Here is a 51,584-nt window from a genome sequence, read left to right as displayed (position 1 = left end):
GACCGGAGTGGGTGGTGTTAGCCCGCTTTCTTTTGCCTACTTTTCTTTGCGGCGGCAAAGAAAAGTAGGTGCCGCCCCGCACAGGGGCAACGCTAGCAGACCACTAACAAACCGCGGACGCCAGCAAAAAAAACCATCCCACCGTCGCGAGACAATAAATCACTTCCGTTTGGGCACTTGCTGCCCCTTCTCAGTAATGATCGAAGAAAACTCCTCGACCTTCGAGAACCTCACAGCCTTAACAACCCCGAACTTACTACTATCGACAACAAGGTGACTCTCAACAGCCGCCGCCATGGCTGCCTGCTTCAACGCGACTTCATGAAAATTCCAGCACGTGACGCCGCGCGCATCATCCACGCCTCCGGCGGAGATAAAAGCCTTGTTAATCCCCATGCGCCGAAGCGTTTCAATACTCTCTTCACCAGAAAACGAATCGGACGACGGCACATACACGCCGCCCAGCAAAATCATCCGCACATTCGGCTTGCGCCGCAAAATCTCCGCGACGTTCAGCGAATAGCAAACGATAGTGACATGGATGTCGTTCGGAATGAGCCGCGCAAGCGTAGTGAGCGTGGTCCCGCAGTCGATGAACAACGTCTCGTTGTTGCCGATCAGCTTCGCCGCCACCGCCGATGCCTCGGCCTTCGCCTGCGCAAAGTGGTCCTTTTCCTGTTCCAGCGAATAACCCGCCGTGTTCGGCACATCCGTGGCGCTGACGATGTATCCGCCCAGATACGTGAAATGACCCGGACTCGCAGCAATGTCCCGGCGCACCGTCATCTCCGATACGCCCAGCAATGTCGCCGCATCGCGCAGGCGCATCACGTTCTGCCTGGCCAACGCATCGGCGAGCATGCGCAGACGTTCAGTTTTCAGCATGGGGTAGGTCTCATTAACGCGTTAGTGAGCAGCGGCGTCGAACGGGAAATGGCGCGTTAGATTTTGTTCGATTTCCTGAGAAGATTATAACAAAGGCTTGCATGCGTCGGCGTATGAATTTGCCCGATTTACAGGCATTCCCTGATGCCCTATTCAGATGAGGAAATCACGGCGCATGGCGGGTGCAGTCCACGCCGATCGCCTTGGAAAAGCGGTGCGTTCCACTTATGCTGACTTCAGCGCCCGGGAACTGATGACGTGCGGCCCGGTCTTCTGCTTATTCAAATCAGGAGCCACATCCATGACGCGTCCCGTCGATTCCGGCGTAATTCTTATCGCCCGCCTTGCACTTGCCGTTCTTTTCCTCTGGGGCGGCGTGATGAAGCTGATCGGCTATGCGGGCTTCGTCGGGTATCTTCATTCGAAGGGCGTGCCGTTCGTGCAGGTCGCCGCACCCATCGCGACGGCCGTCGAGGTGCTCGGCGGCATTTTCCTCGTGGTCGGCTTCAAGATTCGCCCGCTCGGCCTCTTCATGGCCGTCTATACGATCGCCACGGCGGTGCTCGGGCACGACTTCTGGAACATTACCGACGCCGCGCTGCAGCGCGACATGATCATCCATTTCTGGAAAAACGTCGGCATCGCGGGCGGCTTCCTGCTGCTGTTCGTGACGGGGGCGGGGCGTATCAGCATTGACGGCGCGCGTGCGCCGCGCAGCGGCCTGAGCAGCAGTCTCTGATGCGTTGGTTGCGCACGCAGCGGCACGGCATGCGCCCTGCGTTGCGGGACAGCTGCGGGAGCGGGCATCATTCGTGCAGCATCTACGGGGCAATCTCTGTCAGGCAACCTCTGGGCAAGCCAATTCGACTACAAGGAGCACGCGATGATTCAAGCTTTTGACCAGACGATCAACGGCACGGTCATGCAGTTTTGCGCCAGCCTCGGCGAAGGGCCGACGCCGCATCGCGTGATCATCAGCCGCGCCGATACGGCCGAAACGCTGGTGATCCTCGATGCCGCCGGCTTTATCAGCGCGATCAAGGCGGAAATCGAGCAGCCGGAAAAACTCGTCGCCGACGCGATCCGCAAGGTGCAGCACGAAGGGCTGATCGAAAAAGCGCTCGACACGGGCGCCATTCAGGAGACGTCGCTGTAACGCGATCTGCCGTTTCCTGCCCACGCAACACCCACGACGCCGCGCGCGTCGTGGGTGTTGTGTTTTATGACGTGGCGACGCGGCAGAGGCTTTAACACGCACTTCATTTTGCGGCGCGTATCGGTCGCGGACCGTTGTGACCCGTACGACCATCGCGCGCCTTGTCGTCTGATCCGTTGCGTGCGTGCGGCTCGGGATGCACCAGACACGCCAGCCCGAGCGCGCACAGCAGGATGCACGACGAGATCAGCGTGGACAACTGCAGTCCGACCACCACCTGCGCGGCGCCCGTTGCCTCCGACGCGCTGGCGAGCGCGCCGAACGCCGCAACACCAATCGCGCCGCCAGCCTGCCGCGCCGTGTTCAGCACCGCTGAGGCCGTACCTGCGCGTTGTCCATCGACGGAGGCGAGCACGGCTGTCGTCATGGCCGGAACGGCGAGGCCCATGCCGGATGGAATCAGCAGAAATGGCACGAGCAGCGTCCAGAGCGGCGACGTGGCGAGGGCGAAATGCAGCAGCCCGTAGCCGAGCGCGGCCGTGATCGCGCCCGCGATCATCGGCACGCGCGCGCCAAAGCGCCCGACCACCCAGCCGCTCGCGACATTTGAAACCAGAAATCCGCCCGTCAACGGCAGGAATGCGAGACCGGCCTGCAAAGGTGTTTCGCCGCGCGCATGCTGCAGATAGAGACTCAGCACGAACACCACGCCGTAGTAAGTCAGATTCACGCAGATGCCGAACAGGACGGCGGCGCTGAAGGTGCGGTTGCCGAAGAAGGCGAGCGGCAGCATCGGCGTATCGGCGCGTTTTTCGGTGACGATGAACGCGGCCATTGCAAGCAACGCGAGCACGAAGCCGCCGCTCCCCAGTGGATGCGCCAGCCCGAGCGGCCGCCATTCGATCACCGCGCCCGTGAAGGCCGTCAGCGCGACGATCGCCAGCAACTGGCCGGCGAGGGCGAGGCCGCGCGACGTTGCATGCGCGGCGGGACGATCCTGCGGTGGAGCGCGCGTTGTGTCTCCCGCCGACGGCACCCACGCGAAGGTCGCCGCCAACCCCAATGCGCAGATGGGGAGATTGACGAGAAAAATCGCGCGCCAGCCGAATGCGGCGATCAGCAATCCGCCGATCACCGGCCCCGCCGCGATTGCAATCGCGCCTGCCGCCGTCCACAGGCCGACGGCGCGGGCGCGCAGCTTCGGATCGTGGCTGCACGCCTCGTTGAGCAGCGCGAGCGAGTTGGGCAGCATCATCGCGGCACCGACGCCTTGCAGGGCGCGCGCGGCCACCCGCAGCGCGGCGCCCGAGGCCAGGCCGCACGCAAGCGATGCCGCCGCGAATAGCGCGATGCCGCACGCGAACATGCGCCGTGCGCCGAAGCGGTCGCCGAGCACGCCCGCCGACAGCATCAGCACGGCAAACGCAAGCGTGTACGCATCGACGATCCATTGCAAGCCGGTGACGTTTGCATGCAGATCCGCGCCGATCTTCGCCAGCGCGATATTGACGATGGTCACGTCGAGTTGCGTGACGACGAAGCCGACGCTGACCGTCGCGAGGATGCGCGCGAGGGCGGGCGTGAAGCGGGGTGCAGGAGAGGTATTCATGCGTCGATGATAGGGCGGCCCTGCCACGCGACGTTTTGGACCGGCCTGAAGTGTCGATGCGACGGCCAGTCCTGAGGGGCAAGTGGCGTGCCCGCGCACGCCACTGCAACAGCGTTATTGTGCTGCGTCCTTCTTCACGCAGCACGCGGTCAGTGCGCCGATCACGCACAGCGCGGCGACGTAGAGCGCGGGCGCCATCGGATACGACTTCAGCATCAGCGACACCACGATCGGCGTGAGGCCGCCGAACACGGCATACGCGACGTTGTACGAGAACGAGATGCCCGAAAAGCGCACCACGGGCGGAAACGCGTTGACCATCACGAACGGCACCGCGCCGATCACGCCGACGAACAGGCCCGCGACAGCGTAGAGCGGCACGAGCATCGTGCTATCCACGGCGAGTTGCTGGAACAGCACGTAGTACGAGATGCCGAGGCCCACGCAGCCGACGAAAATCGTGCGGCCCGCGCCGAAGCGGCCCGCGAGCGAACCCGCCAGCACGCAGCCGATCGTCAGACACAGCGTGGCGACGCTATTGGCGAACAGCGCCTGCGCCGGTGCGATGTGAAACTGCTTTTGCAGCAGCGTGGGCGTCATCAGGATCACGACGACGATGGCTGCCGACAGCATCCACGTGAGCAGCATCGACACGATCACGGCGCGGCCATGGTCGCGCAGCACGGCCTTCAGCGGGATTTCGGCAGCCAGCGACTTGCGCTGCTTCATTTCGGCGAAGACGGGCGTTTCGTGCAGCCAGCGGCGCAGGTACACCGAGACCAGACCGAACACGCCGCCCAGCAGGAACGGAATGCGCCACGCGAAATCGGCAATTTCCGCGGCCGCGAAATGCCGGTTTACCGCCGATGCCACGAGCGAGCCGAGCAGGATGCCAGCCGTGAGACCGGCCGTCAGCGTGCCGCACGCATAGCCGACATGGCGCTGCGGCACGTGCTCGGACACGAACACCCATGCGCCCGGCACTTCGCCGCCCACGGCCGCGCCCTGCATCACGCGGAACAGGAGCAGCAGCACGGGCGCCATGATGCCGATGCTCGCGTAGGTGGGCAGCACGCCCATCAGCAGCGTGGGCAGCGACATCAGCAGCACGCTGAGCGTGAACATGCGTTTGCGGCCGAGCAGGTCGCCGAAGTGCGCCATGATGATGCCGCCCAGCGGCCGCGCCAGATAACCGGCGGCGAAGATGCCGAACGTCTGCAGCTGGCGCAGCCAGTCGGGAATCGACTGCGGGAAGAACAGCTGTCCGATCGCCGGGGCGAAGAACACGAAAATGATGAAATCGTAGAACTCGAGCGCGCCGCCGAGTGCGGCGAGGCTGAGCGTCTTGTAGTCGTTTCCGGTGAGCGGGCGCGTCTGTGCGCTGTCCCTGGCGTGTGGTCTACCCAGTTCTGTTGCTTGCATTGCCTGTCGTTGTATGAATAGAAGAGCCGCGCGTTGCGCGCGGAGTACGGCGTTCGTCAGGCAGAAGTGCGGCAGTGCGGGGTAGCGCACAGGACACGGCACGCCCGCCCGGGTAGGGCGGCGTGATGACGATTTTGGCCAGCCCGCGATTTTACAGGATGTATTTTGTCGCAAATTCTTTGCAAATTCAGACGAGTCTGATGGGCTTAACGCGATGTCCTGAACAGAATCGCGCTCCTGGACCCATTGTCAGGAACCCATCATGCGTATCGCCATTCTTCAACGTGACCTCGTGCAAGGTAAGTTGCTGGAAAAAATCATCGTTCAGGCTGGCCACAGTTGCGTGCTGTACGACGACGGCCTGACGCTTTCCAAGGTGCTCGCCCGTTCGACGGTCGATCTTCTGATTCTCGACTGGCATGCGCTGCGTCTGTCCGGCACCGATGTGCTCAAGGCCGTGCGATCGGTGGGCGGCGAGCGGATGCCGGTGATGTTCGCGTCGGCGGACGCCTCGGAAGAAAGCGTCGTGCGCGCGTTCGTGCTGGGTGCCGACGATTACACCGCGCTGCCCGTGCGCCACGCCGAGTTCCGCGAGCGCGTTTCCGCGTTGCTGCGCCGTGCGTATCCGGAGCGTTACGGCAAGGACAGCTTCGACGTCGGCCCGTATCACTTCGATACCCGGCGTCAACTGGTTACGCTGCGCGGCGCGCCTGTGCAGTTGTCGGGCACGCAATACCGGCTGGCTTCACTGTTCTTCTCGAACATTGGCCGTGTGCTGTCGCGCGATCACATCTTCGCGATGGTGTGGGGCCGCGAGTTCCGCGAAGTCACGCGCACGATCGACAGCCATGTGTCGCGTCTGCGTCTGCTGCTGCAGATCGAGCCGCATAACGATTTCCGTCTGCAGCCGGTGTACAAGAGCGGCTATCGACTGCTGCATCTGCGGACCAACGAGGAAGTCGTCGTGCAGCATGCCGAGGCGGCCTGAAGTCGAGCGTTGCGCTCTCGCACGGTGCGCGGAATATAAGTAGTTCCAGCGGCGGCGGCCCATCAGGACGCCGCCGCGTTCTTTTTGTGCTCCGCGTGCGTGCTTACAGCTTCGGCAGCGCCGGACGCGTTTCGATCGAACGACGGATCAACGCTTCGACGGCTTTACGTTCGTCGCCGGCGAGCGGCAGGCGCGGCGGACGCACCGGCTCCGTGCCAAGGCCGACGATCGCTTCCGCGAGCTTGATGTTCTGCACGAGCTTGTTCGACACGTCGAGCGCCAGCAGCGGCGCAAACCAGCGATAGATCGCGCGCGCTTCTTCCAGCCGTCCCGCCTTCAGCAGCTTGTAGATCGCGACCGTCTCGTGCGGGAACGCGCACACGAGGCCGGCCACCCAGCCGTGCGCGCCCATCAGGATCGCTTCCATCGCCAGATTGTCGACGCCGCAGAGGATCGCGTAGCGGTCGCCGACTTCGTTGATCAGGTCCGTCACGCGCCGCACGTCGCCGCACGATTCCTTGATCGCGACGATCTTCTTCTCGTCGGCGATTTCGGCGAACATCTCCGGTGTCATGTCGACGCCGTACGCGAGCGGATTGTTGTAGATCATCAGCGGCAGCGGGCTGGCATCGGCGACCATGCGGAAATGGTTCAGCGTCTCGCGGCGGTCCGACAGATAGCGCAGGCCAGGCAGCACCATATAGCCTGCTGCACCGTGTTTCGCGCCCGCTTCGGCCTGGCGGCAGCCATCGAGCGTGCTGTTTTCGGCGATGGTCAGCAGCACGGGCACGCGGCCGCGCGATGCCTCGACGGCCACGTCGAGCACCTGCAGCTTTTCATCGAGAGAAAGCGTGGACGCTTCGCCGAGCGAGCCGCACACGATGATCCCGTCGACACCCGCTTCGATCTGCGCTTCGATATTCTTCCCCGTCCATTCGCGGTCTATGCTGAAATCCGCGTTGAACTTGGTGGTGACTGCGGGCAATACGCCTTCCCAGATATGCGCCACGACTGCTCTCCTGAAAGTGATGAGTCGAGTGCAGTGTAAGCAGGGAATATTCGTGTGTCTTGCGTCAATCGCGCGTCCGGCATGACGATTTCGGCATAGCGGTTGTGCGATGAAAATCCCTTGATTCCAATGCTTTCTGAGTTTATGTGTCGTAACGCCTCGCATATCGAAGCCGGGCAACGCCTTGTCGTTCCTGCTTTCGCTTCCGGTGTATCTACCCATTGCACTCGCGCTCGGCTGTCCGCAGGAAGCGCTGTGACAAGCCGTCTGCATCTTTCGATGGCTATGCCGAAATCGTCATGATCGACGCGCAACCGCGTCAAGACTGCAGCACGCTGCGTTCCCTACCATGAGCAGCATGAAAACCTTGAACGTCATCGATTCGCACACGGGCGGTGAACCGACCCGCCTCGTCGTGTCCGGCGGCCCCGAACTGGGTGGCGGCACGCTCGCGCAACGGCTCGACGTGTTTCGCACACGCTTCGACGACTGGCGCGCGGGCATCGTCACCGAGCCGCGCGGCTCCGATGTAGTGGTCGGCGCGCTGTTGTGCGAGCCGGACAGCAAGGAATGCGCGGCGGGCGTGATCTTCTTCAACAATGTCGGCTATCTCGGCATGTGCGGGCACGGCACGATCGGGCTCGTCGTATCGCTGGCGCACATGGGGCGCATCGGCCCCGGACGCCATCTGATCGATACGCCCGTGGGCATCGTCGAGGCGACGCTCAATGCTGATATGAGCGTGTCGGTGCGCAATGTGCCGGCGTACCGGCATCGCAAGGATGTCACCGTCGACGTGCCGGGCTACGGTCCGCTGACCGGCGATATCGCGTGGGGCGGCAACTGGTTTTTTCTCGTCACGGATCACGGACGCGAGCTGGACGCGTCGAACATTCCCGAACTCACGCATGTCAGTTCGGCCATTCGCGACGCGCTGATCGCAGCCGGCATCACGGGTGCGAACGGTGCGCTGATCGACCACATCGAACTGTTCGGCGCCGGCTCGCGCGCCGAACTCGACAGCCGCAGCTTCGTGCTGTGCCCCGGCAACGCCTACGATCGCTCGCCGTGCGGCACGGGCACGAGCGCAAAAGTGGCGTGTCTTGCGGCTGACGGCACGCTCGCGGCAGGCAGCGTCTGGCGGCAGGAAAGCATTATCGGCAGCGTGTTCGAGGCGAGTTATACGGCAGGCGACATGCAGGACGGCGTAGCGACTGTCGTGCCGACCATCACCGGACACGCGCACATCATGGCCGAAAGCCGTCTGTGCTTCGATGAACGCGACCCGTTCGCATGGGGCATCCGCACGGTATGACGACGGATGTCGTGATCGTCGGCGCGGGCATCGTCGGCGCGGCGTGTGCGGCGGAACTGGCCGCGCGCGGCCTGCATGTGACGGTGCTCGACACGCAGGGCATCGGCGGCGGCGCGACGGCGGCGGGTATGGGGCATATCGTCGTGATGAACGACTCGCCCGCGGAATTTGCGTTGAGCCGCTATTCGCGCGATCTGTGGCTTGAACTGGCGCCGCAGTTGCGCGCATGCGATGCCTTCGCGTGTTGCGGCACGCTCTGGGTCGCCGCCGACGCGGAAGAACTCGACGCCGCCCGCGCAATGCAGGCGGGCTTCGCCGCGCAAAATGTCACAGCGGACTTGCTGGACGAGCGGGCGCTATACGAAGCCGAACCTTCGATCGCGCCAGGCATGGCGGGCGGCCTGCTGATTTCGCACGACAGCATCGTCTACGCGCCGTCGGCGGCGCAGTGGCTGCTGACGCAATCGCCGGGTGCAGCGCGTATCGACGTCAAACTTCACGCGCACGTTGTCGCCGTCGATGCGCACCAGGTCACGCTATCGAACGGCGAGCGTATCGGCGGCGCGCATGTCGTCGTCGCGAATGGCTTGCACGCGGGCGAACTCGTGCGAGGCCTGCCGTTGCAGCCGAAGAAAGGTCACTTGCTGATCACCGACCGTTACCCCGGTTTCATCCGTCATCAACTGCTGGAACTCGGCTACATCAAAAGCGCTCACCACGCGACGGGCACTTCCGTCGCCTTTAATGCGCAGCCTCGCCCGACGGGACAACTGTTGATCGGCTCCTCGCGCCAGTTCGATACGACCGATCCCGCCGTCGACATGCCCGTGCTCGCGCAGATGCTGCAACGCGCCGCGCGTTATCTGCCCGAACTGCCGACGCTCAATGGCATTCGCGCGTGGACGGGGCGTCGCGCGGCGGCGCCGGAGGGTTTGCCTTTGATCGGACCGGCGGGCGACACGGCGCCCGGCGTGTGGCTAGCCGTCGGACATGAAGGATTGGGCGTGACGACGTCGCTCGGTACGGCAAAGCTGCTCGCCGCGCAGATCACGCAGACGGCAGCCGCCATTGCTGCTGAGCCGTTTCTGCCGGCGCGTTTCGAGTTTGGAGCCTGTCATGTCTGAAGCGCTGCTTCGACGCGTGCGCATCACCATCGACGGCGAGCCTGTCGAAGTCGAGCAGGGCGCGACCATTGCGGCCGCGCTGGCCGCGTGTGCTTGCGGCACGCGCCTGTCCGTGACGGGAGAACTGCGCGCGCCGTTGTGCGGAATGGGCGTGTGCCAGGAATGCCGCGTCAGCGTCGATGGACGCAGGCATGTGCTCGCGTGTCAGACGCTATGCCGCGACGGCCAGATCGTGCAAACGGGTAGCACGCGATGAACGGCGAACACTTCGATATCGTCGTCGTGGGCGCCGGACCGGCGGGTCTCGCTGCCGCGTGCGCAGCGGCGTCGACAGGCGCACGCGTCGCCGTGCTCGACGACAATCCTCGCGCGGGTGGCCAGGTGTGGCGCAACGGTCCGGCGCATCCACCGCCTGACGCGCTGACTGCGCTGCTGCGTCAGTTCGATGGAAACGGCAACGTGACGCTTGCCCCGGCGACGCGTGTGGTTGTGCCGCTCGACGGAAACCGTCTGCTGATCGAATCGGCGGAACAGGGCGGCGCGTGCATCGGCTATGGCCGCCTGATTCTTGCCACGGGCGCGCGCGAACTGCTGTTGCCGTTCGCGGGCTGGACGCTGCCGGGCGTGACAGGTGCAGGTGGCTTGCAGGCGTTGATCAAGAGCGGTGTGCCCGTACGCGGCGAGCGCATCGTGATAGCTGGCAGCGGCCCGTTGCTGCTCGCATCGCTGGCGACGGCACGCGCTGCGGGCGCGCGCGTCGTGGCCGTGGTCGAGCAGGCGCCGTTTGAATCGGTGCTGCGCTTCGGCGGTTCGCTCGCCGCCACGCCCGCGAAGCTGGTGCAGGCCGCGCAACTGACGCGCGGTTTCGCGGGGCTTCGCTATCTGACATCGAGTGTGGTGAGCGCGGCGCAGGGCGATGGCCGCGTCGAACGCGCGATTGTCAGGCATGTGGACGGCCGCACGCATACGTTCGATTGCGACCGCATCGCGAGCGGTTTCGGCCTCGTGCCGAACACGACACTTGCGCGCGCGTTGGGTTGCGCGACGAACGCAAAGCATGCAGCTGGCGCAATTGCCATCGACGATGCACAGCGCACCTCCGTCGATCATATTTTCGCCGCAGGCGAATGCACGGGCGTCGGCGGCATGGAACTGGCGCGCGTGGACGGGCGGATTGCGGGGCTGGCGGCAGTCGGCGTCGAAAGCGGAGCCAGCGTCCAACGTCTGAAGCAGGAGCGTTCGCGCTGGCAGCGTTTCGCGGCGCGCGTGGAAACGGCGTTCGCGCTGCGCGACCACGCGCTTCAACTGCCTGCCGACAACACCTTGCTTTGCCGCTGCGAAGACGTATCGGTTGGTGAAGTGCGCGCGCACACCAACTGGCGCGACGCGAAACTGCAGACGCGCTGCGGCATGGGAGCATGTCAGGGCCGGGTGTGTGGCGGCGCAGCGCAAGCCTTGCTCGGCTGGGACGTCGCGCAGGTTCGTCCGCCTATCCAGCCTGCGCAGATCGGCACGCTGATGCTCGCCGCCGATGCACCGTCTGCTCCGCTTTGAGCAGACGGCGCGCGAACCGACATGCCGATCTCCGCACGATTTTTTGAGCCGTCGCGCGCCGCCCTATAATCAGTCAGCCCGATCAATCCGCCCGCGAGCAACCGCCGCCGGGCCAGCCGCCATGTCCTCGCCGTCCATGCAGGGAATCGCCACGATGAACACGTTTGCATCCACGCTCGACGCGCTCGATCCGGGCGAGACCTCGCTGGCCGGGATGCTCGCGCATTTCGCGCTGCTCGAACCTGTCTTCGACGCGATGCCCGACATCGTGTTCTTCGTGAAAGACGCGCACGCGCGTTACGCCCTCGTCAATCGCACGCTGGTGTCGCGCTGCGGATTCAAGGAAAAGGAAAAGCTGCTGGGCAGAACAGCGGAAGACGTATTTCCGAGCCGCTTCGGCCGCATTTACACGGCGCAGGACAAAGCCGTGATTCATGTCGGCAACCAGATGGTCGATCAGCTGGAACTGCATCTGTATCCGGGCCGTCAGCCTGGCTGGTGGCTGACCTGCAAGCAGCCGTTGCGCGACGCGGCGGGCCGCGTGGTCGGGCTGGCGGGCATTTCGCGCGATTTGCGCGCCGACGAGAGCAGCCACCCCGCGTATAGCCGGCTTGCGACTGTCGTGCAGTATCTGCAGGAAAACTACGTGCAGCCGCTGAATCTGAAGCAACTGGCCGCGATGGCGGATATGTCGGTTGCGCAGCTTGAGCGGTATTTTCACAAGGTGTTTCATCTGACGCCGCGTCAGGTGTTGCTGAAAACGCGCCTCGACGCCGCGACGGCCTTGCTCGTCTCGCACGACAAGGTCACCGATGTCGCCGCACTCTGCGGCTATACGGACCACAGCGCGTTCACGCGGCAGTTCAAGGCGACCGTCGGCGTGACGCCGACCGAATACCGGATGCTGCTGCACGGCACCTCGCGCAACTAACTGTCAAGCGCGGCGCCCGCACCCGACAAAAACAGACGAAGTCTCGGAACGCCAGCCCCGCGCGCCAGAACCCGCAGCCAGAGAACGATGCCGCCCCGCCGTGAAAAGCTCCGCTACTACGTTTACGTGGTGGCGCTCGACGATACCGTGTGGAACGAGGCGCGCTTCCGGCGCGCGAACCCGGATTACCGGTTCGAGCGTCCATGCGTCTACGTGGGAATGACGGGATTAGACCCGGATCTGCGTTTCGACCGGCACAAGGCAGGCATCCAGTCGAATCGCTATGTCCGCGACTATGGTCTGCGGCTGATGCCGGAACTTTACGAAGTCTTCAATCCGCTGCCGTATGACGGCGCGCGCGACATGGAGGTCGAACTCGGGATCGGCTTGCGTGAAGCGGGGTATGCGGTATGGCAGGCGTGAATCCGTCGCGTGACGGACAGCGGGATGCCCGGCGGGAGCAAGGCGCTCGCTGATAGCTCGATGCCGGGTTACTTGATGCCGAGTCCGCGCAGGATCGCGTTGCCTTCGGGCGTCAGGCGAATATGCGATTCGCCGGCGTCATCGCTGGCGACTGTTTCGACGAGTCCTGCTTCCTGCAGCGTCGGAATTTCCGGCTTGGCGAACGCAGCCATCGGCGCGTGCAGCAACAGCAGCAGCGTCGCGATTTCGTGCGGGCTGAGAAGCCGGCGGAGAATCGCTTTCATTTTAGGCTGCGCTGCCGTTACGGTAGCGGCCTGCGCGGGTGCTGCCGGGGTATCGGCGGCGATGCGCTTAGTCGGGTCGTTGCGGTCGTTGTAGTAATCCATTCTTGGCACCTGGCGGAATGCGGGTCAGTGTCAAAGACGAATCGTGGCAGCGCAGACTTAAATGATTCTTAAGGCATCGTCGGGAGCAGGTCCGAAGCGGCGTGAAAGCTGTTACATGCTGTTACGCCGCCGCAGACACGGCGTTTTCAGGGCGCACATTCCTTGCTCGCGCCTTCGATCCACAGATTCGACGCCTTGCGCTGGCCCGCATAGTAGCGGAACGTCGTTCCGCCATTGTCGGCGCGAACCTTGACGATATTGGAATCGCCGAAATCGAGCATCTGGCCCTGCGGAATAGGCGTGGCCTTGACGGGCGCGTCGTGTTTTGCCGCAGCTTGCGTCATGCACTGGATGACGTCATTGACGGGGCGGCTGGTCATATTGTCTTTCATTGGGTCGCCGGCGTCGGGGTTGTGAGACGCCTGATATTGCGCGCACGCGGCAAGAAACAGCGGGACGGACAGGGTGACGGCAAGCTTCCTCATAAATCTCCTTCTGGCAGGCGGTGAGCGCGCGTATGCGCGTCGAACCGCGAAACGTTCGGGAAATTATATCGGTGCAAGCGGTATGCCCGGGTTTTTGCCGGCAAGAGCGGCGAAGGTGGCTATGGTTTGCAGCGGGTAGATCGGGCGTTTGCGCGCGGGGCAGGCCTGTGCGGGTTGTACTAGTTGGTTACTGCTTGCTGCCATTCCGTCAGCATTTTCCCGCTTCTTTGTCCGACAGTCATTTTCACAATTAAACTAACTAGATGGTACAAATTTAGTAGAAACCCCAAAAGACGCATGCGGCGATGAAGTGCACACTTGGGCTTACGTCGCGTGATGCGGGTTGGCAAGCGTTGGTTCTCACGCGGCGAAGTCACTAAAAGTGGAGCGTTCAGTTATGAGTTTTGCGTCGGTGCTGGTCCTGAATGGACCCAATCTCAATCTGCTCGGCACGCGAGAGCCGACTATCTACGGCTCGGAAACGCTCGACGATGTTGCGCGCCGATGCCGTGAGGCCGGGCAGCGCCTCGGGCTCGAAATAGATTTCCGGCAGTCGAATGCAGAGCATCAGTTGATCGACTGGCTGCATGAGGCGCGCACCACACAGCAGGGGATTGTGATCAATCCCGCAGCTTATACGCACACGTCAGTGGCGATTGCCGATGCGCTGTCGGCGATTGAAAAGCCTGTGATCGAGGTGCACATCTCCAATATTCACAAGCGTGAGGCGTTCCGGCATCACTCTTATGTGTCGGCTGTTGCCGAGGCAGTGATTTGCGGATGCGGGACGCAGGGCTATGTGCTCGCGCTCGAACGGATGGCGGAGATTCTGAAGAAGTAGTGGGTTGCCTTCGCCGATCTGTTTTTTCGCTGGCATCCGCAGATGCCAGCAAATGAAATCTCAGGCGTTGCAGACAAAAGCCTATTTCTTCACAAACCTCAAAGTCGCATCGACGATCATCGCCCGATGCCTCGCTCGCAGTCTCGCATGCGACGGGTCGCGGCCAAATGCATTCCCGAACGTGTGCCGATTGGCAATCCGATGAAAGCACAACGAACTGATCAGCAGATGCAGATCAATGGGATCGATATCGTCGCGGAATTCTCCAGCCGCGACGCCGCGCGCGAGTAGATCTTCGATTGTCTGAATCACCGTTGCATTGCGATTCTTGAAGGTCTTGACCTGCTCGATGTACTTCGCGCCGTGAATATTTTCAATCGTCACGAGCCGCACAAAATCGCGATGTTTGTCGTGATAGTCGAACGTAAACTCGACAAGGCTGCGCAAGCCATCGACAGGACTCATGTCGCTGACTTTCAGCTCCTGCTCGAGCGCGCGAATATCGCCGTATACCTTTTCGAGCACAGCTTCATACAACCCTTCCTTGCTGCCGAAGTAGTAGTACAGCATGCGCTTGGTGGTATTGGTGCGCTCGGCAATCGCATCGACGCGCGCGCCCGTGAGTCCCATCGACGAAAATTCCTGCGTTGCCACATCGAGGATGTTGCGCTTCGTCTCTTCGGGATCGTATTTGCGCCGTGGTTCGGAGGATTCGGTCGGGGTCTCGTTATGCTCGGGCGCGATAGCTCGGCTTCCCTTTTTCATTGTGTATTCCGGCGGCGGTGACGTTTCATTCTAGCACGCCGAAACCGCCAGCCGACGCGGCTTTGCGGCATGTGCTGCCATGTTCCGACAGCGTTTAACCTGGGCGCCGCGGACGGTCGGCGAATGCGTCGCGGGTCTGCATCGCCGTGTAGGTCAGCTGCGCGGCGGCAAGCCCCAGCGCGCCGAACGTGTGCGTCAGTCCGAACGTGGCGAACGCCTCGGGTACAGGGCGTTCGCCCGCAATTGCGGCTGCCAGCAATTCGCCCGACACCGTGGTCGGCGCCATCCCGTGGCCGCCAAAGCCGACCGCGTACCAGACGCCGTCCGCGCTCTGACCGATCTGCGGCATCTTGTGCCGCGCGTAACTCATCAGGCCGCCCCACGCGTGGTCGATGCGCACGTCGTGCAACTGCGGATACACCTTCAGCAAATCGCGGCGCAACAGCCGCGCAATGGCTTCGGGTTCGCGTTCGAGGATCGAAATGCGCCCGCCCCACAGGATGCGCGTGTCGGGCAGCGGCCGGTAGTAGTCGAACGCGAAGCGCGTGTCGTAGACCGCGCAGCGGCAGTCGATCGCCTCCGCCAGCCGTGCGCCGAGCGGCTCGGTCGCCATCACGTAGGTTGCAATCGGCAGCACGGCGCGTTCGACACGCGGATACACGTTGCGCGCATAGCCGCCGCCCGCCATCACGACATGACGTGCATCGACGGATCCGTGCGGCGTCTGCACGACGAACCCCGCAGCCTGTCTGCGCAGCGACACGACAGGCGACTGCTCGACGATGCGCACACCCGCTGCTTCCGCCGCGCGCGCGACGCCGAGCACATACTTCAACGGATGAAAGTGAAACGCGTTGCGTTCGAACAGCCCGCCGTGATAGCGCGTGGTCTTCAGCCGCGCCGCGAGCGCTGCGGCACCGAGCGGCTCCCAGTCGACTCCGAACGATTCCTTCATCAAGACCCGCTGGCCGTCCAGCCGCGAGGGATCGTCGAACCAGTTGGCGAGGATCACGCCTTCGTCCGTGGCGTCGCAGGCAATCGCGTAACGCTGGATGCGCGTTCGCATGAGATCGACGGCGTCGATGGTCAGCGCGTAGAGTTCGCGCGCCCGCGCCGGGCCGAGAATCCGCAGCAGGTCCGCGCAGTCCAGGCTGTAGCCGCCGAATACGAAGCCGCCATTGCGGCCCGATGCGCCATAGCCAACCTGATTCGCTTCGATTACCACGACGTCGCGCACACCGCGCTCGGCCAGTCCGAGTGCTGTCGATAGCCCCGCCAGCCCGCCGCCGATAATGCACACATTCGCGCTCAGGTTGCCATTCAGCGCGGCACGCGCGGGCCGCTCGACAGTCGCTTCGTAATAGCTTTGCATAAGGTCCAGTAAAGTGGGCGGCACGCCGGAATCCGGCGGGTTGCCCTCGGTTCGACAACGGCAGCAGTGCTTGAAACGCGCGCTTTATGTTGATCGGCCATGTTACTCAACTTCGCCCGCGCGCCGTATTCGGTATTTCAGGGGGATTGCAAGGACGGGCAGGGCGTGCGGTGGAGGTTGCGTCGGCATCGAAGCGCCATCTACACACCAACCAAGCCCGCAAAATCCGCCGCCCTGACGCGTGCGCCCAACGGCTGTGTTGCGTGCCGTACTCACCCGATCAAGTCCGTGCGTTTCCGACCCTCACAAACGCGCTTTACGCGTTAGACTGACATCAGTCGAGGTTAATGTGGTTAGGCATCTGCAAGGAGACGCCGCCATGAATCGGCCACTACGGTTTCCGCTACGCGCAATCGGCGCCACGTCCGCCTGGAAGTGGTTCAAGTGGCTCTTTTTTGCCGCGTTTCTCGTGGCCGTCGCCCTCGGCGTGCGCTTCCTCCAGATTGAAATGGACACGTCGCGCTATCAGGCGCGCTATCTGTCCGAACTGACGCGCGACGTCGGCTTTACAGTCGGCGAAGGTCCGAGCGACAACATCCGTTTTCCCACTGACGGCCCCTACGATATCCGCCTCGGCTACGCGCTGCTGCCTGCTTTCGAACGCCGTTTGAAAGAGCGCGGTTTCTCGGTTGCGTCGCAGGCGCGCGATTCGGAACGCATGGCCTCGCTTGCTGACGACGGCCTTTTTATTCCCTACGAAGAAAAGGATCAGGCGGGCCTGATGCTGTATGACGCGACGGGCACACGCCTGTTCGGCTCGCAGTTTCCCGCGCGCGTGTATGACGATTTCCAGTCGGTGCCACCGCTTGTCGTGTCGGCGCTGCTGTTCATCGAAGACCGTCATCTGCTCGACGCCGATCAGCCTAACCGCAATCCCGCCATCGACTGGACACGTTTTAGCCGCGCGATGGTGGATCAGGGGCTGCGCGTCTTCAATCACAGCCAGCCGCAGCCGGGCGGCAGCACGCTTGCCACGCAGATCGAGAAGTTCCGTCATTCGCCCGGCGGTCGCACTGCGACGCCGAAGGAAAAGCTGCGGCAGATCGCGTCGGCGTCGGTGCGCGCGTATCTGGACGGCCCGCGCACGATGCCCGCGCGCGAGCAGATCGTCGTGCGCTATCTGAACTCGGTGCCGCTGGCGGCGCAGCCCGGCATCGGCGAAATCAGCGGGATCGGCGACGGACTCGCCGCCTGGTACGGCCGTGATTTCGACGAAGTGAACCGCGTGCTGAAAGCGCCGTCCACGCCTGACAATCTCGCCGAACAAGGTCTCGCGTTCCGTCAGGTGCTCTCGCTGATGATCGCGCAGCGCGGCCCGTCGCACTTCCTGCTGCGCAAGAACGACGATCTCAATGCTCTGACGGAAAGCTATCTGCGCCTCTTTGCGGCGAATGGCGTGATCACGCCGCAACTGCGCGATGCTGCGCTGTCGCAGCAACTCGTGCTGACGCGTGCGAAGCTCGCGCCGCCGGAAGGCTCGTTCATCGAACGCAAGGCGGTGACGTCGCTGCGTACGCATCTGCTGTCGTCGCTAGGCGTGTCGAACCTGTACGACCTCGACCGGCTGGACGTGCGTGTCGTCTCGACGATGAACAACAAGGTCCAGCAGGACATCAGCGACCGTCTCGCCGATGCCACGACCAAAGACGGCGCACAGGCAGCCGGCCTCTATGGCTTCAACATGCTGCAGCCGAAAGACGATCCGTCGAAGATCGCCTTCAGCTTTACGCTGTTCGAAAAGCGCGATGGCGCAAACCTGCTGCGCGTGCAGACGGACAGCGTGAACCGTCCGTTCGACATCAATTCGGGCGCGCGTTTGAATCTCGGTTCGACGGCGAAACTGCGCACCATCATCACGTACCTGCAGATCATGCAGGAACTGCATGCGCGTTATGGGCAGATGAGCGTCGACGAATTGCGCGCGGTGAAGCCCGAACGTGAAGACGCGCTGACGCGCTGGGCCGTCGATTACTTCATGCACACCAACGACCGCTCGCTGGCGACGATGCTCGATGCTGCCGTTGAACGGAAGTACTCGGCCAATGCAGGCGAGACCTTCTTCACCGGCGGCGGCGCGCAGACCTTCACGAACTTCGAGGCCGACGAGAACTCGCGCATCCTCACCGTGCATCAGGCGTTCGAGCATTCGGTCAATCTGGTGTTCGTGCGGATGATGCGCGACATCGTCCACTACGAAACGATCAAGACGTCAGGGCCATCTTCGCAATGGCTCGACGATCCCGTCACGCGCAACATGTATCTGACGCGCTTCGCCGATCAGGAAAGCCGCGTCTACATGAACCGCTTCTACACGAGGTATCACGGCAAGACGCAGGACGAGATGCTCGCGATTCTGCTGCGCGGTGTGCGCAAATCGCCGCCGAAGATCGCGACCGTGTTGCGCAGCGTGCGGCCCGATGGCACGCAAGCGTGGTTCAACGATCAGATGCGCGCCGCGTTGAAGAACACGCCCAAAGCGAATCCACCCGACGATGCGCTCGCAGAGCTTTACGCGAAGTACGCCATCGACAAGTTCAATCTGAACGATCGCGCCTACATTTCAAGTGTGCATCCGCTGGAACTGTGGCTCGTCAACTATCTGCGCGAGCATCCCGATGCGAGCGCGAACGATGTGATGGACGCGAGCCGCGACGTACGCGCCGATTCATACAAGTGGCTCTTCAAGACGCGCTATCACGCGACGCAGGACCGGCGCATTCGCCGCATGGTCGAACAGCATGCGTACGATGCGATTGCACGCTCGTGGCAGGCGCTGGGTTATCCATTCGAGCATTTGACGCCTTCGTATGCGGCTGCTATTGGCGCATCGGGCGATCGTCCTGCTGCGCTTGCGCAACTGATCGGCGTGATCGTCAACAAGGGCAATATGGCGCCGACGCAAAGCCTGTCCGAACTGGAGTTTGCGAAGGGCACGCCCTATGAAACGCGCTTCGTGCGCGCGACGCCGCAGCCCACGGAAGCCGTTTCGCCGGAGATTGCGCGGGTCGTGCAGGCGATGTTGCGCGATGTCGTCGCGGGCGGCACGGCGAAGCGTCTGGCAGGCGGCATGACGTTTCCAAACGGCAAGACGCTAGAGGTGTACGGCAAGACGGGGACGGGCGATCAGCGTCTGAATATCTACGCGAAAGGGCGGCGGCTGATCGAGTCGCGCAAGGTCAATCGTACGGCGACTTTCGTATTCGCTATTGGTGACCGCTTCTTCGGCACGCTCACTGCCGTCGTGCACGAACCGTACGCAAAGCGTTACGACTTTACGAGTGCGCTGGCGGTGCAATTGCTGAAGTCGATGGCGCCGCAATTGCAGCCCTTGCTCGACGAATCCGTGAAGAAAGACACGCCGAAAGTCGCCGCGAATTCCGCGCCGAAGGTTCAGTAACCGACTTCAGTCGCAGGCTTCAGAAAGAGTTCATGCACGGGCGCGAAGTGCGCATAGAGCGGCAGAATCGCGCCGCCCATCGCGCGCGCGTCAGAGCCGATCGTGCCTTCCAGCAGTTGCGGACGCACGATCCCTTCCCATTCGAACTTGTCGAGCACGCGCTCGGTGCGACGCATGATTTCGCGCACCAGTTGCCTGTCCACTTCCCCGTCGATCACCACCGCTTCGAGATCGAGCAAAGCGGCTGCATTCGTCAATGCGCCTGCAATAGCGGGGCAGGCGGTGTCGAGCCATTGCTCGGTGAGCCGCCACAAATCCGCCGATAACGCGCGATGATCGTGTGCAGCGGTCGCGGGCGCGCCTGCATCGACGAACAGCTTTTCGAGCACGAAGCCCGATGCCGCGTGCAGTAGTTGCCGCGCGGGCTGGCGCGCATTGCCGCCCATGATCGGTATCGAGCCGACGGCGCCCGCGTTATCGTGCGGGCCGCCATGCAGGCGCCCGTCGATTACCAGCCCGCCGCCGATAAACGTACCGACGAACAGATAAAGAAAGTTATGGATGCCGCGGCCCTGGCCCATCACGAGTTCGGCGGCGCAGGCGGCCGTGGTGTCTTTCGCGAACTCGACAGGCAGGCCCGTCATCGCACCGATGCGTGCGCGAATGTCGATATCGTTCCACGCTTCGAGCGCATCGCTTGGCGCGCCGAGAAAATCACGCCAGCCGCCGAGCCACAGCGGCGCCGCCACGCCCACGCCCACCACATTCTCGCGCCGTGCACCGAGCGCCTCGTTGATGCGTGCGAGCTTGCTTTCGAGCGAGGGAAACAGCGTGCGTGGATCGGGATACGCGTACTCCTGCACTTCGCGGCAGCACACGCGGCCCAGAAAATCCATCGCCAGCACATCGAGACTGCGCCTTCCGACCTTCACGCCGATCGTATAAGCACCTTCCGCGCGCAGCGCGATGGGCACGGAAGGCTGCCCGATGCGTCCGCGCACACGCGCCTGCTTTTCGAGCAGGCCATCGTCGATCAGCCGCTCGACGATCATCGACACGGTCTGCATCGACAGACGCGTGAGCCGTCCCACGTCGGCCTTCGGCAAAGGTCCATGCAAACGGATCGCCTGCAGCACGATGCGTTCGTTGAACTGCCGCATGCCGACCTGGTTCGAGCCGACCGTGCGCTTGAGCGGTGAGCGTGTGCCCGTATCCATCGGCGATATCCCGTTACGCGTTGGAGTGCGTCATGCGATGGCGCGCACGTCGGCCTGCTTCGCGCCCGTCATGATGGCAACGGCATCCGACATGTGGATATCGTTCTTGTTGACGAGCGCCGCGCGCCGTCCGAGCCGCTGAATATGGATGCGATCCGCGATCTCGAACACATGTGGCATGTTATGACTGATCAGGATCACGGGCAGGCCACGGTCTCGCACGCGCCGGATCAGTTCCAGCACCATGTTGCCTTCCTTCACGCCGAGCGCCGCCGTCGGTTCGTCGAGAATCACGACGTGCCGCGCGAATGCCGCGCTGCGTGCCACCGCGACGCCCTGGCGCTGGCCGCCCGACAGCGTCTCGACAGCCTGACGCATCGAACGGATGCCTATTTGCAGGTCTTTCATCGCATTGGTCGCTTCTTCGAGCATGCGGCGCTTGTCGATCATCTTGAAGAGCTTGCCGCGCCAGCCCGGCTTCACGAGTTCACGTGCGAGAAACAGGTTCTCCGCGATGCTCATGGCAGGCGCGACAGCGAGATCCTGGTAGACGGTTTCGATGCCTTGCTGACGCGCGTCGATCGGGCTGCGGAACTTGACGGACTTGCCGTCGAGCAGCAGATCGCCTTCGTCGGGCACGAGTGCGCCCGACAGCGCCTTGATCAGCGAAGACTTGCCGGCGCCGTTATCGCCGATCACGGCCATGATTTCGCCGGGCATCACTTCGAAGTCGCAGCCGTCGAGTGCAGTGACCTGACCATAACGTTTGATGAGACCACGCGCTTGCAGAACGGGCGTCTTGCCGTTGGCGGAAGTGGGGGTTGTCGACATGACAGTCTCCTGCGAATAACGGGTCAACGTGCGCCACGGCGCGACATCTTGTCGGCGGCGACAGCGAGAATCACGAGAATGCCGGTGATCAGCACCTGGTACACCGACGACACTCCCATCAGCGTCAAACCATTGCGAAACACGCCGACGATCAATGCGCCCAGCAACGTGCCCGTAATCGAGCCGCGCCCACCGAATAGACTGGTGCCGCCGAGCACAACCGCCGTGATGCTGTCGAGGTTCTCCGTCTGACCGGCTTGCGGATCACCCACACCGGTACGCGACACGGCGAGCAGCGCGGCAATGCCGTAGATTGCGCCCGACAGCGTGTACACGGTAACGAGGATGCGTTGCGCGGACAGACCCATCAGGCGCGCCGCTTCCGGGTTGTTGCCGAGTGCGTAGAGATGGCGGCCCGGCACGGTGTCGCGCAACACGAACCATGTCGCGAGATACATCAGCAGCGTGAGCACGGTGCCGTACGTGACGGTCGCCGGCCCGAGATTGAAGGTGTTGCCGAAGAACATGATCGCGTCGGGCAGATTCGACACGCTCTCGGCATTCGAATAGAGCTGCGTGACGGCGAACGCGATATTCAGCGTACCCAATGTGACGATGAACGCGGGCAGCTTGATGCGTGTGATCAGCACGCCATTGAGCAGGCCGAACAGCGCGCTCGCGGCGACGCCGCAAATGATCGCGATCACAGGCGGCACGCCCATTACGACGGCGAATTTCGTCATCACGATCGAGCCGAGCGCCATCACCATTCCGCACGACAGGTCGATGCCGCCCGTCAGCACGATCAGGGTCTGGCCAATGGCGATCACGGCGACCACCATCGTTTGCTGCAGGATCAGCGAGAGATTCTGGAACGACAGAAAGCGGTTGCTCTGCGAGATGAAGAAGATGCACGCAATCACGAGTGCGATCAGCGGACCCGCTTCGGCGAGCGGCGGCAGATGATCGGCGAACCGGCGATGGCTGTGGGCGGGAGCGGTGGGAGTCGACATGGTGTGTTTCCTCGAAGCATTGCGTGATCGGCACGCGGCGGGCAACGAATGCCCGCCTGGCTCACGCTGGAGAACTGGTGGAGACGCGCAGGGTGCGCGTCTCCGTTGCTGCCTTCGGTTGCTGCCTGGATTACTGCATGCGTTGCGCGCTTACTTGTTGCCCCAGCAGTTGTCGAGGCCGAACTTCGTATCCTTGCTGTCGACGCCGTTTTCCGGCTTGTCGGTGATCAGCGTGACGCCTGTGTCGTGATAGCCGGAGACCTTCTTGCCCGTCTTCGCGTAGTCGACGCCTGCCTGCACGCCGAGCTCGGCCATCTTCAGCGGATACTGCTGCGACGTCGCGGCGATGGCGCCAGCCTTGACGTTGCGCACGCCTTCACAGCCGCCGTCGATCGACACGATCATCACGCTCTTGTCCTTGCCCGCGCGCTTCAGCGCGCGATACGCGCCTGCCGCAGCCGGTTCGTTGATCGTGTAGACGACGTTGATGTCGGGGGATTTCTGCAGGCAGTTTTCCATCGCTGTCTGGCCCTTCGCCTGATCGCCGCGCGTGTCCTGGCTGCAGACAATCGACGGATCGCCTTCCTTCACGCCCATGCCCTGCAGGAAGCCGTTATGGCGCAGCACGCCGACGGAAACGCCGGGCGCGAGATCGAGCGTCGCGATCTTCGCGGGCTTGCCGCCGAGCGCGGCCTTCGCATACTGGCCGATCAGCACGCCGGCCTTGAAGTTGTCGGTGGCGAAGAGGGCGTCGGTGGCGTCCTGCGGATCGGTCGGGGTGTCGAGCGCGATCACCATCGCGCCGGCTGCACGCGCCTTCTTGATGCTCGGCACGATGGCCTTGGTGTCGCTCGGCGTGCTGAGGATCGCCTTCGCGCCCGCCGTGATCATGTTCTCGATTGCCGTGCCCTGCGCCGCGTTGACGCCGTCGAACTTGCCGGCCGCCGTGACGAGCTTCGCGCCGTCCTTCTGCGCGGCAGATTCCGCGCCTTGCTTCATCTTCACGAAGAACGGGTTGGTATCGGTCTTCGTGATCAGGCCGACCACGGGTTGATCGGCGGCGAGGCTCGCGCCCGCGCACCACAGCGCCGATGCGGCGACGCACGCAATAGCGACGGCCTTGACGATGGGTTGCGTGCGGGACGCGGGGCGCAGTTGCCTGCGGGAAATCGGGTTCATGGGACGCTCCTCCGGATGATTGACAACGACGTTGTGATCAGCAGGCGATTCAGCGGCGGGATGTGCGCTGATCGCGCCTTCTTTCTGCGTTCGCCGGGTGTTGGATCGCCAGCGACGCGGGCCTTACTAAATCAAGTTGTTTTAGTTAGTACAGCAGCGAGCGTCTCGAAAAGCAAGGCGGGGTTTTGCTGCGGTGCGTTGTTTCGAAGCGATGTCGACGAGTCACAAACCCTTGTCTGGCAAGGATTTGCGCGTGAGAGGAGGAGGGAATTGAGCGAGCCGCGCGTAGGGGTAAATCAGGAGTCTGCGCGCACCCGAATTAAGTTCTTTTGTTCAGTTAGTGGGCAAATGCCCGGAATTGGTGTTCGCCGGATGTGAATCCGGCGAACGTTCAGGTTCACGCTGAGTGACCGGAATCGACATGATTCGCATGCCGGCACAACACATCCATGCCGCCGAAAATCGCGCCCTGCAACGGCGCAGCATCATGCCCATACTGCGCGATCACCAGTTCTGGCGGATACGGCACGGCCACGTCGAGCACACGCCGCAACGTATCGACGATGCGCGGCACACGCGCCATCCCACCGCCGATCGCGATACGCGACGGATCCAATGTCAGCACCATGTTCGCCACGTGGACCGCAAGCACGTTGAGCGCTTCGTCGACGAGCGCCGCGATGCGCGGATCGGTGGCGGTCATCGCGAGCGCTTCGCGCGTCGTGAGCGGACGTCCGGCCAGTTCGGTCGAACGATCCGCCAGCGCGCGTCCCGAGATGAAGTTTTCGAGCGGCGCGCCGCCCGCCGCAAACGGCACCTCGCCTGGCACACCGCGCAACTGGTAGCCGATTTCTCCCGCCGCGCCATGCGCGCCGCGCAGCACCTTGCCGTCGATCACTGCCGCCGAGGCCAGTCCTGTGCCGAGATTCAGATAGATCCCGCAATCGACGCCCGCGAGCGCGCCGCCTCGCACTTCGGCGAGCGCGGCCGCTTTCACGTCGGTTTCCACCACGATCTGCGCGCCCGCGAATGCCTCGCGCAATACCTTCGCCATCGCGAGCGTTTCCCAGCCGGGATTGTTGGGCGCAAGGCGAATGCCGTCCGGTTCGACGATGCCCGGCGTCACCACGGACACGACGCGCAGCACACCGCCAGCGCCGGTACGCGTTTCATCGAGCAATGCGTGCGCGCAGGCAAGCGTGCGTTGCATCACTTGCACGGCACCCGCGTCCGCGTGCGTCGGAATTTCGGTCTTGCGCAGCGGCTCGCCACGGAAAGAGGTGATCGCCATGGCGATCTTCGTGCCGCCGAAGTCGATCGCGAGAATCAGACTGTCGTCGCGATCGTTCGGCGTTTTCATGTTGCTGTTTGCTGAAGGCATATCTGACTGCGTTGAAGTGTGATGGTCAGGCGTCGTCGTTGCCCTGGCGCTGGCGTTCGAGAAACACTTCGCGCACATGCTTCGGACCGAACGGCCATGCACGCGCGATGCGCGCCCAGATCAGGAACGCCACTACGCCCAGCGCGATCCACGCCGTCGACCAGACTTGCGATTGATGATCGGTTGCATAGAACACGTACAGCCAGCCGACCAGCGCCACGAAACTCGGCACGGGATAAAGCCACTGACGATACGGTCGCTTCAGATCCGGCTGGCGTCGGCGCAACACGGTCAACGCTGCAATCTGCGCAACCGATTGCAGCAGCACCGCCACCGCGACCAGCATATTGATGACGGTAGTGAGATCGAAGAACGTGCCGGCTGCCGTGACCACGCCCATGACGAGCAGCGCGACATGCGGGAAGTTGTGCTTCGGATGCAGCTTGCCGAACGCGGCGAGAAACACGCCGTCGCGTGCTGCATAGAACGGCACGCGCGAACCGCCGAGCAAGCCTGCGAACACCGATGCAAAGGCCGCGATCAGGATCAGCACCGTGACGATGCCCGCTGCCGTGTGTCCCCAGTTGCGCTCCACTACCAGCGATGCCACCGAGGTCGACTTCGCGACCTCCTGCCACGGCACCGTGCCGATCACGCCGATGTTCATCGCCAGATAGAAGACCATCATCGCGATGATCGACACGATGATCGAGCGCGGCATCACGTGGCCGGGGTTCTTCAGTTCGTCGCCCATGTAGGCGGTGGTGTTGTAGCCGGCGTAATCGTAAATGGCGATGATCAGACCCGCGCCGAGACCCGTGAAGAACTTGCCGATGGTCGCCGATTCAGGCGGCACCGCCATCGCGAGACTCAGATGGAAGTCCGAATAGGCCGCCGCTGTCGTCAGGCCGACGGCGAGCACCATCACGATCCACAGCGCCGTGGACAGCGTGCGGATCGACTCGATGCGCCGGTACAGCGACAACACCACCAGCGCCACGACCACGATGCCGATCGCGTGGCTTTGCCACGGTTGCAGGTTCGGCAGGAAGAAGCCGAGATACTGCACGAAGCCGATGATGCCCGTGCTCATGATGAGCGGTATCGACAGCATGGCCGTCCACACGAACAGGAACGGCATCAGCTTGCCCGTGCGGTACTGGAACGCCTCGCGCAGATACAGATAGGTGCCGCCCGCGCCCGGCATGGCCGCGCCGAGTTCGGCCCAGACGAGGCCGTCCGCCATCGCCAGCACCGCGCCGCAAATCCAGCCGATCACCGCGAGCGGGCCATTGAGCACGGCCACGATGGCGGGAATGGTGATGAACGGCCCCACGCCGCAAATCTGGATCATGTTGACGGCGATGGCGGGCATCAAACCCACCGACCGCTTGAAGTGCGGCGCGTCCTGAGATGCGCTCGCGGCGCTGCTGTCCGCCTGTGGCGACGCCTGTTGCCAGGTCGAGGATGAGTCGCTCATTGATGTCTCCGTGCGGTCGGGTGCCGCGTTTGTCGTCGGGAAGTAATGGGGTGCGCAAGACAGGCGCTGCCTGTTTTTGAGGCAACGCCGTACCGTTTCCGGATGATAGGAAAGTTTCTTTACGAATGCAATTGCGTCAATATACGGGCTTATCCCGATCCGCCCGATCCGCTGACACCCGCTGCGCCGCTTGCCTGTCGCTGCCGGGCGTTGCTACGATCGCCCGTTACTTCGAGCAGGACACTGATGAAGGATCATTCAGAACATCGCCACACGCGCAAGGCGCCGACGCCCAAGGTCACGCGCGGGCCCGCTATCGTGCGTCAGGGCAACGAATGGGCGATCTACCAGCATCTGCTGATGCTCGCGCCCGCGTCCAGCCCGCAGCTAGCGGAAGCAACGGGGTTGTCGAAGGTGACGGTGTCGGCGGCGCTGAACAATCTCGAACGGCAGGGCATCGTCGGGCAGAGCGGCGTACGCGCGGGCGCGGCGGGGCGCGCGCCGCGTCTCTACGCGCCGCGCGGCGCGGCGGGCTATGTGGTGGCCATCGACGTCGGCGCCGAATGGATACGCGGCGCACTCGCCGATCTTACGGGCGTGATCGTCGCCAGGCTCGAAAAGCGCACGCCGTCGCGTAACGCGCAACTGGTGGCGCGCATCGTCGAGATCGTCGATGCGATGCTGGGTGAGCATGCAATCTCGCGAGACGATGTGCTCGCAACCATTCTCGGCTCGCCCGGCGTGCTCGACCCCGAGCGCGGCAGTTTGCGGCTCGCAGCGAATCTGCCGGGCTGGGAGAGCAGTGATCTGCTCGCCTCGTTGCGCGACGCGCTGGGACCGGACATCGTGATCGAGAACGACATCAATCTCGCTGCGCTCGGCGAGCAGAAGCATGGCATTGGACGTGGCGTCGACAGCTTCGTGTTCATGTCGATCGGCACGGGCGTCGGTATGGGCATCGTCACCGACGGCAAGCTGCATCGCGGCGCGAGAGGGTTTGCAGGCGAGATCGCCGTGCTGCCGTCGATGTCGTCGGCCCATTCCGCAGGCACGAAAAAGGCGCGCCACGATGACGGCTTCGAAGCGAATGCTTCGGCGAAGGCCATCGTCAATCACGCAAAAAAGCTCGGGCTGGATGCGCCGAATGCAGAAGCTGTATTTGTGGCGGCAGCAGCAGGCGATGCGCGCGCGAAAGAATGCGTCGATGCCGAAGCGCGTCAGCTGGCGTGGTGTCTCGCGTCGATCGTGCCCGTGCTCGATCCGGCACTGATCGTATTCGGCGGCGGTATCGGCCGCAATTGCGCGCTGTTGCTGCCGCTCATTCGCGACGAACTGGCCGCGTGGCTGCCCATGCCGTTGCCCGATTTTGCGATTTCGACCACGGGTACGGACGGCGTATTACTGGGCGCGATCGAATCGGGCGTCACGCTCGCGCAGCACAAGGCATTCGAGCGCTTAGGCTACGAGGCATAAAGCCGGGTTCGCAATTTGCTCACTTCCGTAAGAGGCGCGATATGACGCGCATCGAGCGGAGGTTGATGTGAAGACGACGCACAATCCGACGCAGGGTCCGATCCGCGGTCGGGCACCTATTGCAGCGAAAAACCGTGCGCTGCAATTCGTCGCGACGCATCCCGTGCGCTTCACCTTGCAGGTGATCAAGGCGTTTCGCAACAATCAGGGACTGCTGCTTGCGGGCGCGATTGCCTATTACGCGTTGTTGTCGATCGTGCCGCTGCTGATTCTCGTGGCGATTGCATTCAGCCATTTCGTCGGCGAAAAGCTCTTGCTCGATACGCTCACGCGACTGCTCGAATGGCTGACGCCAGGGCAGTCGCGCGCGATTGTGCGGGAGTTGTCCAACTTTCTTGCGCACCGTGCGGTGATCGGCTGGTTCCTGGTCGTCACCATGATCTTCTTCAGTTCGCTCGCGTTTACGGTTCTCGAGAACGCGCTATCGATCATCTTCGTGCATCGCGTCGCGATCCGGCGCAGGCATTTTCTTTTGTCGGCGATCCTGCCTTATCTGTTCAGTCTTTCATTGGGCATTGGCGTACTGCTGGTGACGTTTGTATCCAGCAGTCTTCAGTCGGTCGCGAGCGACAGCATCATCCTGTTTGGCCATGCTATTTCGCTGACGGGCGCGACGCGCGTCGTGCTCTATCTGTTCGGGCTGGGCGGAGAGATCTTTGTATTGACGGCGATTTATCTGGTGATACCCGCGGGACGCACCACACTATGGCATGCGCTATTCGGCGCAGTGGCGGCTGCCGTGCTATGGGAAGTGACGCGGCGAGTACTCGTGTGGTACTTCGCGACGCTGTCGCAAGTGAGCGTCGTGTATGGCTCGCTGACCACGGCCATCGTCGTGCTGTTCAGTCTGGAAGCACTCGCGACACTGATGTTGTTCGGCGCGCAATTGATCGCCGAATACGAAAGGCTCAATGCCGGTGAGAAAGAGCCTGCCGCACAGCCGTTTGTCACGGGTTAGCGGTGTGAAAAGAGAAAGTGGGCGACTGCATCGACATTGAATACCCGTGCATAACGGCATCGAATGCGAGAACTTTAGGGCTATTTGCAGACTTGTTCTATTTCGCGTTTTAATCCGCAGAAGAATGCGCAGCGGTCACAGCTTCGTCATGACCCGCCGACGATAATCCCGTCGCCCGTCAAATTGACCAATCAGAACGGGCAGCACTGCCACACAGCAGTGACAGACCACGGGGAATACCACATGACCATCCGTCACCGCATCACCTTACTGGTGGTGTTGATGCTGGTCGCCTTGTCGGCGATCGGCGGATACGCTGTCTATCAGACGCGCGGCAGCGCCACGGACGTCCGGCAAGTGACGCAGGGCGTCGTGCCGAGCGCGCTGGCCTCCGCCGACCTCGTTTCGCAGGTCAAGGACGTGCAGCTTGCCACCATGACGCTCGTGTACGCACCCGATGCGAACATGATCGAGCAGGCACAAAAAGAACTTGCTGCCAAAGAGAAGTCGCTGCGTGCCGCACTCGACGTGCAGGCGAAGGCAGCGGCAAGCCATGCCCAGGAAGGACTCGTCACGCAGGCGCGCGACAGCCTCGCCAACTATTTCGCGGCCATCAACGACACTGCGAAAATGAAGGCCGAAGGCAAGAACGACCTCGCGCAAGCCTATCTGTTCGCGAACGTGGCTCAATACCGCGACGAACTGGAAGGCATCGTCGAGACGCTGCGCATCGAGAAGAACCGCCAGAAAGACGACGCCATCGAGGCACTCAATGCCGGTCTCGCCACGACGACGACGGCAATCGGCAGTGCATCGGGCGCGGCTATCCTGATGCTGATCGCGATTGGCCTGTTGCTGTACCGTCAGATCACGCGGCCGCTGTCGCACATGCAGGCCATGATGAGCGAGATCGCATCGAGCCAGGACTTCACGCGCCGCGTGCCCGTGGGCCGCTTGGATGAAATTGGCCACTCCATCATCGCCTTCAACGGCATGATCGAGAAGATTCAGCAAAGCTCCGCGCAATTGAAGCAGAAGACGGCCGATATTCAGGCGATGTTGCAGAACATGCAGCAGGGCATCCTGACGGTGGTGGAAGGCGCGAAGATTCACTCGGAGTACTCGGCCTATCTGGAAGAGATCTTCGAAACGAAGGATATTGCCGGGCGCGCGCTGATGGATCTCGTGTTCGCCGACAGCGAGCTTGGCGCGGACGCCGTATCGCAAGTGGAAGCAGCCGTGTTTGCGTGTATTGGCGAAGACAGCATCAACTTCGAATTCAACCAGCATCTGCTCGTCAATGAACTCACGCGCAAGATGCCCGATGGCCGCGTGAAGACGCTCGATCTGAGCTGGTCCGCGATCACCGATGAAAGCGACACCGTGATGCGCCTGATGCTATGCGTGCGCGACGTGACGGAACTGCGCCAGCTTGCTGCCGAAGCGGGCGAGCAGAAGCGCCGCCTCGAAATGATCGGCGAAATTCTCGCAGTAAGCGAAGAGAAGTTCCATCACTTCGTTGAGAGCGCAACGGGCTTTATCAACGAGAATGAGCGCATCATTCGCAAGCATGAACAGGCAGATGGTTCGGCCGTCGCCGAACTGTTCCGCAACATGCACACCATCAAGGGCAATGCGCGCACGTATAGCCTGCAGCATCTGACCAGCATCGTTCACGAAACCGAACAGCGTTACGACGCGCTGCGCCAGCCTGAACTCGCGCACGAGTGGGATCAGGAACAGCTGATGGCCGAACTGGCGCGCGTGAAGGAAGCGTTGCAGCACTACGCGACCATCAACGAAGTCAGCCTGGGTCGCCGCAAGGCTGGCCGTGTGGGCAGCGCCGAGCGTTATCTGATGGTCGATCGCGAGCACATTCAGGAGAGCCTGCGTCTGCTCGACGCCGCCAATCCCGCCGACATGCGCGATCTGCTGATGGCGCGCGATTCCGTGCGCCGCACCTTGCGCCTGCTCGGCACGGAAAAGATCGAAGACGCACTGGCCGGCGTGCTGCACTCGCTGCCGTCTCTTGCCGTCGAACTCGGCAAGGCCGTGCCTGCCGTGCGTATCGACGACAACGGTTATCACGTGCGCACCCAGGCGGGCAGCACGCTGAAGAACGTCTTCATGCATCTGCTGCGCAATAGCGTCGATCACGGTATCGAGACGGCTGCACAGCGCGTTGCCGTCGGCAAGCCGGAAGCGGGCGTGATCGATATCGAAGTCGGTGTGGCGGAAGGCGCGCTGCAGATTACCTTGAGTGACGATGGACGCGGTCTTGCGCTGTCGCGCATTCGCGGTATCGCCGCCGAACGCGGCTGGCTGCTGCCCGATTCGAAGTTGAGCGACGAGGCCGTGGCGGAGTTTATTTTCCGCCCGGGTTTCTCGACGGCACAGAACGTGACGGAAGTGTCGGGACGTGGTGTCGGTATGGATGCCGTGCGCGACTTCATTCATCGCGAAGGCGGCCGCATCGAATTGCGTTTTACCGACGATCAGACGGGCGCGGATTTCCGCCAGTTCCAGACGATCGTCTATATGCCGGAGCACTGCGCGGTCGATAGCGTTGGCACGTCGATGCAGGACGCCGCGAAAACCGTGAGTTCGATTCAGGCGAACGCTCACTCCTAATAAGCACGACGGGGAAAGGTTGTGGTCGATCAGTATGTGATTGCGGCGGCGCTGGCAGGCGTCGCGTGGGGCGCGCTGGCTGCCGTGTTTGCGCAGCGCTGGTGGTACAAAAAGCGGTCGGAAGCGCGCCAGCAGGCGGGTATCGACTCGCAGACCATTGCGCTCGCGCAGGCAGAAGAACGTCACGCTGCCGGGATCCGGCAGCACGAACAGCAGGCGCGCGAACTGCACGCACTCGTCGATACGTTGCGCGATGATCTCGCGCAACGATCGTCGTCGGCGGAAGAAGCACGCGCGTCTTTTAATGCGCTGCTGGCGCACAAAGACGAGTGGCTGCAGCAGGCAACGCGTCTCTCTACGGAAGCGGGGCGTTTGCGCAATCTGTCCGCCACCTTCGAGCGCTGGCATGAGCAGATGATCTCGCTGATGGCGCAGAACCACGACATGCACTCGAAGAACAACGAGTTGTCGTCGATCGTGCGGCATGTGCTGATCGTGTCGCTGAATGCATCGATCGAGGCGGCGCGCGCAGGCGCGGCCGGGCGCGGCTTTTCGATTGTGGCGAGTGAAGTGCGCGCACTCGCGGCGCGCTCGCAGGAACTGTCGAAGAGCTATCACGACAGCCTGCACCGCAACGACCTGATCACGACGGCCACGGTTCAGGACATTCAGGCGGGCGGCAAGAGGATTGCGGCGTCGCTGGCGAGCGTCGAATCGCTTGCCGGTCAGATTCAATCCCGGTTAGAGCAGGCGACGACGTGATCAGTCAGCAAGCGAAAGACAGCATCGAGCGGATCTTTTTCCATTCCGCGCGCACGCGTTTACCGGTCGATTCCGGCGATACCTGCGAAATCAGTGCACTCGACGCGCAGCAGGCGCATAGCGCGCTGGCCAGCCATATCGTCGTTTTGACCATTTCGTCGATTGCATTCCGCTTTTTGCTCGTGCTGCATTTCGACGATAACAAGCCGACGCGCGATTACTTTCTGCGCGATTCCGAAGAACGCTCCTTGGCGGAAGCGCTGATGGAAGTCGGCAATCTCTGTTGCGGAGCGATCAACCAGAAAATGGTGGAGTTCTTTCCGGATATGGGCATGTCGACGCCTTATCACTTGAACGGCGCATGCGTGCCGTATCTGACGGAGTTGAAGCCGGACTATCTGGCGGCATTTCGCCTGACCGTCGGCGCAAACGTACAACTGGGTGCGACGTTGTGCGTGTGCGCCAGCTCACCCATGGATTTCGTCGCTTATGTCAGCGAAGCGGAAGAAAGCACGGGTGAACTCGAACTGTTCTGAATGAAGCTGTGCGCCGCGCCGCGCACTCATTTTCAATCAATGCGCTATATGGAAAGCGCTACGGGGTAAGCAATGGCAAAAGTTCTGGTAGTGGACGATTCGAGTACGGTGCGCGACGAAGTCGCGGGCTTTCTCAGGAAGAACGGTCTCGATGTCGATACGGCTGTGGATGGCAAGGATGGTCTGGCGAAACTGAAAGCGTCGCCGGGTATTCGCCTTGTGGTCAGCGACGTCAACATGCCGAATATGGACGGCCTGACCATGGCCGAAAAGATCCGCGGAGAACTCGCCAATGCGAGCGTCAATATCATCATGCTGACCACGGAAAGCAGTCCCGCCATGAAAGAACGCGGTAAGGCGGCGGGCGTGAAAGGCTGGATCGTCAAGCCGTTCAAAGGTGACGCAGTACTCGAAACGTTTCGCAAGCTCGCAAGCTGACAGGCGCGCGTGACATAAAAACGGGCGGTGTGCCGGGGGGCGCACCGCCCGTTTTTTATTGTGCTGATGTGCTGACAGACATGCGCGATGGGTCATTCAGGCGATTGCATGATGTCGTCATTTACGTCGATGGCATCGACCTGGTCACAAAAAAGAAGTAGTAAACGTGAATTTATTTCGTGCTCCATTTGACATATTTTTAAGTTCAGGTCGGCTTTTCCAGTACTCGGATATTTCGGGAATTCCTATGACCACGTCAGCGTTTTCAGACACGTGATTTAAATCTTATGGATCGCGCGAGTAATTGGACAGTCAACTTGGGTGCAAGGGAATTGACATTCACGGTACTCCAGATGAATCCTGGCAATTGGATGTTCTACCCGAGAATCAGGCGACACAATGGCTCGCGTCTGTCTTTTCATGTAATAGATGAACTCTAGCCATATATGACCGGTCCATGGCATAGTGCCGGTATCTTCTATCAGGAGTTTCAATATGGCTACACTCGAAGCACTTCAGGCAAAGATAAAAAAGCTTCAGGCCCAGGCAGAAGCCATTGCGTCGGAAAAGTCGACGGCGGCACTCGAAAGCATTCGTGCGCTGATGACAAAGCACAATCTGACTACGGCTGATATCGATGCACACGGCGGGCGCAAGAAGCGTGGCCGTCCTTCGCTGAAATCGGCAGGCGTGCAGACGAAGGGTGTAGCCAGATATCTCGATCCCAAGACGGGCGCAACGTGGACGGGGCACGGCCGCGCGCCGGCATGGATCGCCACTGTGAAGGATCGTTCGAAGTACCTGGTTGCGGGTGCATCGGCAGCGGCTGTCACGCGCGTTGCGGTCAAGCACGGCACGGGCAATGGCCAGCCGAAGGGGCCGCAGCCGGCTAAATACCGTCACCCGAAAACCGGTGCGACGTGGAGTGGGCGCGGTCCCGCACCCGCATGGCTGGCTGGTGAAAAAGACCGCAGCAAGTTCCTGGTTGCTGGTGCAAAGGCAAGCGGCATGAATGGCGTTGGTACAAAGAAGACCGCCGCCAAAAAGGCAGGAAGAAAGCCGCGCGCATAAAAGGCAGGAAAGATTCGGGAAGAGGCGAGGCCGCGCACTTGCCTCTGCAGTCGCCTTGATCGTTGTTCGATCGGTGAAAAGTATTGTCGATTGACATAGCCGCAGGTTGGCATTGGCGGCTATTTGCGTTGAATCAGGCGCCGTGCATATCACGTAGTGACGTTCTGCCTGTATTTCTCATTCTGCTGCTGCGCGCGCCGTCCTTGCTAACCGGCGCGCGCAGTGCGCATCAAGCCGACCGGTTGAAGTCGAGCGTTTCGAGTTCGACCGACTGTCCCCCATTACGCTGCAGCACACGGCGCGCAGCATCCTCGATGGTCTTGCGATTGCCTTCGAACGCCGCGATCAGATCGTGCGACGACGTACCCGTATTGCCGAAATGATCGTTCAGGGCGTCAATTGATACGCTGCACCATACCTCTTTTCCTTCGACGGACGCTTCAAACGCGACTCGCGATGCGGCCACGACGTGCCGGCGGCTGGTGAATTCGATGGTCATTTGCTTTCTCCATGAGTGCCAGATGGAATTCACGAACGCTCGCGGGCGCCGGCTTTCCGGGCGATGGTTTCGCGGTCCGGGGCCAGACGGCCGGATCTGCGGCGTTCGCTTCGGTGCTGTGCAGCAAGGAACGATCCACTCGCGCTTCGGCATGCATTGGGGATAGACGCAGCGAAGGACGGGGTCGTACTCCCATGATAGGTCGCGGGCGGCGTAAAAGCCCGGGAAACTACTGATCCGATGCGCCCGTGATCTGTGTGATCAGTTTCTTCGTGGCAGGCGAATGCTCGTATTTGCGGAACACGGCTGCGACCTCTGAGGCGATCGGCTCGCCTGCCAGTGTCTTGAAGACGATATTGGGCAGATTGACAACGCGCGTCAGCACATTCGGCACGATGGCGACACCCACGCCGACTGACACCTCGGTCAGCACCGCCAGCAGCCCGCCCGGCGCGCTGACGATGTTCGGGCTGAAGCGCCCGCGCCGTGCCACTTCATGCGTGCCGCGGACCTGTTCGGGCACGACGAAGCGCTCGGCGGCGAGCGAGCGCGCCTTGATCGGCCCCGCAGCCGCCGCCAGAGGATGCTCGGCGGGCAGGGCCGCGCAAAACGCATCGCGTGACAGCACGTGCGCGCGCAGCGACGTCGGCAGATCGACGGGCATGCGAACGAAGGCGACATCGACACGTCCTTCTTCCAGCAGCGTCGGAAGCTCGCTCATTGGATGTTCGGTGACTTGCACCAGCACATGCGGCCGGGCTTTGCGAAACGCGCGCAGCTGCTTCTGCAGGATGCCCGAAAAAGCCGCCGAGCCGACGTAGCCGATATGAATACGCCCAAGCTCGCCGCGTCCGGCGCGTTGGCCGACATGCAATGCCCGTTCGAACTGCGCGACGGTTTCGCGTGCCTCGACGAGAAAGGCTTCTCCCGCAGCTGTCAGCACGACCGAGCGGCGTGTGCGGCGAAACAGCTGCGCCTGGAGTGCGCGCTCCATCTCCTGGATCTGCACGGTGAGCGTGGGCGGGGCAATGCCGAGCGCTTCCGCGGCCTGCGCAAAATGCAGACGTTCGGCGACAGCAATGAAGTAACGCAGATGCCTCAGTTCCATCGGACGCGCTTTCGTCTATTAGGTAAAAACTAATTATATTGAACAACGCAGGCAATGAACGGAATAGAGAAAGGTGCTGGAATAGAGGCTTTCGGCTTCGCCGATTCCCAGCCAGATCCGTCCGCTGAGTTCGATTACCGCTTCACGCTCCGCCTCTCGCGATACGCCGCTGCTGCTCATTGCGTCGATGGGTTGCGCGATGACGGTGCTCGACACCACCGTCGTCGGCATCGTGCTGCCGACCATCGCGCGCGATCTCAACGCTTCCTTTGCCGACATCGAATGGGTGATCAGCGCCTACGTGTTGTGCTTCGCCGCGCTGTTGCTGCCCGCGGGCTCGCTGGCGGACCGTTACGGCCGCAAGCGCGTGTTCCTGACGGGCATTGCGGTGTTCGCGGCGGCATCGCTTGCCTGCGGCCTGGCGCCGAGTGCCGCGCTGCTGTATATCGCGCGGGCCGCGCAAGGTGTCGGCGCGGCGTTTCTGCGCGCGCCGGCGCTCGCGATCATCGGTCACGCGTTTCATGACGAGCGCGAACGCGCGCGCGCGTGGGCGGTGTGGGGCGGCATCATGGGCCTGACGATGGTGCTGTCGCCGCTGATCGGCGGTGTGATCAGTGCGTGGCTCGGCTGGCGCTGGGCGTTCGCGATCAACGTGCCGATTTGCGCGTTGCTGGCGACTGGCGTGGTGCGCATCGTCGAAGAGTCGCGCGATCCGACGCCGCGTTCGCTCGATCTGCCCGGCATCGCGCTGTTCGCGGCGGCAATGTTCTCGCTGACATGGGCGCTGATTCTCGGCCCCGACCACGGATGGCTCGGCGCGCAGGCACTGTCCCGCGCGTGCGCCGGTGTGATGCTGTTCGCGTTGTTCGCGTGGGTGGAAAGCCGGCGCGCGCATCCGATGCTCGATCTCAAGCTGTTCCGCTCGCTGCCGTTCGTCGGTGCCATCGTGGCGATGTTTGCGTATGCATCGTCGGCGCAGGTGATGGCATCGCTGTTGCCGCTGTTTTTGCAGAACGCGCGCGGCGAAAGCGCGCTGATGGCAGGCATGGGCATGCTGCCATTTGCACTCGCGATGCTGATCTTGCCGCAACTCGGCCGCAAGCTCGCCGCCTACATGGATTCGCGCCAGATTCTCACACTGGGGCTCGCGGTGGTCGCAGCCGGCAATCTGGCGATGATGTTTGCCGCACGCAGCGCAGACCATGTCATGCTGATTGTCGCGATGGCGCTGCTCGGCAGCGGCGGCGGATTGCTGAATGGCGAAACCCAGAAGGCGATCATGGGCACCGTGCCGCGCGAGCGTGCCGGGATGGCATCGGGCATCAGCACGACATCGCGATTCACGGGCATCCTGCTTGGCTTCTCCGGGCTGGGCGCCGTGCTGGCGGGAGGCGTGCGTTCTACGCTGACATCGCAGATGTCGAACATGCATCTGCCGTTCGTGCATGGCTTTGCAGAGCGCGTGATGGCCGGCGATTTCGAACGGGCCTTCGCGCTCTATTCACCGGCAGCGATGGACGCGCTGGTCCATGTCGCGCGGTCTAGCTATGGTGAAGGCTTTGCGCACGCATTCGCGGCGGCGTCGGTGGTGGCGGCAGCCGCCGCGCTGATCGTATTCGTGGCGATGAAGCGCAAGAAGTCCTGATCCCGGTTGATTGTGCAGGCGTGGTCCGATTAGTATAAAAAGCTCTGCATCACGAGCGCCGCGCGACGCGCCCTCTTCAATGAACCGATATGAAGTACTCGCCAATACCATGGCGGCCGAAATACGCTCCGGCAGTCTTGCCGTGGGCGCGCGCATGCCGTCGTTGCGGCAGGTGATTGCGCAGCATGGCGTCAGCCAGTCGACGGCGTTTCGTGCTTACTATCTGCTGGAAGAGTGGGGACTCATTCGCGCACAGGAGCGCTCCGGCTACTACGTCGCGCCGGGCGCCGCCGTTCGCGACACGCGCGCGGCAACGGCAAAGCGCGCACTTGCAGAATCCGCGAGGGTCGACATCAGCGAACTCGTCTTCAGCGTACTCGAAGCCGCGAAGCATACGGGCGTCGTGCCGTTGGGATCGGCCTTTCCTTCGCCGTTGTTGTTCCCGCTGCCGCGTCTGGCCAAGTCGCTTGCACAGACTTCACGCACGATGAATCCGTGGAGCACGGTCGTCGATTTGCCGCCTGGCAACGAGGCATTGCGTCAGCAGATCGCGCTGCGCTATCTGGGCATGGGACTGTCGCAGCCGCTCGATGAAATCGTCGTCACCAATGGCGCGCTCGAAGCCCTGAATCTTTGCCTGATGGCCGTGACGCGTCCAGGCGATGTCGTGGCCGTCGAATCGCCCGGCTTTTATGCGGCACTTCAGGCTATCGAAAGACTCGATCTACGTGCCGTTGAAATTCCTGTCGATCCGCACTCGGGCCTCGATCTCGATGCGCTAGCACAAGCTTTGGACAAGCATCCCATTCGTGCCTGCTGGTTCATGACGAACTACCAGAACCCGACGGGGGCAACCTTGCCGCTCGAAAAGAAGAAGGCGCTGGTCGAATTGCTCGCGCGTCATGAGGTGCCGTTGATCGAAGACGACGTGTACGGCGAATTGCATTTTCAGGCGGATTATCCATTGCCCGCCATTGCATTCGACAAGAAAGGGCTGGTCATGCACTGCAGTTCTTTTTCGAAGACACTGGCGCCGGGTTATCGGATTGGTTGGGCTGCGGCGGGGAAGTTCGCCGAGAAAGTACAGCGCGCCAAGCTGATGACGACGCTTGCCGCGAGTATCCCCGTCCAGGCGGGCATTGCGGACTATCTGCAGCACGGCGGATACGACAGGCATCTGCGCAAGTTGCGCGCGGCATTGCGCGCACAACTCGATGCAATGAATCTCGCGTTGCGCCGTGCCATGCCCAAAGGCGTGACCTGGTCCTGTCCTTCAGGCGGCTATTTCGTGTGGCTCGAATTGCCTTCACATGTCGATGCGTTGGCGTTGCATCGGCAGGCAATCGAGCAGGGCGTGAGCCTCGCGCCCGGACCTATCTTCTCGGCGTCGCGCAATTTCCGCCATTGCGTGCGGCTGAACTTCGGGCATCCGTGGAGTGCGGATACCGAGCGCGCATTGCGCGTGCTCGGTGAACTGATCGCCCAGGCTACCTGAGTCTGCTTCCGTTCAATGCGCGATCGTCACCGCGATCCGCGCGAACGCGAATAGCAAGCCGCCAAAGCAAAGCGCGAGCATGACAGCCATCACGGGCAGCAGCGGCAACTTGACCGTTGCCAGATCGGCTTCGTGCCCGGCGCCGCGGCGCACGCCAAAGAAACTCCACAACACCATTCTCATCATGTTGAGCATTGCCATTTCCGTTCTCCTGCCACTCGCATTAGTTGCGCAGTTACGCGTTTCGATGGGTCTATCGTAGAAGGGTGCGCGCGCGAGCATAAGAAGCAGTTGCATGCGTTTCCAGCGCAGCAGACCTGCGGCAGGCTGTCGCAACCATAATTCGTATGGGGAAAAATGACGTACCAGTCGATGTGTCGGTAATAAATGCCGAACTCGGCGATGCAGGTACACCCATTGCGCACCCTCCTTACGCTCACTTTCAAAGGAGGCAAACCATGGGTTCGATCAATCCGCAATCGCGTGGAACAGGTGGTGCCGGTATTGTTGGTGGCGGCGTGGGCGAAGGGCCGGGGCCGGAAGTGATGGCGGCCGCGCCGCTTGATGGCACCAAGGTGTATTCGTCGGATGCAGAACACGTCGGCAAGATCTCCGACATCATGCTCGACGTGCGCAGCGGCCGCATTGCTTACGCGGTGCTATCCGAAGGCGGCTTTCTCGGCATGGGTGCGAATCTGCACGCGATTCCGTGGAGCGCGCTCACGCTCGACACCGACCAGAAGTGCTTTCACGTCGATATCACCGCGCAGCAGTTGAAGGACGAGCCGGGTTTCGACAAGGATCACTGGCCGAGCATGGCCGATGCAAGGTGGAGCGAATCGCTGCATACGTACTACAACCGCGATCCGTACTGGCGCTCGCGCAGTGATTACATGGACCCCGACGACGTTCCACCGACTGCGCACTGACCTGAAGCATGAAGTATTGAAGCATTAATGCCAGGCCGCGCATTCGGCACGCGCGGCCTGGCTTTCCGGCACGTCCTCTATCAGACCTTGTTGGCCGAAGCGTCGTAAATCTCGTCGATCGCTTCAGCCAGCTTCGCGTCGAACTCGCTGTCGCTCATCTGCTTCTTAAGATCGTTGATCAGCGCGCGCGAAAAACTCGCGATCATGCCGTGATTCTTCGCAAGCAGCTTGCAGGCTTCCGTGCGCGTGTAGCCACCCGAAAGCGCCACGACACGTGCGACGCGCGGATGATCGATGAGCGGCTTGTAGAAATCGGCGACATCGGGAATGGTCAGCTTGAGCATGACCTGCTTGTCGGCAGGCAGTGCGTCGAGGCCCTTGATGATCTCGTCGCGCAGGGTCTTCTCAGCGCCCGCCTTGTCCGGCGTCTTGATCGACACTTCGGGTTCGAGAATCGGCATGAGGCCGCCCGCATCGATCTGCGCGCCGTATTCGAACTGCTGCTTGACGACGGCAGCAATGCCCGCCGGCGAGTTCTGTGCGATGACGGAGCGCATCTTGGTGCCGAAAATGCCGAGCTTGCCGGCACGCGCGATCAACGCGTCGAGGCCGGGGATCGGCTTCATCAGCCGCACGCCATCGCTTTCCGTTTCGAGTCCCTTGTCGACCTTGAGAAACGGCACGACGCCGCGGTCTTCCCACAGGAACGACGGCACGGGCTTGCCTTCAGCCTGCCCGTCCATCGTGGCTTCGAAGAGAATGGCCGCGATGACCTTCTCGCCCGTGAAGGCAGGCGCGGTGATGATGCGCACGCGCATTTCGTGGATGAGCTTGAACATTTCGGCGTCGCCGCTGTAGGCGTCTTCGGCGATGCCGTATTGCCGCAATGCGCCCGGCGTGGAGCCGCCGCTCTGGTCGAGCGCGGCGATAAAGCCGGCCTTATCAGAAATCTGCGCCAACATTTTTTCATTTGCCACGGACGTTTCCCTCCTTGAACAACTGATTGATGATCTTGCGTGCTTCCGACCCGACAAGTGTAAGGCATTGCGGCGCACGCTCCTATTTCGCGCCGACTGTGGCCAATCCAACAGACAGGCGAAGCGTGTTCCTGCGAGGCCTTTTTCGAACATCCGTTCGTATCGACAGGCTAGGCGCTGCGTGGCTGTTCGCGTATGAATAGCTCCATGAAACCCGTGTGCGGGTCGATCGCGCGGGAAAATGCGTGATCGGGCAGCAGCGCGATCAGGATCTCAGCCGTTGTCCGTACGATGCAGCCGCGTGCCACGTGCCCGCCGAGCACTTTGCCCTCCGCGTCGGATACTGACATATGCAGATGCGCGCCATCGGGTGCAATCGAGCCGGCGAGCGTGAGAATTTCGAGGTCTGCGCGCAGTTCGGTGGCTTGTTCGATGCCTGCGAACCGTATCTGCGCCACGCTCAGGCTGCCGATCCCCTGAACCACGAATGCAGCCGACGCGCCAATCTGGCGCAAGGTGTCTTCGAGCGTGTCGCGCAGATCCTGGCCCGGCTGAAGGCGAAGTGGCAGAGCTTGCATCAGTCGCGTTCCGTCAGAAATAGCGATGCATTGTGAAAGGGCGCAGCAAGTTTGGCGCAACGCCGCCGCTCACATACAGTAACAGTAGAGCGGGTCGCCGCGTCGCCATGGCGTGCGCGGCGCCGAACGAAAAGCCATCTTTCTGCATTCTGACGCGCACACTTCGCGCGAACTGCGATGAAAACGTTGCTGCGCGCAATCGTGATCGTGGCCTGTGTCGCGGCCGCGATTGGCGTGCTCTTCATTCCGCTGCCGCGCGCTGTCGATCTGTCGACGCGCATCGTCTCGATCATGCCGATCGCGCGCGAAAGCACGGCGGTGTTCGACTACGTGACGACGCCTGCGCATTGGCCTGCCTGGCATCCCTCGTCGCTGTCCGTGACGGGCGCGACCGACCATTCGCTCGCAACGGGCGAGCAGACCACGGAGGAGTTTCGTGTCGCCGGGCGGCGCGGGCAGGTGGCGTGGACGGTGGTCGAGCGTCAGCGCCCGGGCAAATGGACCATCGACGGCACGATCGACGGTCGTCCCGCCGGCACAGTCAGCTACGCGTTGACGCCGGACGCGCAGGGCACGCGCTTCGAGCGCACCTTCACGTACCGTTCGCCCACGCTGTGGTTCGCGGTACTGAACGCGCTGTTGCTGCGCGCGCGGATCCAGTCCGAATCCGACGAGGCCGTCGCGCGGCTCAAGGCGACGCTGGAGCAGCCCTAGTTCATTCAGTTGCTGTTTGCGGAGCCTTGCGGCGCAGCGCCAGCGCGACGCCGCTCAGCGTGAGCGCCATGGCGACGGCCTCTTTCCAGCCGAGCGGCTCGCCGAGTGCGAGCGCGGCCGCGACGATGCCCATGATCGGAACCAGCAGCATGCCGATCGATGCGATCTGCGGCGGCAGATGGCGCAAGGTCGCGAACCACGCCAGATAGCACACGCCCATCGGCACGAGCGTCATGTAGATCAGCACGGCCCAGCCGTCCGCATGCAGCGACGCGAGCGTCGGGTGCTCGATCAGCAGCCCCGCGACGATCATCGGCACACAGCCGATGCCGACCTGCCACGCGACGAGGCTGATAGGCGGAACGGGAATGGGCGTGCGCGCGATCACGGTGCCGAGCGCGAACAGCACGGCCGCGAGCAGGGCGAACGCAATGCCCGCGATCTTGCCGGCATCGAATGCCACGCCGCGCCCGCCGAGCAGCACGACGACACCCGCCAGTCCGAGCAGCAGCGCGAGAAACTCCATGGTGGACGGCCGGCGCGACAGCACGGGCCACGCGAGCAGCATCGCCCAGATCGGCATGGTGTAGACAAGCAGGGCGCCTTCGCTGACGCTCAGCCATTTCATCGACAGCGTGGAAAAGCCCATCCAGGCAAACACATTCGTGCAGGCCGCGAGCAGCAGACGCGGAACGTACTGGCGCGGCACGCGTAGTTGCTCTCTCATGCATATCGCGACGATGCCGAGCAGGACGGAGGCCGTGACGCCTGCGACGCCGCGCGAGAACAGTGGCGGCCATTCGCGCAGCAGTACTTTCATGGCGGGCCAGTTGAGCGCCCATCCCGTTGCCGTGACGAGCAGATAGACGAGTCCCGTCCAGCGCGGATGCTTCATGGGTGATTCATATGCGTTCTTTTAAGAGCCTCGATCATACGGGGTTCTGTGATTGCATGGATTGCTCCTTTGCACGCAACGTGACATATGGCGCAAACGATTGCGTTGTATGCTTGACGATGCGCGGGCGCGAACCGCGCATCGCCTTGCGCGGCGAGGTTTCGTCAGATGGAAACGCGGTGTCCCGCGTCATGCAGCGCAGTGTGAAACCGACGCAGAACGTGGTGGTCTGAAGGTGTGGGTCGACTGCGCGCGAGCCTTCAAAATGAGAACATGTCGGACGTTTTCATCGTTGCGTGTTGGCGAAACCACGCAGATACAGCGGCCAAACGTTTGCATTGGGATGCGTCGAGGGTTCATCCGAACTGATCGATGCCGAACGGAATGAGATAGTTTGCTTGCGGGAATATCGGTGCATGGTCATGAAAGCAACACGAAACACAGGCAGATCGCAGTTCACGAGAGGCTGAACATGGAACAGTCCGTAAGCAACTTCGCCCTTTCGACCAACGGCCAGTCCGTGACTTTCGACATCATCGTGCAGAAGCGCGCGATAGGCTGCGCGATCACGCGCGATGCGCTCGAACGGCATTTCTGGCTGGAACGTGGGGCAGTCGTCTCGCATCTCACCAAGGCATTCGGGAATGGCCAGCAGCGCATTGCTGCCGTCGCCGAACGCAAGGCGCTTGCGAAGGGCGCTACGCAGGTGTTGATTACCGCAGACGATTTCGATTACCGCTAAAAGCCCGCCTCATCGCCTGCCTTGCGCCGGGCCTCACTGCGCCTGAGCCGCTGACCCTGTAAAATCGCGTGCGCTGCGCGCAAGCCGCGTGCAGCCGACGATCCTGCCCGTCGCTGTTTGCCGCGAGCACGTCAAGTATCCATCCTGTTCATCGCGGGTCCCGACCGCACGCCTTCCGCGTGCGAATGCTGCCGGACCGCGCTCCCGATCCGTTCGCCCATCACCATGCACGACCGCAGTCCCACCGTTTCCCGTTTTTCTTCGCTGCGCGGCGACTTGCTCGCCGGGCTCACGTCGTCGTTTGCACTCGTGCCCGAATGCATCGCCTTCGCGCTCGTCGCTCACCTCAATCCGCTGATGGGCCTGTATGGCGCGTTCTTCATCTGCACCATCACGGCGCTATTCGGCGGCCGCCCCGGCATGATTTCGGGCGCGGCAGGATCGATGGCCGTGGTGATCGTCGCGCTCGTGGTGCAGCATGGCGCGCAGTATCTGTTCGCGACCGTCGTGCTGGGCGGCCTGCTGATGATGCTGTTCGGTGCGCTGCGCCTGGGCAAGCTGATCCGGATGGTGCCGCATCCCGTGATGCTCGGCTTCGTCAACGGGCTGGCCATCATCATTGCGATGGCGCAGCTCGAGCACTTCAAGTCGGTGTCGCCGCAGGGCGGCGTATGGCTGCAGGGTCACGCGCTGTGGCTGATGTGCGGGCTGGTCGCGTTGACCATGGCAATCGTTTACGGCTTGCCGCGCGTGACGAAAGCGGTGCCGCCCGCGTTGGCGGCGATCGTCGGCGTGGGCCTGTTGAGCCAGTGGCTCGATCTGCCGACGCGCACGCTCGGCGACATGGCGCACATCGCGGGCGGCCTGCCGGCGTTCAGCGTTCCGCGTGTGCCGTTCGACCTCGACACGCTGCGCATCGTGTTTCCGTATGCCGCGCTGATGTCGATGGTCGGCCTGCTCGAAACGCTGCTCACGCTCAATCTCACCGACGACATCACGCAATCGCGCGGCCAGCCGAACCGCGAGTGCCTCGCGCTCGGCGCGGCCAATATCGTCGCGGGCCTGTTCGGTGCACTGGGCGGTTGCGCGATGATCGGCCAGACAGTGATCAATCTGGGTTCGGGCGGACGCACGCGGGTGTCGGGCGTGACGAGCGGGGTGATGATCCTGCTGTTTATCCTGTTCCTGTCGCCGCTGATCGAGCGCATTCCGCTAGCGGCGCTGGTGGGCGTGATGTTCGTGGTCGCGCAGCAGACCTTCTCGTGGAACTCGCTGCGCGCCCTGAAAAAGGTGCCGCGCAGCGACGCGCTGGTGATTGTCGCCGTCACCGCCATCACCGTGTTCACCGATCTCGCAACAGCCGTGCTGTGCGGCATCGTGATTTCGGCGCTGAGTTTCGCGTGGCAGCATGCCGGCGAGATCCGCAGCGAAACAACGGAAGACGCATCGGGCGAAACGACGCACGCGCCGCGCGGCACGCTGTTCTTCGCATCGACCGCACATTTTCATGCGCTGTTCGAGCCGCATGACGATCCCACTCATGTCACGCTCGATTGCCGCCATCTGCATTGCGCGGATCACTCGGCGATTGCCGCGCTGGAAGCGCTGCATGAACGCTATGCGAAGCTCGGCAAGCGCCTGCGTCTGATCAACCTGTCGGCGCGTAACCGGCGCCTGTTGCAGCGTGCCGATGCAGGCGTGGTGATGGAGACGACGTCAGCAGTGTGAGCGTACGGCTACAATGCGTGCCTTGGCTCGTATCGCAGCCAGAGCACGCATCGACACAGGAGACAGAGCAATGACAACGCAAGACCAGGCGGCCGTCCCGCAGCCTGGGACCACGCAAACCGGCACGGCGGCAGCGCCGGGATCCACCGTCGACCCCGGCGCGATCAGCGCGCGCCTCGACCGCCTGCCCGCGACCCGTTCCGTCTGGAAACTCGTCGTGATGCTCAGCCTCGGCTTCTTCTTCGAGCTGTACGATCTGCTTTATACAGGCTACGTCGCACCCGGCATCGTCAAGAGCGGCATCCTCACGTCGACCACGCACGGGCTGTTCGGTACGACAGGCATCGCGAGCTTCATCGCCACGCTGTTTCTCGGCCTCTTTATCGGCACGATCGCGTGCGGCTTTCTTGCAGACCGCTTCGGGCGCCGCGCGATCTTCACTTACTCGCTGCTGTGGTACACGGTTGCCAACGTCATCATGGCGTTTCAGGAGACGGCCACGGGCCTCAATTTCTGGCGCTTCATGGCGGGTCTCGGCATTGGCGTCGAACTGGTGACGATCGGCACGTACATTTCAGAACTGGTCCCGAAGCATATCCGCGGACGCGCGTTCGCCTGCGAGCAGGCCGTCGGCTTCATGTCGGTGCCCGTCGTCGCGTTTCTTGCGTGGCTGCTGGTGCCGCGTGCGCCGCTCGGCCTCGACGGCTGGCGTTGGGTCGTGCTGATCGGTGCGCATGGCGCGCTGTTCGTCTGGTGGATTCGCCGCAGTCTGCCCGAAAGCCCGCGCTGGCTCGCGCAGCAGGGGCGTATCGATGAAGCGGACCGCGTGATGCGTGCACTCGAAGCGAAGGTCGAGGCCGAATACGGCAAGCCGTTGCCGCCGCCTGCGCCGTCCGTGCCTGTTGCACCGAGCGGGCGCTTAAGCGACATGTGGGTGCCGCCGTATCGCAACCGCACGCTGATGCTGACCATCTTCAACATCTTCCAGACGGTGGGCTTCTACGGCTTCGCGAACTGGGTGCCGACGCTGCTGATCAAGCAGGGCATCACGGTGACCACCAGCCTCGCGTATTCGAGCATCATCGCGCTCGCGGCGCCCGGTGGCCCCATCATCGGCCTGTTCATCGCGGACCGCTACGAACGCAAGAGCGTGATCGTCGCGATGGCTGCGCTTATCATCGTGTGCGGGCTGTGGTTCAGCCAGACCACGGCGGCTGTGTTGCTCATCTGTCTCGGCGTGGGTCTGACACTGGGCAGCAACATCATGTCGTACAGTTTTCACGCATATCAGGCCGAGCTTTTCCCGACCAGTATCCGCGCGCGCGCAGTGGGCTTCGTGTATTCATGGAGCCGCTTTTCGGCGATCTTCACGGCATTCTTTATTGCGTCCGTGCTGAAGTACTTCGGCTCGACGGGCGTGTTCGTGTTTATCGCGGGCGCGATGGCGGTCGTGATGCTGGTGATCGGCGTGATGGGTCCGCGCACACGCGGCGTGGCCCTCGAAGAGATTTCGCGCTGACGTTCAGGCAGGTTCGATAAAAAAGGCCAGTGTCTTCGCAGACACTGGCCTTTTGTTTTGCGCGGCTGCTTCGCCGTATGCAAGCGTTACGCTTCGAGCGCGAGCGTGGCGAAGGTCGCGAGCCAGTGCTCGCCCATGTAGTCGCCGGCCACATGCTGCAAGGCGCTTTCCAGATGCGTGTCAGCGGCTTCGAACAGTACGGCGCGACGTGGATCGTCATTCGACAGCGCCCGCGCGAGCGAACGCTGGCACCATGCGCGGCTCAGGTTCAGCCCGTCGAGATGGGCGATCTTGCCGTCGGTGCGATCCGTGACGGTAGCGGGCACGAACAGCGTAGCAGGCTGACGCTGCGCGAGGTCCGGCAGGAAGCGCGTGAACCATCCGGCGAAGTCCGCGGGCGGCAACACGCGCCGCAGCAACTCCGCTTCCATCAGCGAGGGCGACAGAAACTCGTCGCCCGATGGCTCCCACGCCTGGCAGCCGGCATCGTTCAGATACCAGCGCCTGGCCGTATCGACGATCAGCTTTGCGAGCGTGTCGCGTTGCGTGCGATGCGCGAAATCAAGTGTGAGTGCGAGTGCGAACGCCGTGTTGAAGTGCGTGCCGACGCGCAGCGGATAGGTAGCTTTCGGCAAGAACTCTTCGAAGCGTTCGACGAAGGCATCCGTGAGCGGCTCGATGGTCTGCGACCAGCGTTCCGCCTGCGGCAGCTTCAGCGATGTCACCTGGCCCGACAGTGCAAGCAGCCACGCCCAGCCATACGGACGCTCGAAACCACGGTTATGCGCGAGGTCCAGATAAGCGCGTTCGCCTGCCACGTTTTGCGGCGTGAAGTGCGTGTCGACCACATCGACGATACGTGCTGCTTCGGGCAATTCAGGGAAGCGCTCGATCAGATGCAACAGCAACCAGTAGCCATGCACGCACGAGTGCCAGTCATAGCTGCCGTAAAAGATAGGGTGAAGCGCGCGCGGACCTTGCACGTCCTGCGGTCCGGCGAGCGAATGCGTGAGCTTGTTCGGATACTCGAGCGTGAGGTGAGCAAGCGCGAGGCCAGCAAATTTCGATGCGATTTCTTTAGTGAGCAGGGCAGTCATCGACGCCTCGTCGTAACAGATAAGGGGTTACGGTTAGCCTTCAACGCGAGCGTGTGGCGCATTGATGGCGAGGTGCACATTCTGCCTTTATCGACCTGTTCCTGTCATGTATGACCCGTGTTGCAGCGCGGCTTAGAACAGTTCGCGAATACGGTGGTAGAGCATGCCCAGTTCGAGCGCAGGCCCGCGCAGCGCCGGGCCGCCCGGGAAACGCGCGTGTCTGATGCGCGCGAACAGATCCAGCGCCGCCGTGTCGCCACTGATTGCCTTTGCAATGATGCGTCCAGCGATACCCGTCAATGCCACGCCGTGACCCGAGAACCCTTGTACGTAGAAGTAGTTCGGATCGATCGCACCGAAATCGGGCGCGCGATTGCGCGTGATGTCGACGAAACCGCCCCACGCGTACTCGATTTTCGTATCTGCGAGTTGTGGAAAAACCGCGAGCATGCGCGCGCGGATGTCACTGGTGAGCTGGGCGGGCGAGGCCCCCGTCGAACTCGCGCGGCCACCGAACAGCACGCGATGATCCGCCGACACACGGAAGTAATCGAGGAAGAAGTTGTTGTCGCAGATCGCGGGGCGGTCTTTGATCAATGCATCGGCGCGCGACTTGCCGAGCGATTCCGTCGCGACGATATACGACGCGATCGGTGCGATGCGTGCAGCGATCGGGGCGGGCAATACATTGCCGATCGTCGCGTTGCCGCATGCGGCGACGAAGCGGCAGCGCACTTCACCCGTTGCCGTACGCACTACGGGCTGCGCGCCGCGCACGACTTCCAGCACGGGCGAATGGGCAAACAGTTGTGCGCCTTCGCGCCGCGCGGCTTCGGCAAGACCGAGGCAGTACTTGAGGGGATGCAGATGGCCCGACAACGCATCGTAGACGCCGGCCAGATAACGGTCCGACGCGATGCGCGCGCGCATGTCGGCGGAATCGACCCATGACAGATGCGGATAGCCCCAGCGCTTCGTCACGGCATCCATCCACGCGCGCAGATCGGGGACGCGTTTCGCTTTGGTCGCAACCGTCATGAAGCTCGGCGTGAAGTCGCATTCAATGCCATAGCGTTCGATTCTTTCCCGCACCAGCTTGACGGCATCCACCGACATGGCCCACGCTGCGCGTGCGCCTTCCAGACCGAGCTGCTTCTCGATGATCTCGTCTTTCGCAAACCCGGCGAGCATCTGGCCGCCATTACGCCCCGACGCACCCCAGCCGGGACGGTGTGCATCGAGCACGACAACGGAGAGTCCGCGCGCGCGGCATTCGAGCGCCACCGACAGCCCGGAGAAGCCTGCGCCGATCACGCATACGTCGGCATCAAGCGAGCCTTCGAGCATGGGATCGTCGACGAGCGGACGCGCCACGGTGGCTTCGTAATACGAGTTGCGGATCAGCGCGTCCGCACGACGGTCGAGAGTTGTCATCAGAGCCAGTCCTTCATTCGATACCAGGCCATTGCAAGCACGAGTGCGGGCGTGCGCATCAACGCGCCGCCGGGAAAGTCGCGATGGCGGATTTTACCGAACAGATCGAAGCGTGACGCCTGACCGTCGATGGCTTCGGCGATCAGCTTGCCCGCGAGCCCTGTCGTGTTGACGCCATGCCCGGAGAAGCCTTGCGCGAAATAGATCGTCGGTGCAATGCGGCCGAAATGCGGCGCGCGGTTCATCGTGATGTCGACGAAGCCACCCCATGCGTAATCGACCTTGACGTCGCCGAGTTGCGGGAATGTTCTCAGCATGTCGCGGCGCATGGCTTCAGCGAGATTGCGGGGGGCGAAGGTCGAATAGCTGACCTTGCCGCCCCATAGCAGGCGATTGTCGGGAGCGGGGCGGAAGTAGTCGAGCACGAAGCGGCTGTCGCACACGGCTGCGCGTGCTGGCATCAGCGCGGCGGCGCGGGCGGCATCGAGCGGTTCGGTGGCGATCACGTAGGTGCCGACGGGCATGATCTTCTTCGACACTTGCGGTGCGAGGCCGCCGAGCCAGGTATTGCAGGCCAGTACGACATATTTTGCGCGTACTGTGCCGCGTGCTGTGGTGACTGTGTGCACGCCGTTTTCGGTTTTTAACCCCGTTACGCAGGTGTTTTCGTAGATGCGTGCGCCGTTTTCTACTGCTGCGCGGGCGAGTCCCAGTGTGTAGTTTAGTGGATGCAGGTGACCGCTATCGGGGTCGAACAGTCCGCCGAGGTAGCGGGACGATTGGACATACTGGTCCATATGCGCACGCTCGATGTAGCGGAAACGGTCGTATCTGAAGCGGTTTTTTGCGTCGTCGCGCCAGGTGCGTAGGGCGTCTACGTGAGCCGGTTTGTTCGCGGCTGTGAGGTAACCTAGTGTCAGGTCGCAGTCGATCTTGTGCTTTGCTACGCGGTCTTTAACGATGTCCAGTGTTTCCAGGCCCATTTGCCACATGCGTTGCACGTCGGATTCGGGCATGTACTTGCCGAATGTGTCGATGTCGCAGGCGAAGCCGCCGATCAACTGGCCGCCGTTGCGGCCGCTGGCTGCCCAGCCGGTTTTTGATGCTTCGAGTACTGCCACTGAGTGGCCGCGTTCGGCAAGGTTCAGGGCTGTTGATATGCCGGTCAGGCCCGCGCCCACTACGCAGACATCCACGGAGAGGTCTTCATCTAGCTGTGGATGGTGCGTTGTGTCGTTGGTGGTTGCCGCGTACCACGACGTTGTGTGAGGTTGGTTTGAGAGCTTTTCTGGCATATAGGTTTGGTTTTGGTTTTGGTTTTGGTTTTGGTTTTGGTTTTTGCTGTTGCTGTTGCTGGTTTTGTCTGGCGCTTTCGCTGGCATCCGCGATTCGGTGTTAGTACTTCAGGCGTCGCCCCTGTGCGGGGCAGCACCTACTTTTCTTTGCCGCGGCAAAGAAAAGTAGGCAAAAGA

The 51,584-nt window shown here is 62.4% G+C and carries 48 protein-coding genes; 25 read left to right on the top strand and 23 right to left on the bottom strand.

The genetic code is table 11. The annotated features are described in order from the left end of the window. Nucleotides 1–159: 159 nt before the first annotated feature. Nucleotides 160–885 (bottom strand): DeoR/GlpR family DNA-binding transcription regulator, encoded by a 726-nt coding sequence (locus DK391_RS27180; RefSeq protein WP_109481103.1) that lies wholly within the window; start codon nt 883–885, stop codon nt 160–162. A 301-nt stretch (nt 886–1,186) separates the two neighbouring features. Between DK391_RS27180 and DK391_RS27175 the strand changes: the two genes are divergently transcribed. Both DK391_RS27175 and DK391_RS27170 read left to right on the top strand, forming a co-directional pair. Further along, the gene (locus DK391_RS27175; protein ID WP_109481102.1) at nt 1,187–1,624 is read left to right on the top strand and encodes a DoxX family protein; all 438 of its coding nucleotides are present in this window, start codon (nt 1,187–1,189) and stop codon (nt 1,622–1,624) included. Nucleotides 1,625–1,768: 144 nt separating this feature from the next. After that, nucleotides 1,769–2,041 carry a hypothetical protein gene (locus DK391_RS27170; protein ID WP_109481101.1) on the top strand — a complete coding sequence of 91 codons (273 nt, stop codon included), beginning with the start codon at nt 1,769–1,771 and terminating at the stop codon, nt 2,039–2,041. 103 nt (nt 2,042–2,144) lie between these two features. Here the strand turns inward: DK391_RS27170 and DK391_RS27165 are convergent, their stop codons facing one another. Both DK391_RS27165 and DK391_RS27160 read right to left on the bottom strand, forming a co-directional pair. After that, nucleotides 2,145–3,650, bottom strand: a complete 1,506-nt coding sequence (locus tag DK391_RS27165) for an MFS transporter (protein WP_204117445.1) — start codon at nt 3,648–3,650, stop codon at nt 2,145–2,147. Nucleotides 3,651–3,764: 114 nt separating this feature from the next. Next, nucleotides 3,765–5,072, bottom strand: coding sequence for an MFS transporter (locus DK391_RS27160; RefSeq protein WP_109481099.1), 1,308 nt, complete (start codon nt 5,070–5,072; stop codon nt 3,765–3,767). A 262-nt stretch (nt 5,073–5,334) separates the two neighbouring features. Between DK391_RS27160 and DK391_RS27155 the strand changes: the two genes are divergently transcribed. Beyond that, nucleotides 5,335–6,060, top strand: coding sequence for a response regulator transcription factor (locus tag DK391_RS27155; protein WP_109481098.1), 726 nt, complete (start codon nt 5,335–5,337; stop codon nt 6,058–6,060). 103 nt (nt 6,061–6,163) lie between these two features. On the opposite strand, the gene DK391_RS27150 is transcribed toward DK391_RS27155, so the two are convergent. Beyond that, the gene (locus tag DK391_RS27150) at nt 6,164–7,069 is read right to left on the bottom strand and encodes a dihydrodipicolinate synthase family protein (protein WP_109481097.1); all 906 of its coding nucleotides are present in this window, start codon (nt 7,067–7,069) and stop codon (nt 6,164–6,166) included. Between the two features lie 349 nt (nt 7,070–7,418). Between DK391_RS27150 and DK391_RS27145 the strand changes: the two genes are divergently transcribed. From DK391_RS27145 to DK391_RS27120, 6 genes are all read left to right on the top strand, one after another. After that, nucleotides 7,419–8,384 (top strand): 4-hydroxyproline epimerase, encoded by a 966-nt coding sequence (locus tag DK391_RS27145; RefSeq protein WP_109481096.1) that lies wholly within the window; start codon nt 7,419–7,421, stop codon nt 8,382–8,384. Beyond that, nucleotides 8,381–9,508, top strand: coding sequence for an FAD-dependent oxidoreductase (locus DK391_RS27140; RefSeq protein ID WP_109481106.1), 1,128 nt, complete (start codon nt 8,381–8,383; stop codon nt 9,506–9,508). The genes DK391_RS27145 and DK391_RS27140 overlap by 4 nt, the downstream gene beginning before the upstream one ends. Then, nucleotides 9,501–9,764: a 2Fe-2S iron-sulfur cluster-binding protein gene (locus tag DK391_RS27135; RefSeq protein ID WP_109481095.1), complete on the top strand. Its 264-nt coding sequence runs from the start codon at nt 9,501–9,503 to the stop codon at nt 9,762–9,764. Before DK391_RS27140 ends, DK391_RS27135 begins: the two co-directional genes overlap by 8 nt. Next, nucleotides 9,761–11,062, top strand: coding sequence for an FAD-dependent oxidoreductase (locus DK391_RS27130; RefSeq protein ID WP_109481094.1), 1,302 nt, complete (start codon nt 9,761–9,763; stop codon nt 11,060–11,062). The genes DK391_RS27135 and DK391_RS27130 overlap by 4 nt, the downstream gene beginning before the upstream one ends. Before the next feature lie 154 nt (nt 11,063–11,216). Next, nucleotides 11,217–11,993: an AraC family transcriptional regulator gene (locus DK391_RS27125; RefSeq protein ID WP_109481093.1), complete on the top strand. Its 777-nt coding sequence runs from the start codon at nt 11,217–11,219 to the stop codon at nt 11,991–11,993. Between the two features lie 87 nt (nt 11,994–12,080). Next, nucleotides 12,081–12,416 (top strand): hypothetical protein, encoded by a 336-nt coding sequence (locus DK391_RS27120; protein ID WP_109481092.1) that lies wholly within the window; start codon nt 12,081–12,083, stop codon nt 12,414–12,416. A 68-nt stretch (nt 12,417–12,484) separates the two neighbouring features. Here the strand turns inward: DK391_RS27120 and DK391_RS27115 are convergent, their stop codons facing one another. Together DK391_RS27115 and DK391_RS27110 are read right to left on the bottom strand one after the other, a co-directional pair. After that, the gene (locus tag DK391_RS27115; protein ID WP_204117447.1) at nt 12,485–12,700 is read right to left on the bottom strand and encodes a hypothetical protein; all 216 of its coding nucleotides are present in this window, start codon (nt 12,698–12,700) and stop codon (nt 12,485–12,487) included. Nucleotides 12,701–12,948: 248 nt separating this feature from the next. Continuing rightward, the gene (locus tag DK391_RS27110; protein WP_109481090.1) at nt 12,949–13,287 is read right to left on the bottom strand and encodes a hypothetical protein; all 339 of its coding nucleotides are present in this window, start codon (nt 13,285–13,287) and stop codon (nt 12,949–12,951) included. Nucleotides 13,288–13,684: 397 nt separating this feature from the next. On the opposite strand from DK391_RS27110, the gene aroQ reads away from it, so the two are divergent. Continuing rightward, nucleotides 13,685–14,128, top strand: coding sequence for a type II 3-dehydroquinate dehydratase (aroQ, locus tag DK391_RS27105; protein ID WP_109481089.1), 444 nt, complete (start codon nt 13,685–13,687; stop codon nt 14,126–14,128). An 81-nt stretch (nt 14,129–14,209) separates the two neighbouring features. Here the strand turns inward: aroQ and DK391_RS27100 are convergent, their stop codons facing one another. Both DK391_RS27100 and DK391_RS27095 read right to left on the bottom strand, forming a co-directional pair. Then, nucleotides 14,210–14,893, bottom strand: a complete 684-nt coding sequence (locus DK391_RS27100) for a TetR/AcrR family transcriptional regulator (protein WP_109481088.1) — start codon at nt 14,891–14,893, stop codon at nt 14,210–14,212. A 94-nt stretch (nt 14,894–14,987) separates the two neighbouring features. Beyond that, nucleotides 14,988–16,265: an FAD-binding oxidoreductase gene (locus DK391_RS27095; RefSeq protein ID WP_109481087.1), complete on the bottom strand. Its 1,278-nt coding sequence runs from the start codon at nt 16,263–16,265 to the stop codon at nt 14,988–14,990. A gap of 379 nt (nt 16,266–16,644) precedes the next feature. Here DK391_RS27095 and DK391_RS27090 point away from each other — a divergent pair, with 379 nt between their 5' ends. Beyond that, nucleotides 16,645–19,722: a transglycosylase domain-containing protein gene (locus tag DK391_RS27090; RefSeq protein ID WP_109481086.1), complete on the top strand. Its 3,078-nt coding sequence runs from the start codon at nt 16,645–16,647 to the stop codon at nt 19,720–19,722. Here DK391_RS27090 and DK391_RS27085 read toward each other — a convergent pair. From DK391_RS27085 to DK391_RS27060, 6 genes are all read right to left on the bottom strand, one after another. Beyond that, a complete protein-coding gene (locus tag DK391_RS27085; protein WP_109481085.1) occupies nt 19,716–20,939 on the bottom strand; it encodes an ROK family transcriptional regulator in 1,224 nt (407 codons plus the stop codon). The two genes, DK391_RS27090 and DK391_RS27085, sit on opposite strands and share 7 nt — an antisense overlap. A gap of 30 nt (nt 20,940–20,969) precedes the next feature. Then, nucleotides 20,970–21,770 carry an ATP-binding cassette domain-containing protein gene (locus DK391_RS27080; protein ID WP_109481084.1) on the bottom strand — a complete coding sequence of 267 codons (801 nt, stop codon included), beginning with the start codon at nt 21,768–21,770 and terminating at the stop codon, nt 20,970–20,972. Between the two features lie 23 nt (nt 21,771–21,793). Further along, complete coding sequence (locus DK391_RS27075; protein ID WP_109481083.1) at nt 21,794–22,783, bottom strand: ABC transporter permease; 990 nt, start codon at nt 22,781–22,783, stop codon at nt 21,794–21,796. Nucleotides 22,784–22,933: 150 nt separating this feature from the next. Next, the gene (locus tag DK391_RS27070; protein ID WP_109481082.1) at nt 22,934–23,962 is read right to left on the bottom strand and encodes a sugar ABC transporter substrate-binding protein; all 1,029 of its coding nucleotides are present in this window, start codon (nt 23,960–23,962) and stop codon (nt 22,934–22,936) included. A gap of 397 nt (nt 23,963–24,359) precedes the next feature. Continuing rightward, nucleotides 24,360–25,322, bottom strand: coding sequence for an ROK family protein (locus tag DK391_RS27065; RefSeq protein WP_109481105.1), 963 nt, complete (start codon nt 25,320–25,322; stop codon nt 24,360–24,362). 46 nt (nt 25,323–25,368) lie between these two features. Further along, nucleotides 25,369–26,823, bottom strand: coding sequence for an APC family permease (locus tag DK391_RS27060; protein WP_109481081.1), 1,455 nt, complete (start codon nt 26,821–26,823; stop codon nt 25,369–25,371). Nucleotides 26,824–27,069: 246 nt separating this feature from the next. On the opposite strand from DK391_RS27060, the gene DK391_RS27055 reads away from it, so the two are divergent. The 7 genes from DK391_RS27055 to DK391_RS27025 all read left to right on the top strand — a co-directional run bounded on the left by DK391_RS27055 (nt 27,070) and on the right by DK391_RS27025 (nt 34,752). Beyond that, nucleotides 27,070–28,296, top strand: coding sequence for an ROK family transcriptional regulator (locus DK391_RS27055; protein ID WP_162600914.1), 1,227 nt, complete (start codon nt 27,070–27,072; stop codon nt 28,294–28,296). Between the two features lie 118 nt (nt 28,297–28,414). Further along, nucleotides 28,415–29,314 carry a YihY/virulence factor BrkB family protein gene (locus DK391_RS27050; RefSeq protein ID WP_109481104.1) on the top strand — a complete coding sequence of 300 codons (900 nt, stop codon included), beginning with the start codon at nt 28,415–28,417 and terminating at the stop codon, nt 29,312–29,314. 243 nt (nt 29,315–29,557) lie between these two features. After that, the gene (locus DK391_RS27045) at nt 29,558–31,945 is read left to right on the top strand and encodes an ATP-binding protein (RefSeq protein WP_109481079.1); all 2,388 of its coding nucleotides are present in this window, start codon (nt 29,558–29,560) and stop codon (nt 31,943–31,945) included. 21 nt (nt 31,946–31,966) lie between these two features. Beyond that, on the top strand, nt 31,967–32,707 hold the full coding sequence (locus DK391_RS27040) for a methyl-accepting chemotaxis protein (protein ID WP_109481078.1): 741 nt from the start codon (nt 31,967–31,969) through the stop codon (nt 32,705–32,707). Next, nucleotides 32,704–33,243 carry a hypothetical protein gene (locus tag DK391_RS27035; protein ID WP_109481077.1) on the top strand — a complete coding sequence of 180 codons (540 nt, stop codon included), beginning with the start codon at nt 32,704–32,706 and terminating at the stop codon, nt 33,241–33,243. The genes DK391_RS27040 and DK391_RS27035 overlap by 4 nt, the downstream gene beginning before the upstream one ends. 72 nt (nt 33,244–33,315) lie before the next feature. Further along, nucleotides 33,316–33,681, top strand: coding sequence for a response regulator (locus tag DK391_RS27030; RefSeq protein ID WP_007731984.1), 366 nt, complete (start codon nt 33,316–33,318; stop codon nt 33,679–33,681). Between the two features lie 495 nt (nt 33,682–34,176). Beyond that, nucleotides 34,177–34,752, top strand: a complete 576-nt coding sequence (locus DK391_RS27025) for an H-NS family nucleoid-associated regulatory protein (protein ID WP_109481076.1) — start codon at nt 34,177–34,179, stop codon at nt 34,750–34,752. 229 nt (nt 34,753–34,981) lie between these two features. On the opposite strand, the gene DK391_RS27020 is transcribed toward DK391_RS27025, so the two are convergent. Then, on the bottom strand, nt 34,982–35,251 hold the full coding sequence (locus DK391_RS27020; protein WP_109481075.1) for a DUF1488 domain-containing protein: 270 nt from the start codon (nt 35,249–35,251) through the stop codon (nt 34,982–34,984). 229 nt (nt 35,252–35,480) lie between these two features. Then, complete coding sequence (locus tag DK391_RS27015) at nt 35,481–36,359, bottom strand: LysR substrate-binding domain-containing protein (RefSeq protein WP_109481074.1); 879 nt, start codon at nt 36,357–36,359, stop codon at nt 35,481–35,483. Nucleotides 36,360–36,558: 199 nt separating this feature from the next. Here DK391_RS27015 and DK391_RS27010 point away from each other — a divergent pair, with 199 nt between their 5' ends. Both DK391_RS27010 and DK391_RS27005 read left to right on the top strand, forming a co-directional pair. Next, complete coding sequence (locus DK391_RS27010) at nt 36,559–38,004, top strand: MFS transporter (RefSeq protein WP_239482965.1); 1,446 nt, start codon at nt 36,559–36,561, stop codon at nt 38,002–38,004. Between the two features lie 79 nt (nt 38,005–38,083). Beyond that, complete coding sequence (locus tag DK391_RS27005) at nt 38,084–39,499, top strand: PLP-dependent aminotransferase family protein (protein WP_109481072.1); 1,416 nt, start codon at nt 38,084–38,086, stop codon at nt 39,497–39,499. Nucleotides 39,500–39,511: 12 nt separating this feature from the next. Here DK391_RS27005 and DK391_RS27000 read toward each other — a convergent pair whose 3' ends face one another. Then, a complete protein-coding gene (locus tag DK391_RS27000) occupies nt 39,512–39,700 on the bottom strand; it encodes a DUF2970 domain-containing protein (protein ID WP_109481071.1) in 189 nt (62 codons plus the stop codon). A gap of 257 nt (nt 39,701–39,957) precedes the next feature. On the opposite strand from DK391_RS27000, the gene DK391_RS26995 reads away from it, so the two are divergent. After that, a complete protein-coding gene (locus DK391_RS26995) occupies nt 39,958–40,428 on the top strand; it encodes a PRC-barrel domain-containing protein (protein WP_109481070.1) in 471 nt (156 codons plus the stop codon). Between the two features lie 80 nt (nt 40,429–40,508). Here DK391_RS26995 and DK391_RS26990 read toward each other — a convergent pair whose 3' ends face one another. Beyond that, nucleotides 40,509–41,390: a fructose bisphosphate aldolase gene (locus DK391_RS26990; protein ID WP_343225454.1), complete on the bottom strand. Its 882-nt coding sequence runs from the start codon at nt 41,388–41,390 to the stop codon at nt 40,509–40,511. Between the two features lie 185 nt (nt 41,391–41,575). After that, nucleotides 41,576–41,983, bottom strand: coding sequence for a PPC domain-containing DNA-binding protein (locus DK391_RS26985; RefSeq protein ID WP_109481068.1), 408 nt, complete (start codon nt 41,981–41,983; stop codon nt 41,576–41,578). Between the two features lie 177 nt (nt 41,984–42,160). Between DK391_RS26985 and DK391_RS26980 the strand changes: the two genes are divergently transcribed. Continuing rightward, nucleotides 42,161–42,697: an SRPBCC family protein gene (locus tag DK391_RS26980; protein ID WP_109481067.1), complete on the top strand. Its 537-nt coding sequence runs from the start codon at nt 42,161–42,163 to the stop codon at nt 42,695–42,697. 1 nt (nt 42,698) lies between these two features. Here DK391_RS26980 and DK391_RS26975 read toward each other — a convergent pair whose 3' ends face one another. Further along, nucleotides 42,699–43,592 carry a DMT family transporter gene (locus DK391_RS26975; protein ID WP_109481066.1) on the bottom strand — a complete coding sequence of 298 codons (894 nt, stop codon included), beginning with the start codon at nt 43,590–43,592 and terminating at the stop codon, nt 42,699–42,701. A 472-nt stretch (nt 43,593–44,064) separates the two neighbouring features. Here DK391_RS26975 and DK391_RS26970 point away from each other — a divergent pair, with 472 nt between their 5' ends. From DK391_RS26970 to DK391_RS26960, 3 genes are all read left to right on the top strand, one after another. Then, complete coding sequence (locus DK391_RS26970) at nt 44,065–44,334, top strand: DUF1488 family protein (protein ID WP_109481065.1); 270 nt, start codon at nt 44,065–44,067, stop codon at nt 44,332–44,334. A 225-nt stretch (nt 44,335–44,559) separates the two neighbouring features. Then, nucleotides 44,560–46,062 carry a SulP family inorganic anion transporter gene (locus tag DK391_RS26965; protein WP_109481064.1) on the top strand — a complete coding sequence of 501 codons (1,503 nt, stop codon included), beginning with the start codon at nt 44,560–44,562 and terminating at the stop codon, nt 46,060–46,062. Nucleotides 46,063–46,132: 70 nt separating this feature from the next. Continuing rightward, the gene (locus DK391_RS26960) at nt 46,133–47,581 is read left to right on the top strand and encodes an MFS transporter (RefSeq protein WP_109481063.1); all 1,449 of its coding nucleotides are present in this window, start codon (nt 46,133–46,135) and stop codon (nt 47,579–47,581) included. A gap of 86 nt (nt 47,582–47,667) precedes the next feature. On the opposite strand, the gene DK391_RS26955 is transcribed toward DK391_RS26960, so the two are convergent. The 3 genes from DK391_RS26955 to DK391_RS26945 all read right to left on the bottom strand — a co-directional run bounded on the left by DK391_RS26955 (nt 47,668) and on the right by DK391_RS26945 (nt 51,407). Further along, the gene (locus DK391_RS26955; RefSeq protein WP_109481062.1) at nt 47,668–48,678 is read right to left on the bottom strand and encodes a DUF2891 domain-containing protein; all 1,011 of its coding nucleotides are present in this window, start codon (nt 48,676–48,678) and stop codon (nt 47,668–47,670) included. Between the two features lie 132 nt (nt 48,679–48,810). After that, a complete protein-coding gene (locus DK391_RS26950; protein WP_204117444.1) occupies nt 48,811–50,112 on the bottom strand; it encodes an FAD-dependent oxidoreductase in 1,302 nt (433 codons plus the stop codon). Continuing rightward, nucleotides 50,112–51,407 carry an FAD-binding oxidoreductase gene (locus DK391_RS26945; RefSeq protein ID WP_109481060.1) on the bottom strand — a complete coding sequence of 432 codons (1,296 nt, stop codon included), beginning with the start codon at nt 51,405–51,407 and terminating at the stop codon, nt 50,112–50,114. The genes DK391_RS26950 and DK391_RS26945 overlap by 1 nt, the downstream gene beginning before the upstream one ends. Between the last annotated feature and the right edge of the window lie 177 nt (nt 51,408–51,584).

This window comes from Paraburkholderia sp. C35 (assembly GCF_003121405.1).
Classification (GTDB): Bacteria; Pseudomonadota; Gammaproteobacteria; order Burkholderiales; family Burkholderiaceae; genus Paraburkholderia.
Note: the sequence above shows the minus strand (reverse complement) of the source record. Positions and strands in the feature narration are given on the sequence as shown.

What these genes read in the sequence shown, in the direction of transcription:
- DK391_RS27020 (WP_109481075.1), bottom strand. Translation starts at nt 35,251, where the DNA reads ATGACCATCGAATTCACCAGCCGCCGGCACGTCGTGGCCGCATCGCGA.
- DK391_RS27155 (WP_109481098.1), top strand. Translation starts at nt 5,335, where the DNA reads ATGCGTATCGCCATTCTTCAACGTGACCTCGTGCAAGGTAAGTTGCTG.
- DK391_RS27000 (WP_109481071.1), bottom strand. Translation starts at nt 39,700, where the DNA reads ATGGCAATGCTCAACATGATGAGAATGGTGTTGTGGAGTTTCTTTGGC.
- DK391_RS27025 (WP_109481076.1), top strand. Translation starts at nt 34,177, where the DNA reads ATGGCTACACTCGAAGCACTTCAGGCAAAGATAAAAAAGCTTCAGGCC.
- DK391_RS27160 (WP_109481099.1), bottom strand. Translation starts at nt 5,072, where the DNA reads ATGCAAGCAACAGAACTGGGTAGACCACACGCCAGGGACAGCGCACAG.
- DK391_RS26975 (WP_109481066.1), bottom strand. Translation starts at nt 43,592, where the DNA reads ATGAAGCATCCGCGCTGGACGGGACTCGTCTATCTGCTCGTCACGGCA.
- DK391_RS27015 (WP_109481074.1), bottom strand. Translation starts at nt 36,359, where the DNA reads ATGGAACTGAGGCATCTGCGTTACTTCATTGCTGTCGCCGAACGTCTG.
- DK391_RS27110 (WP_109481090.1), bottom strand. Translation starts at nt 13,287, where the DNA reads ATGAGGAAGCTTGCCGTCACCCTGTCCGTCCCGCTGTTTCTTGCCGCG.
- DK391_RS27120 (WP_109481092.1), top strand. Translation starts at nt 12,081, where the DNA reads ATGCCGCCCCGCCGTGAAAAGCTCCGCTACTACGTTTACGTGGTGGCG.
- DK391_RS26950 (WP_204117444.1), bottom strand. Translation starts at nt 50,112, where the DNA reads ATGACAACTCTCGACCGTCGTGCGGACGCGCTGATCCGCAACTCGTAT.
- aroQ (WP_109481089.1), top strand. Translation starts at nt 13,685, where the DNA reads ATGAGTTTTGCGTCGGTGCTGGTCCTGAATGGACCCAATCTCAATCTG.
- DK391_RS27090 (WP_109481086.1), top strand. Translation starts at nt 16,645, where the DNA reads ATGAATCGGCCACTACGGTTTCCGCTACGCGCAATCGGCGCCACGTCC.
- DK391_RS27135 (WP_109481095.1), top strand. Translation starts at nt 9,501, where the DNA reads ATGTCTGAAGCGCTGCTTCGACGCGTGCGCATCACCATCGACGGCGAG.
- DK391_RS27175 (WP_109481102.1), top strand. Translation starts at nt 1,187, where the DNA reads ATGACGCGTCCCGTCGATTCCGGCGTAATTCTTATCGCCCGCCTTGCA.
- DK391_RS27125 (WP_109481093.1), top strand. Translation starts at nt 11,217, where the DNA reads ATGAACACGTTTGCATCCACGCTCGACGCGCTCGATCCGGGCGAGACC.
- DK391_RS27180 (WP_109481103.1), bottom strand. Translation starts at nt 885, where the DNA reads ATGCTGAAAACTGAACGTCTGCGCATGCTCGCCGATGCGTTGGCCAGG.
- DK391_RS26960 (WP_109481063.1), top strand. Translation starts at nt 46,133, where the DNA reads ATGACAACGCAAGACCAGGCGGCCGTCCCGCAGCCTGGGACCACGCAA.
- DK391_RS26980 (WP_109481067.1), top strand. Translation starts at nt 42,161, where the DNA reads ATGAAAACGTTGCTGCGCGCAATCGTGATCGTGGCCTGTGTCGCGGCC.
- DK391_RS27010 (WP_239482965.1), top strand. Translation starts at nt 36,559, where the DNA reads ATGACGGTGCTCGACACCACCGTCGTCGGCATCGTGCTGCCGACCATC.
- DK391_RS27130 (WP_109481094.1), top strand. Translation starts at nt 9,761, where the DNA reads ATGAACGGCGAACACTTCGATATCGTCGTCGTGGGCGCCGGACCGGCG.
- DK391_RS27045 (WP_109481079.1), top strand. Translation starts at nt 29,558, where the DNA reads ATGACCATCCGTCACCGCATCACCTTACTGGTGGTGTTGATGCTGGTC.
- DK391_RS27065 (WP_109481105.1), bottom strand. Translation starts at nt 25,322, where the DNA reads ATGAAAACGCCGAACGATCGCGACGACAGTCTGATTCTCGCGATCGAC.
- DK391_RS26970 (WP_109481065.1), top strand. Translation starts at nt 44,065, where the DNA reads ATGGAACAGTCCGTAAGCAACTTCGCCCTTTCGACCAACGGCCAGTCC.
- DK391_RS27075 (WP_109481083.1), bottom strand. Translation starts at nt 22,783, where the DNA reads ATGTCGACTCCCACCGCTCCCGCCCACAGCCATCGCCGGTTCGCCGAT.
- DK391_RS27080 (WP_109481084.1), bottom strand. Translation starts at nt 21,770, where the DNA reads ATGTCGACAACCCCCACTTCCGCCAACGGCAAGACGCCCGTTCTGCAA.
- DK391_RS26965 (WP_109481064.1), top strand. Translation starts at nt 44,560, where the DNA reads ATGCACGACCGCAGTCCCACCGTTTCCCGTTTTTCTTCGCTGCGCGGC.
- DK391_RS26985 (WP_109481068.1), bottom strand. Translation starts at nt 41,983, where the DNA reads ATGCAAGCTCTGCCACTTCGCCTTCAGCCGGGCCAGGATCTGCGCGAC.
- DK391_RS27095 (WP_109481087.1), bottom strand. Translation starts at nt 16,265, where the DNA reads ATGCAAAGCTATTACGAAGCGACTGTCGAGCGGCCCGCGCGTGCCGCG.
- DK391_RS27085 (WP_109481085.1), bottom strand. Translation starts at nt 20,939, where the DNA reads ATGGATACGGGCACACGCTCACCGCTCAAGCGCACGGTCGGCTCGAAC.
- DK391_RS27070 (WP_109481082.1), bottom strand. Translation starts at nt 23,962, where the DNA reads ATGAACCCGATTTCCCGCAGGCAACTGCGCCCCGCGTCCCGCACGCAA.
- DK391_RS26990 (WP_343225454.1), bottom strand. Translation starts at nt 41,390, where the DNA reads ATGTTGGCGCAGATTTCTGATAAGGCCGGCTTTATCGCCGCGCTCGAC.
- DK391_RS27100 (WP_109481088.1), bottom strand. Translation starts at nt 14,893, where the DNA reads ATGAAAAAGGGAAGCCGAGCTATCGCGCCCGAGCATAACGAGACCCCG.
- DK391_RS27140 (WP_109481106.1), top strand. Translation starts at nt 8,381, where the DNA reads ATGACGACGGATGTCGTGATCGTCGGCGCGGGCATCGTCGGCGCGGCG.
- DK391_RS27115 (WP_204117447.1), bottom strand. Translation starts at nt 12,700, where the DNA reads ATGAAAGCGATTCTCCGCCGGCTTCTCAGCCCGCACGAAATCGCGACG.
- DK391_RS27005 (WP_109481072.1), top strand. Translation starts at nt 38,084, where the DNA reads ATGAACCGATATGAAGTACTCGCCAATACCATGGCGGCCGAAATACGC.
- DK391_RS26945 (WP_109481060.1), bottom strand. Translation starts at nt 51,407, where the DNA reads ATGCCAGAAAAGCTCTCAAACCAACCTCACACAACGTCGTGGTACGCG.
- DK391_RS27165 (WP_204117445.1), bottom strand. Translation starts at nt 3,650, where the DNA reads ATGAATACCTCTCCTGCACCCCGCTTCACGCCCGCCCTCGCGCGCATC.
- DK391_RS27055 (WP_162600914.1), top strand. Translation starts at nt 27,070, where the DNA reads ATGAAGGATCATTCAGAACATCGCCACACGCGCAAGGCGCCGACGCCC.
- DK391_RS26995 (WP_109481070.1), top strand. Translation starts at nt 39,958, where the DNA reads ATGGGTTCGATCAATCCGCAATCGCGTGGAACAGGTGGTGCCGGTATT.
- DK391_RS27060 (WP_109481081.1), bottom strand. Translation starts at nt 26,823, where the DNA reads ATGAGCGACTCATCCTCGACCTGGCAACAGGCGTCGCCACAGGCGGAC.
- DK391_RS27170 (WP_109481101.1), top strand. Translation starts at nt 1,769, where the DNA reads ATGATTCAAGCTTTTGACCAGACGATCAACGGCACGGTCATGCAGTTT.
- DK391_RS26955 (WP_109481062.1), bottom strand. Translation starts at nt 48,678, where the DNA reads ATGACTGCCCTGCTCACTAAAGAAATCGCATCGAAATTTGCTGGCCTC.
- DK391_RS27145 (WP_109481096.1), top strand. Translation starts at nt 7,419, where the DNA reads ATGAGCAGCATGAAAACCTTGAACGTCATCGATTCGCACACGGGCGGT.
- DK391_RS27030 (WP_007731984.1), top strand. Translation starts at nt 33,316, where the DNA reads ATGGCAAAAGTTCTGGTAGTGGACGATTCGAGTACGGTGCGCGACGAA.